Consider the following 49494-nt stretch of genomic DNA (forward strand, 5'->3'; position numbering starts at 1 on the left):
TCGGGCCCCTCGGCGATGATCTCGACGAAAGTGCTGTCAAAACCGCCGGAATGACAGCACCTCCGTCGAGATCATCAAGGCCAAGGGCCCGGCAGGCCCGACGGCCGCCACGAACGCGGACGACCACCCGGCCGAGGCCCGTAACCAGCCCAGCCGCCTGCCCTCCCGGACTGCGAGAGGCCTGCCGCCCGGCTGGTGGGGCCGGGGAACCGCCCGGCTTGCTCCATCGCTGCTCTTCACGGTGACCGCCCGCACGCGCTGCGGCCGACAGCGCTGCCGCAAGGGCCGCCAGCCTGCCCTCGTCGCCGCCCTCCCGCCTCACACCCCACCAGCCCGCCGCCCGGCTGGGGCCCTGAAGTGCGGGACCTGTTCAGCCGCCCGCCGACCCGGACAGCGAGAGACACCCCGCCCGGCAGGCAGGGCCCGGGAACCACCCGGCTGGCTCCGTCGCCGCCAACCACGGCGACCGCCCACACGCGCTGCAGCCGACAGCGCTGCGACGAGGACCGCTGACCTTTCCTCGTCGCTGCTCTCCTCGCCGCACTCTGTCGGCCCGCCGCCCGGCCGGGGCCCTGTAGCGGGGGACCTGCTGATCCGCCCGCCTCCGGTCGTATGGGGCCTGACGCCCGACAGACAAGGCCCGGGAACCGCCCGGCTTGCTCCGTCGCCGCCCGCTCCGGTGACCATGCACGCGCCGGATGGCCGACGACGCTGCGGCGAGGGCCGCTGACCTGTCCTCGTCGCCGCCCTCCCACCTCACCCCCCATCGGCCTGCCGCCCGGCCGGGGCCCTTGAGCGGGGTACCAGCCCAGCCGCCTGCCGCTCTGGACCGCGAGGAGCCCGCCGCCCGGCACCACCGCACGCGTTGGGGTGGGGTGGGCCCACAAAGCAGGAGCGACCGCCCACCTTCGGACGGTGGGGATAGAACCTGAACCACACTTCAAAAGCGAACCGAAGGCCGCCGAACGGCGGGCAAGACCGGCGGCCCGCCTCCCGGCCGGGAGCGGTGAGTGGGGGCCTGCCCAGCCGACCTCCTGTATGAACCGCCAGCGGCCCACCGGCCGGTGCCACCGCGCACTCTCGGGTGGGACGGGCCCACCACGTAGCAGTCCCCCAAGGGGGTCCCCACGATGGGCTCTCCACGAAGGGTGGCTCGCTTGCGTCGTCAAGGGGGAGGGGCGCCTCCGCTGCCTGGGGTGGGCTCTCCTGCTTCCCTCAGGGCTTGAGGAGCGGTCAAAGCCGCGCGGACCATCTCGGCGATCTGGTCGGGGTGGCGCAGGTCGCTCCAGGTGAAGCGGAGCAGCACCAGCCTCCCCGGGGCGGCGGCCATGCGGTTGTGCCGCTCGCGGTCGGCGAAGAGCGCCTCCGGAAGCGTGTGCGGCCCCGCTCCGTCGGCCTCGGCCACCACGCCGCGGTCCGGCCAGGCCAGGTCGGCGCGCCCGGCCAGCTCGCCGGCGGCCGTGAACACCGGGTACTGCAGCTCCTGCGGCGCCAGCCCGCGGTCGGTCAGCACCAGCCGCAGCCGGGTCTCGAACGTGCTCTCCGCCCGCCCGTCGGCCTCGGTCCACCAGGCGCGGCTGCGCGGGGCGCCGATCCGCCCGGCGTTGGCGGCGGCCAGCTCGGCCAGGTCGCCCCGGTCCACCAGGCCCAGGTTGAGCGCCGAGTCGACCACGCTGACCGCGCAATAGCGGTCGGTGAGCAGCACCGTGTCGCGCACGGTGCGCCCCGGGGTGGTCAGCCGCAGGCCGCCGCGGACCGTGGTCTCCCCCGCCGGGACGTCCCAGCCGTGCCGCCGCACCCCCGCCGAGGCGCCCGACCCCCGCCCCGGCGCGCTGACGTGGACGTGCTCGTACCCCGGGCCGGGCATGGGCCCCTGCATCCCCCACAGCCGGGCGGCCGTGGGCCCCACCGCCACCGCGCGGGGCCCCAGCACCAGCTGCACCGCCTTGACCCGGGCGGCCAGCGGCGGCGGCCCCGGTTCCACCCGGTAGACGTTGGGGCGGACCTTGGCCCACCGGCGGGACCGCACCAGGCGGTCGACCGCGCGGTCGGACAGCCCGCAGGAGCGGGCCTGGTCGCGGGAGACCACCCCGTGCTGGGAGGCGGCCAGGGAGGTGACAGCGCCGAACTCGTCCATGGGCCCCATCGGACACCCGCGCGCCCGGCGCCGCCATACGGTTCCGTCCGCCTGTGGACAACGGCCGGGGTCCGCGCCGGTCCCGGCGGTCGGTAGGCTCACCCACCATGATCACCGCCGTTCGCGACGTCTTCTCCGGGGCGGGGCTGCTGGTGCGCGGCGCCGGCATCGTGCTGAGCCGCCCCAAGCTGTTCTTCCTGGGGGCCATCCCCCCGCTGTTCACGTCGCTGCTCTTCCTGGGCGCGCTCGTGGCGCTGCTGTACAACATCTCCGACCTGGCCGCCTGGGCCACCCCCTTCGCCGACGCCTGGGCCGAGGGCTGGCGGAACACCGTGCGCATCACCGCGGGGGTGCTGATGGTGGGCGCGGCCGTGCTGGTGATGGTGGTCGGCTTCACCGGCCTGACGCTGGCGCTCGGGGCGCCGCTGTACGACCTGATCGCCGAGGACGTCGAGAACCGCCTGGGCGGCGCGCCCGAGGTGGACGAGTCGCTCGCCGGGTCCATCGCCCGGTCGGTGCGCCAGTCGCTGGTGCTGGTCCTGATCTCGGCGCTGGTCTCGCTGCCGCTGCTGATCGCCGGGTTCGTCCCGGTGGCCGGGCAGACGGTGGTGCCGGTGGTCTCGGCGCTGTTCGGCGGGTTCATGCTCGGCATGGAGCTGGTGGGCGCCGCCTTCGACCGGCGGGGGCTGCGGCGCCTGGGCGACCGGCGGCGCGCCCTGTGGTCCCGCAAGGCCCTGTCGCTGGGCTTCGCCGTGCCCGCCTACTTCCTGCTGGCGATCCCGTTCGTGGCGGTGGTGGTCTTCCCCGCCGCGACCGCCGGAGGCACCCTGTTGGCGCGGCGGATCCTGCCCGCCGCGCCCCCGGCCGCGCCGCCCGCCGCGCCGCCGCACGGGTACCCGCAGGGCGGGTACCCGCCGCACCCGCCCCACCCGCCGCAGCACTGGCAGCCGCCCCACGGGCCGGGGCAGGGACCGGGGCTGCCCCGCTAGCGCAGCCCGGCGGAGCGGTTCAGCGCCGACGTGATCAGGCGGTCCACCAGCTGCGCGTAGTCGACGCCGGTGGCCGCCCACATCTGCGGGAACGCCGAGCTGGGGGTGAACCCCGGCATCGTGTTCAGCTCGTTGACGTAGACCTCGCCGTCGTCGCCGTAGAAGAAGTCCACCCGGGCGAGCCCCTCGCAGCCCATGGCCTCGAAGGTGCGCACCGCCAGGGCCCGGATGCGCTCGATGACCTCATCGGGCAGGTCGGCCGGGATGGTCAGGCTGCTGCTCGACAGGTACTTGGCCTCGAAGTCGTAGAAGTCGAACCCCTCGGCCACGTGGATCTCGGCCGGCAGGGACGCCTCCGGGGCGGCCCCGTCCACACCCTCCAGGACGCCGCACTCCACCTCGCGCCCGGAGAGGGCCGCCTCCACGATGACCTTGGGGTCGTGCTCGCGCGCGGCCTCGATCGCGGACACCACCGCGTCGGTGTCCGAGCCGTCCTTCACCTTGGTGATGCCGACGCTGCTGCCCGCGCGCGCGGGCTTGACGAACAGCACCTCGCCCAGCTTGGCGATGTCGTCGAGCACCCGGCGGCGCTCGGTGCGCCACTCGCGGTCGGTCACCGGCACGTAGGGCCCCGTGGCGATCCCGTGCCCGGTGAGCATCGCCTTCATGAAGACCTTGTCCATGGAGGCGGCGCTGGCGAACACGCCCGCGCCCACGTAGCGCGCGCCCATCATCTCGAAGAGGCCCTGGATGGTGCCGTCCTCGCCGTAGGGACCGTGCAGCAGGGGCAGGACCACGTCCACCTCGGCCAGCCGCTCGGGGACCGCGCCGGGCTCCATCACCGCCAGGCCGGACCCGGCGTCGAACGGCAGCGCCAGCGCCCTGCCGCCGCCCGCGTCCTCCACGGTAGGCAGCTCGCCGCCCTCGATGGCCAGGCGGTCCGGGTCGCCGGAGGCCAGCACCCATTCGCCGGAGCGGGTGATGCCGACCGGCACCACCTCGTACCGGTCCTCGTCGATCACCGACAGGACGCTTCCCGCGGTGACGCAGCTGATCTCGTGCTCGGAACTGCGACCGCCGAAGACCACGGCGACGCGGACCCTGTCGTTCCCGCCCGTTCTGCGCTGCTCGGCCATGCTGACCTACCCGATCTCGCCTCGTTCCGACCCGGGCGCCGCGGCGGCGCTCCGGTGCTGTCCGATCGGCCCCGTCCCCGGTGACCGCATACCCGCCCCGGCCCGGCTGTCACGCACCGCCGCAGCGGTCGAGCGCCGCGAGGGCGTCGCGGACCAGGTCCCGCGGCTCCTCCAGGCCGATGGAGAAGCGTACCGCGCTCGCCGCGATGCCCGCCCCCTCCAGCTCGGCGTCGCTCATCTGGCGGTGCGAGGTGGAGGCGACGTGCCCGGCCAGGGTGTGCGTGCCGCCCAGCGACGCGGCCACGTCGGCCAGACCCAGCGCGTCGGCGAAGGCCATGCCCTCCTTGCGGCCGCCGTGCGGGGCGACGGTCACGACCGCGCCGTAGCGCCCCTCGTCGAACAGCGCGCGGGCGAGCCCGTGCCCGGGGTGGCCCGGCAGCGAGGGGTGGTCCACGCTCGCGACCGCCGGGTGGGCGGCCACGGCGGCGGCGAACTCGGCGGCGGTGGCGCACTGCCGGGCCACCCGCAGCGGCAGCGTCTCCAGCCCCCTGTGCAGCAGGTAGGCCTCGTCCGGCGCCAGGCAGGGCCCCAGGTCGACGCGTGCGGCGCGCACCCGGGCCATCGGCTCGCCGAACCCGGCGACGGCGCCGCCGGTGGCGTCGCTGTGCCCGCCGATGTACTTGGTGGCCGAGTGCAGAACGATGTCGGCGCCGTGCTCCAGGGGGCGGCACACCGCCGGGGAGGCGAACGTGGAGTCCACCACCAGCAGCGCCCCGGCGTCGTGGGCCGCGTCCGCCAGGGCGGGGATGTCGGAGACCAGCATGGCCGGGTTGGACAGCGTCTCGGTGAACACCAGCGCGGTCTCCGGGCGCATCGCCGCGCGCACCTGGTCGGTGTCGCCGATGTCGACGAAGTCGGTCTCCACGCCGAAGCGGCGCAGCATCCCGTCCAGGAGCGAGTAGGTGTTGCCGTACAGCGCGCGCGAGGCCACCACGTGCGACCCGGCCGAGGTCAGGGCCAGCAGCACCGTGCTGATGGCCGCCATGCCGGAGGCGAACGCCTGGCCGTGCACCTCCCGGCCGGTCCCGGCGCCCTCCATGGCCGCCAGGGCGGTGGCGAAGGCGTCGGTGGTCGGGTTGTCGATGCGCGCGTAGGAGTAGCCGCCCCGGACGCCGTCCAGCACGTCGGCGTAGTCCTGGGAGGCCTCGAAGGCGTAGGTGGTGCTGCGGTGCACCGGCGGGCGCATGGGGCGCTCGCCCCGGGGGCCGCCGCCGGTGGGCAGCCGGACCGCCCGTGTCGCCTCGCCGTACCCTCCGCCGTTCTCTCCGCCGTTCCCGGTCATGCCGCCCCTCCTCAGACTCCGTACCGCTCCGGCTTGGCGGTGCGGGCCATGAAGGCCTGCAGCGCCTCCGCCGGGGAGAGGTCGTGGTGGATCATCCCGACCACGGCCTCGGTGATGGGCATGTCGATCCCGTTGGCGCGGGCCAGCGCCAGGATGGACTCGGAGGACTTGACCCCCTCGGCGGTCTGCTTGGTGTTCTCGACGGCCTGCTCGACCGTGAACCCCTTGCCGAGCTGCTCGCCGAAGGTGCGGTTGCGCGACAGCGGCGAGGAGCACGTGGCGACCAGGTCGCCCATCCCGGCCAGCCCGGCCAGGGTGTGCTCGTCGGCGCCGAGCGCCACGGCCAGCCGCACCGTCTCGGCCAGGCCCCGGGTGATCAGCGCCGCCTTGGCGTTGTCGCCGAAGCCCATGCCCACGGCCACCCCCACCGCCAGGGCGATCACGTTCTTGACCGCGCCGCCCAGCTCCGCGCCGACCAGGTCGGTGCCGCTGTAGGGGCGGAAGTAGGAGGACTTGCACAGGTGCTGGAAGCGCACCGCGGTGGGCTCGTGCGGGCAGGCGACGACGGCGGTGGCCGGCTGCCGCTCGGCGATCTCCCGGGCCAGGTTGGGGCCGGTCACCGCGGCGACCCGCTCGGGCGGCAGGTCCAGCTCCTGGGCGATCACCTCGCTGGCGCGCAGCGAGGTGCCCAGCTCCACGCCCTTGATCAGGCTGACGACCACGGCGCCGGGCGCGATGTGCGGGGCCCAGGCGCGCAGGTTGGCGCGCAGGGACTGGGAGGGCACCGCCACGACGGCGAACTCGGCGCCCGCGAGCGCCTTGGCCGGGTCGGCGGTGGCCGCCAGGGCCGGGTTGAGCGCGATCCCCGGCAGGTAGTCGGGGTTCTCGTGGCGGGTGGAGATCGCCTCGGCCAGTTCGGCGCGGCGGCCGCAGACCTCGACGTCGGCGGCGCCGGCGTCGGCCACCACGTTGGCGAAGGCGGTCCCCCAGGAACCGCCGCCCATGACCGCGACCTTCGTCATGCGGCCCCTTTCCGGTCCTACTCGTGCTGTCGGTGCGCTCAGGAGCGCTCGGCCCCGTTCTCGGGCGCGCCGTCGTCGGCGGACCGCTCCTCCACGGCCTCGCGCCGCGCCTGCCTGGGGTCGAAGGGCACGGCGGGGGGCTCCTCGCCGCGGATGCCCGCCTGCAGGTCGGTGATGGCGCGCATGATGTCGGCGGTGGCCTCCTTCAGGAGGGTCGACGTCAGCGGCTTGCCGCGGTACTCCGACAGGTCCACCGGCGGCCCGGCCACCATCTCGACCTTCTTCGGCGGGAAGGGGCGCAGCTTGGAGGTGCCGTAGGGCAGCAGGTGCTGCTCGCCCCAGTGCGCCAGCGGCACCACCGGGACGCCGGTGGTCAGGGCCAGCCGCGCCACGCCGGTCTTGGCCGCCATGGGCCACAGCCCCGGGTCGCGGGTGCAGGTGCCCTCGGGGTAGAAGATCACCGAGCTGCCGTCGCGGACCAGGGCCTTCTCCGCCTCGTGCAGCGCCTTGACCGCGTCGGTGCTGCCCCGCTTGACGGGGATCTGCCCGGTGCTGCGCGCGACCGACCGCACCACGGGGATGCGCATGACGCCCTCCTTCATGGTGAAGGTGGGCCACCGGCGCGCCCCCACGTACAGGAAGTGCGCGATGGTGAGCGGATCGGTCATCGACAGGTGGTTGGCGGCGATGATCACACCGCCCTCGCGGGGGACGTTCTCCTGCCCGCTCCACCGGGGACGGGTCACCACCCGCAGGATCGGGCGCACGATGGAGGCCACCACGGCCTTCACCCACCGCGACTCGCGTTGCTGGGCCACTGCTTCCTCCGGATTCGCCCCTGGTCATCGGCGCACTCCGCGCGGCCCCAGGGGGTGGGACGGTCCGTGCGCGGTCGATCCAGTCTAGGAGCCCCGGCGATCGCCCCATGTCACGGGCGCGGTGTGCGCGCCCGCACCCCGTCCTGTTTACCCTTTTTCCGGGTCCGTTTCAGTGTCCGCCCGGGTTGCCCTGTTCCAGGGGCCCATCGAAGCGAGGGGGAAGTGCGCCGGTGACATGGTCGGTGCTGGTCCCGGTGAAGCCCCTGGAGGGCGCCAAGACGCGGCTCGTGGGCCCCGACGACGGCCCCGACGACGCCGCGCGCGCGGAACTGGCGCTGGCCTTCGCCTGCGACACGGTGATGGCGGCGGCCGCCTGCCCGCGCGTCGGACTGGTCTTCGCGGTGACCGACGACCGGCGCGCACACGAGGCCCTGGGAGCGCTGGGGGCGCGCATCATCGACGGAGAGCCGGGCGGCGGGCTGAACCCCGCACTGGCGCACGGCGCGGCCCGAGCGCGCGCCGTGCGGCCCGACGAGGGTGTGTGCGCGGTCTCGGCGGACCTGCCCGCCCTGCGCCCCGACGAGCTGGACCGGGTGCTCGCCGACGCCGGGCTGCACGCGCGCTCCTTCGCCGCGGACGCCCAGGGCGTGGGGACCACGCTGTACGCCGCCGCGCCGGGGGCGTCGTTCCTGCCCGCCTTCGAGGGGCGGTCCCGCATGCGGCACCGCTCGCTGGGCACGGTCGAGATCCTCCGCACGGACGTGCCGGGGCTGCGCCGGGACGTCGACACGCGCACGGACCTGGCGCTGGCGCGCGCTCTAGGGGTCGGGCCGCACACCGCCAAGGCGCTGGGGCGCCTGGGCCTCTAGTGGGCCCCGGGCGCACACGACGGCGCCGCCCGGCCCGAGTGGGCCGAGCGGCGCCGCCACCGCCCCGGGGGGCTACTTCTTCTTGCCGTTGACCAGGTCCTTGAAGTCGGCCCCGGCCCGGAACTTCGGGACGAAGCTGGCGGGGACGTTGATGGTCTCCCCGGTGGCGGGGTTGCGGGCGGTCCGGGCGGCACGCTCGGCCTTCTCGAACACGCCGAACCCGGTGATGGCCACCTTGTCGCCCTCGGCGACGGTCTTCTGGATGGTCTCCAACACGGCGTTCACGGCCTCGGTTGCGGTTTTCTTGTCTCCCAACCGGTCGGAGATCGCGTCGATCAGGTCACGCTTGTTCATTAGATCCTCCGGTTCCCCCTTGCTCGCACGAAATTAGGGGACCGGAGGGCCCTGGCACAAACACAAACACCGAAAGTTCTCAGCGTGTCGGGGGCTCGTCCACCTGCGCAGAGATCTCCTCCAGCATGCGGTCCAGCCGCTCGGAACCACGCACGGGATCCCTTTTGACCGCTTCTGTGACCGTCAAAAGCCTACGAATAACCGGAATCCGGACACCCTCGGGGAGCGCCTCGGCCCTCCGGTGGGCCTCCCGCAGGCGCCGCGCCAAGTCCAGGTAAAATTCCGCGCCGGGCGGCACGTCCGACCCGTCCGGGCCGCCCGGGGCACCCCCGTCGGGGCCTACTGTGTCACCGGCAGCCACGGCGCCCGCCGCTCCTCGAAGGCGGAGATGTCGTCGGTCTCGCGCAGCGTCAGGGCGATGTCGTCGAGGCCCTCCATCAGCCGCCAGCGGGTGTAGTCGTCCAGCTCGAAGGGGTGCGCCAGACCGGGCGCGCGCACCTCGCGCTCCACCAGGTCCACGGTGACCTCCGTGGCGGGGTCGGCCTCGACCATCTCCCACAGCCGCTCGATCACCTCCTGCGGCAGCACCACCGTCAGCAGCCCGCCCTTGAGCGAGTTGCCGCGGAAGATGTCGGCGAAGCGGGGCGAGAGCACCGCCTTGAAGCCGTAGTCCTGCAGCGCCCACACCGCGTGCTCGCGGGAGGAGCCGGTGCCGAAGTCGGGCCCGGCGATGAGCACGTCGGCGCCCGCGTACTCCTCCTTGTTCAGCACGAAGTCCGGGTCGCTCGCGCGCCACGCCGAGAACAGGCCGTCCTCGAAGCCGGTGCGGGAGACCCGCTTGAGGTACACGGCCGGGATGATCTGGTCGGTGTCCACGTTGCTCGCGCGCAGGGGGGCGCCCCTGCCGGTGTGGACGGTGAACTTCTCCATGCTCTGAGCCTTTCGGTTCCGTCGTCGCCGTCGTCGGTGGGGCCCGGCCTACAGGTCCGCGGGCGAGGACAGGGTGCCGCGCACCGCGGTGGCGGCGGCCACCAGCGGCGAGACCAGGTGGGTGCGGCCGCCCTTGCCCTGGCGGCCCTCGAAGTTGCGGTTGGAGGTGGAGGCGCTGCGCTCGCCCGGCTTGAGCTGGTCGGGGTTCATGCCCAGGCACATGGAGCACCCGGCCTCGCGCCACTCGGCCCCGGCGGCGGTGAACACCTCGCCCAGCCCCTCGGCGTTGGCCTGCTCCTTGACCCGCATGGAGCCGGGGACCACCATCATCCGCACCCCGTCGGCGACCTTGCGGCCCCGGATGATCTCGGCGGCGGCGCGCAGGTCCTCGATCCGGCCGTTGGTGCACGAGCCCAGGAACACGGTGTCCACCGCGATGTCGCGCATCGGGGTGCCCGGCTCCAGGTCCATGTAGGCCAGGGCCTTCTCGGCGGAGGCGCGCGCGCTCGGGTCGTCGAAGTCCGACGGCGAGGGCACGGCCGCGTCCAGCGGCACGCCCTGCCCGGGGTTGGTGCCCCAGGTGACGAACGGCGAGATGTCCTCGGCGCGCAGCACCACCTCGTGGTCGAACTCGGCGTCCTCGTCGCTGCGCAGGCCCTCCCAGTGCGCGACGGCGGCGTCCCAGTCCGCGCCCTGCGGGGCGTGCGGGCGGCCCTTGATGTAGTCGAAGGTGGTCTCGTCGGGGGCGATCATGCCCGCGCGCGCTCCGGCCTCGATGGACATGTTGCACACGGTCATCCGGGCCTCCATCGACAGCGACCGGATGGCCTCGCCCCGGTACTCGATGACGTAGCCCTGCCCGCCGCCGGTGCCGATCTCGGCGATGACCGCGAGGATGATGTCCTTGGCGGTCACCCCCGGCCGCAGCCGCCCCTCCACCGTGACCGCCATGGTCTTGAAGGGCGCCATCGGCAGCGTCTGGGTGGCCAGCACGTGCTCGACCTGGCTGGTGCCGATGCCGAAGGCCAGCGCGCCGAAGGCACCGTGGGTGCTGGTGTGGCTGTCGCCGCAGACGATGGTCATGCCCGGCTGGGTCAGGCCCATCTGCGGACCCACCACGTGGACGATGCCCTGGTCGATGTCGCCCATGGGGAACAGCCGCACGCCGAACTCCGAGGCGTTCTTGCGCAGCGTCTCGATCTGGGTGCGCGAGACCTTGTCGGCGATGGGGCCGAACACGTTCTCGGTGGGGACGTTGTGGTCCTCGGTGGCGACAGTGAGGTCGGGGCGGCGCACGCTCCGGCCGGCCAGGCGCAGGCCCTCGAACGCCTGGGGGCTGGTGACCTCGTGGACCAGGTGCAGGTCGATGTAGAGCAGGTCGGGCTCGCCCTCGGCACGCCGGACGACGTGCTCCTCCCAGACCTTCTCGGCCATCGTGCGGGCCATGGCGACGCCTCCTCGCGTCTCGGCGGTGCGGGTCGGTGATCGGCGGCCGGACACCCGTCCCGCGCGGATTTGCATTCCACATATCGAGACGGCAATATCAAGCCATGGACAACTCTAGCCCATCGAGCGGCGTCGGCGTCCTGGACAAGACGATGTCCGTGCTCGACGCCCTGGAATCGGGGCCCGCGTCGCTGGCCCAGCTCGTCCGCATCACCGGCCTGGCCCGGCCCACCGCCCACCGGCTGGCGGTCGCGCTGGAGCGGCACCGCATGGTCTCCCGCGACAGCCAGGGGCGCTTCGTGCTGGGCCCGCGCCTGGGAGAGCTGTCCATCGCCACCGGAGAGGACCGGCTGCTCGCGGTCTCCACCCCGGTCCTGGCCCAGCTGCGCGACCTGACCGGGGAGAGCGCCCAGCTCTACCGCCGCCAGGGCGACGTGCGGGTGTGCGTGGCCGCCGCCGAGCGCACCAGCGGCCTGCGCGACACCGTGCCGGTCGGCAGCGAGCTGCCCATGAACGCCGGTTCGGCCGCCCAGATCCTGCTGGCCTGGGAGGACGCCGACCGCATCCGCCGCAGCCTGCGCGGGGCGCACTTCACCGCGCAGAGCCTGACCCAGGTGCGCCGCCGCCGCTGGGCCCAGAGCGTGGGCGAGCGCGAGCAGGGCGTGGCGTCGGTGTCGGCCCCCATCCACGGACCCGGTGGCCGCGTGATCGCCGCGGTGTCGGTGTCGGGCCCCATCGAGCGCCTGACCCGCTCCCCCGGCCGCCTGCACGCCCCGGCCGTGACCGCCGCGGCGGAGAAGATCACCGAGGCCCTGCACCACACCGAGGGGATGTAGGGGGCACCGCCCGGGGCCGGGCGCCTGGGATTCGGTGAAACGCCGGACTAACCTGGAGGCGGATCGCTAGACTCCCGGCCGACGGGTCGATATAGGAGGTCAGGCCGATGGCCGCACCACTCCCGGAGACGCCGTTCCCGGACATGCCCTTCCGGGAGGCTCCGCGCGACCTGAACGAGGTCGCCGATCACCTGGAGCCGCCCGAGGGTTACCGGGTCGAGATCATCGACGGGAGCCTGATCTTGTCCCCCACCCCGGTCTCCGCACACGCGGCCGTCGCGACGGACCTGACCCTCGCCATGGCGCCCGTGCTTCCAAGCGACAGCAAGCTGCTGCAGAACGTGACGCTGATGATCATGCCCAGCGGTGAGCGGTACGTCCCGGACCTGGTGCTTCTCCCCAAGCCCCTCGTCAAGAAGGACCAGTGGAGGTTCCCCTCTTATGAGGCCCTCCTGAGCGTCGAGATCACCTCGCCCGGAAACGCCGAGACCGACCGGGTCAAGAAGACCCGCGGCTACGCACGGGGCGAGGTCCCCGCCTACCTCCTGGTCGACATGGAAGCCGAGAGGCTGACGCTCTTCCTGGAGCCCGAAGGCGGCGTCTACCGCAAGCAGGTCTCCGACTCCGAGGGCCTGCTCCGCCTCCCCGAGCCGTTCACCGGACCGATCGGCACTTCCGACCTCTTCGCCTTCGGGGAGTGATGGGCCGCCTCACTCCCCCAGCGGGATCCTGATGATCCGGTCGTCGTCGGCGGCCGGGTCGCCCCGGCCGTCGCGGTTGCTGGTGGCGATCCACACCGCCTTGCCGCCCGGTTCGGCCGCCACGTCGCGGATGCGGCCGAACTCCCCGGTGAACAGCGCCTCCGGCTCCTCCACCGGGTCCTCCGGGTCGCCGGTCAGGGGGAGGCGCCACAGGCGCTCGCCGCGCAGGGCCGCCACCCACAGCGAGCCCGCGGCCACCGCCGCCCCGCTCGGGGAGGCCTCCGGGGGCCGCCACACCACCAGCGGGTCCACGCGGCCCTCGCCGCCGCCCTCGCCCTCCGCCTCAGGCCAGCCGTGGTCGCCGCCGGGCCGCACCGCGTTCACCTCGTCCCAGGTGTCCTGGCCGAACTCGGTGGCCAGCAGCACGTTGCCGTGCCAGGCCAGCCCCTGCACGTTGCGGTGGCCGTAGCTGTAGACGAGGTTGTCGAACGGGTTGTCCGGCGCCGGTTCGCCGTCGGTGGTCATCCGCAGGATCTTCCCCGCGAGCGAGTCGGTGTCCTGGGCCGCGTCCCCCTGCCCGGCGTCGCCCGTGCCCGCGTACAGCAGGCCGTCCGGCCCGAACTCGATCCGGCCCCCGTTGTGGAAGCGCGCCTTGGGGATGCCGTCGGCGACCACCTCCTGCTCGCCCAGCCCGTCCTCGGGGGTGTAGGGCATGCGCACGATCCGGTTCTCGGTGTCGGCCGTGTAGTAGGCGTACACGTCCCCGCCCCCGTCGCCGGACCCGGGCTCCACCGCCAGGCCCAGCAGCCCGCCCTCGCCGCCGGCACTGACCCCCTCGACGGTGCCGACCTCCTCGGGCGCGGTGCCGGCGTCCGCATCGACGCGCAGCACCCGGCCCGACTCGCGCTCGCCGACCAGGGCCGACCCGTCCGGCAGGAACTCCATCTCCCAGGGAACGTCCAGCCCGGTGGCCACGGTCTCCGGCTCGCCGGGCGGCAGCAGGCGCTCCTGCTCCCCGGCGGCGTCCTCGCCGGAGCCCGACGCCTCGCCGGGGCCGTCCGCCTCCTGGGGGTCACCGCCCCCGCCCGCGCAGGCCGGGGCCGAGAGGAGGAGGACGGCGAGGGCCGCAGCGGCCCGCGGCGCCCGCGGTCGCGTTCGCATGTCCCCATTCCTGCCCAAGGCGCGCGGAACGGAATCGCCCCCGCCCCTCGCCGCTTATCGACACCTTGTCTAACATGACGCCATGTCTCGCACCGATGTGACCGGCACCACTTCCGTGCGCTTCTCCGTCACCACCGGGGACGGGCTCGTGCTCGCGGCGCGCTCCTACGGCGACCCCGGCGCGCCCACCGTGCTGTGCGTCCACGGCTACCCCGACGACTCCTTGGTCTGGGAGGGCGTCGTCACCGACCTCGCGGCCGACCACCGCGTCGTCGTCTACGACGTCCGCGGCGCCGGCGCCTCTCCCGCGCCGCGTGAGCGGTCCGGGTACGCCCTGGACCGCCTCGCCGACGACATGGCCCGCGTCGCCGCCGCCGCGAGCCCCGACCGCCCCGTGCACCTGCTCGCCCACGACTGGGGCTCCCTCGCCGCCTGGCACACCGTCACCGAGGAGCGCCACGCGCGCCTGTTCGCGTCCTACACCTCCGTCTCGGGGCCCTGCCTGGACCATGCGGCGCACTGGCTGCGCTCCCGACTGCGCCCGAGCCCGCGCGCGCTGGCGGAGGTGGCCGACGAGGCGCTGCGCTCGGCCTACATCGGCTTCTTCCACCTTCCCTGGGTGCCCGAGTTCGCCTGGCTCACCGGGATCGGCGGCGCCGCCGTGCGCGCGCTGGAGCGCGTCGGCCCGCCGAAGGGCCGCCCGCCCCGGGACAAGCGCTCCCTGCGCAACCACCTGAACGGGCTGGAGCTGTACCGGGTGAACATGCGCGACCGGCTGCTGCGCCCGCAGCCGCGGCGCACCGCCGTGCCCGTCCAGGTGCTCGCCCCCACGCACGAGCTGTTCATGGTCGAGAGCCTCCAGGCCTCCGCCGCCCAGTGGTGCGAGGACTTCCGGCTCCGCCGCGTCGCGGGAGGGCACTGGGTCCCGCGCACCCGGCCCGGGGCCGTCGCCGGGCGGGTGCGCGAGATGGTCGCCGATGTCGAGAAGGGACGGCCTAGGAGCGCCGCCGCGGCGGGTGCAGGTGCGTGGTGATGGCGACCCGGTTGAGCAGGTTCATGTGCGCGGCGGCCAGGATCAGCGCCGCGGTCTCCCGCTCGTCGAAGTGCTCGGCGGCACCGGCGTAGGCCTCGTCGCTCACCCCGTGCTCACCCAGGCGGGTGACCTGGTCGACCAGCTCCAGCGCCGCCTGCTCGGCCTCGGTGAAGTGCGCGGGCGCCTCGCGCCAGGCGGCCAGCAGGAACAGCCGCTGCCGCGACTCGCCCAGGTCCAGGGCGTCGGTGGTGTGCTTGTCGATGCAGAACGCGCACCCGTTGATGTAGGACACGCGCAGCTTCACCAGCTCGGCCAGGGTGTCCCCGAGGATCTTCTGCAGCTCGGGGCCGGCCTCCAGGATCTTGCCGTAGATCTCGGGGATCTGGTCCCGGACGGTGACGCGCTTCATGGGTCGCCTGCCTTTCGTCGTCGATCGCGGACGCGGTTCGTCGACAGGGGGACACGGCGGCCCGCCGGGCCGTGACGGGCCGGCGGGGTGATCCACGGCACAGTCCGCCGTGCGGTGCCCGGCATACGAAAAAGCCCGGACTCGCGATGAGTCCGGGCTCCTCCTGGTACCCCCGAGCGGATTCGAACCGCCGTTACCGCCTTGAGAGGGCGGCGTCCTAGGCCACTAGACGACGGGGGCCTATTCGTGCCTCATCCTATCGGACCCCTGTGGGCCCGGCCGGATCCGGCCTGCTCCAGTAAAAAGGCTCCCATCGGGTGGGAGCCTCTCCCTGCTGCGTACCCCCGAGCGGATTCGAACCGCCGTTACCGCCTTGAGAGGGCGGCGTCCTAGGCCACTAGACGACGGGGGCCCAAGAGAACCGTTCTACCGGTCCCGCGACCTCCCTGCCGGGAGGCCGTTGGCTGGGGTACCAGGACTCGAACCTAGACTAACTGAACCAGAATCAGTCGTGCTGCCGATTACACCATACCCCAGTGCTTTTCCCCGGGGGCCTTCCCTTTCGGGCCTGTCCCCCGCGGCGACGTGCTCAACTTTAGCGGACTTCCGGAGTACTCGCGAACCGGATTCCGGGGGCGGCCGGTGTGCACCCGGCCACCCCGGTCCGGCGGTCCTACCCCGCCGACGCGTCGGCCTGCTCCCGCTCCTGCTCGGCGCGCACACGCTCCAGCGCGGCCTTGAGGCGCGCGCGCACGCGGTCGCGGCCGAGCAGCTCCAGGGACTCGAACAGCGGCAGCCCCACGGTCCTCCCGGTCACGGCCACGCGCACCGGCGCCTGCGCCTTGCCGAGCTTGAGGCCCTGGGCCTGGCCGACCTCCTCCAGGGCGGTCTTGAGGGCCTCGGCCTCCCAGACCTGCCCGGGGTCGCTGAAGCGCTCCAGGGCGGCCGACAGCATCTCCTCGCCCACGCCGGGCTTCATCGCCTTGTTCCAGGACTTCTCGTCGAAGACGGGCTCGTCCAGGAACAGGAAGTCGACGTTGGGAACGATCTCGCTGAGCACCGCGATGCGGCTCTGGGCCAGCGGCGCGACGGCGCGGAACGCCTTCTCGTCGAAGGCGTCCGCGGGCCAGGGGGTCCTGTCGGGGGCCAGGTAGGGGCGGCACCGCTCGACGAACTCGTCGGCGTCCAGGGCGCGGATGTACTCGCCGTTGAAGGCGCGCAGCTTCTTCTCGTCGAAGAAGGCGCTGGAGCTGTTCACGTCGGAGATGTCGAACAGCGGCTGCATCTGCTCCCAGGGCATGATCTCCCGGTCCTCGCCCGGGGCCCAGCCCAGCAGCATCAGGTAGTTGACCATCGCCTCGGGCAGGTAGCCCTCGTCCTGGTAGGACTCCAGGGCGACCTTGTCGCGGCGCTTGGACAGCTTCTGCCGCTTCTCGTTGACGATGACCGGCAGGTGCGCCCAGACCGGCGGGGTGTGGCCCAGCGCCTCCCAGAGCAGCTGCTGCTTGGGGGTGTTGGACAGGTGCTCCTCGCCGCGGATCACCTCGTTGACGCCCATCTCGACGTCGTCGACCACGTTGGCCAGCACGAACAGCGGGGAGCCGTCGGCGCGCGCGATGACGAAGTCCTCGATGTTGTCGTGGTCGAACTCCACGCGGCCGCGGATCTTGTCGTCGACCACGGTCGGCCCGCCGCCGGGGACGCGGAAGCGCAGGGCGCGCCCGGCGCCCGGCTCCAGGCCGCGGTCGCGGCAGAAGCCGTCGTAGCCCAGGTGGGGGTTGCCGCGGCGCTCCTGCACCTGCTCGCGGGTGCAGTCGCAGTAGTAGGCCTTGCCGCCGGAGTAGAGGCGCTCGGCGGTCTCCTTGTGCTTGTCGGCGTAGGCCGACTGGAAGTAGGGCCCCTCGAAGTGGGGGTCCGCCTCGGAGATGCCGAGCCAGGCCAGGGCGCTGATGATGCCCTCGGTCCACTCGGGCTTGTTGCGGGCGGCGTCGGTGTCCTCGATGCGGAGCACGAACCGGCCCTCGGGCGTCTGCTGGGCCAGCGCCCAGTTGAACAGTGCGGAACGGGCGCCGCCGACGTGGAACATGCCCGTCGGGGACGGCGCGAAGCGAACGCGAATCGAAGTCTCACTCACCCGCCCAAGCCTATCGGCGCAGGATGCGGCCCCAGGGCGGCGAAGCGGCACCGCCCCGGGGCCCACGGCTGCGCGCGGGCGCGCCTCACCCCTGCGCGAGAGGGCCGATGTCCTCGGGGAGCGGCCGGTCGACCTCGGCCGGTTCGATGTCGCCCTCGGCGTTGTCGGTCACCGCCGGATCGCGCACGATCTCCAGCCCGCCGTCCTCGTAGCGGGTGATGAAGCCCCCGGCGAACCCGCCGCGGTCCTCGGCGGTGGAGGAGAAGGGCACCAGGCCGGGCCCCGCCCCGTCCATCGACTCCAGGGCCTCGATGAGCGATGCGCGGGTGGGGTCCTCCCCCGCCGCCTCCAGCGCCTGCACGAACATGACCGCCTGCACCATGCCGTAGACGGTGGTGTTGCTGATCGGGGCGTCCCCGCCGTACTCGTCGTAGACCCCGCGGAGGAAGTCGACCCACGGGTCGTCACCGTCCAGTTCGACCGGAGGGAGGTAGCCCAGCGTCATCAGCCCGTCCAGGAAGTCGTCGGGTTCGCCGCCGGAGCCGGACTCCTCGGTGAAGGACGACAGCAGCCCGCGCAGGGTGACCGTGTCGCCGCCGATGCTGCTGGTGATGAACTGCGGGTCGTAGCCGGTGCGGGCCGACTCCAGAAGCGCCAGCGCCACGTAGTTGGGGATGCAGGCGCAGACCACCACCTCGGCCCCCTCCCGCTCCAGCCCGGCGATCTGGGCGGACAGGTCCTCGGCGCCGGACTCGTAGTGCTCCACGGCCACGGACTGGTCGGACAGGTACATGTCCAGGCCCCGCTGGGAGTCCACGCCCACGTCGTCGTTCTGCAGCAGGTAGCCGACCTCGGCGTCCCCGAACTCCTCGGAGACGTACTCGCCGAGGATCTTCGACTCCTTGGTGTAGTCGACCTGGTAGCCGTAGGTCAGCGGGTACTTCTCGGGGTCGTTCCACATCAGCGCCCCGGAGGAGGGGAACAGGTCGGGCACGCCCTCGGTGTTGAGGAAGTCGACGACCTTGGAGTGGGTGGGGGTGCCGAGCCCGCCCACCATGGCGAAGATCTCGTCGTCGTGCACCAGGCCCCGGGTGACCTCGACGGTGCGGGTCGGGTCGTAGGCGTCGTCCTCGGCGATGTACTCGATGGTGCGCCCGTGCACCCCGCCGTTGGCGTTGACGAAGTCGTACACCGCCTGGGCGCCGACGGAGATCTGGCTGTACCCCGGGGCGGCGGGCCCGGTCAGGGGCATGTGCGCGCCGATGGTGACGGTGTCGTCGGTCACCCCGGTGGAGACGTCGAGGTCGGCCGCCTCCTGGTCGCCGGTCTGCCCGGCGCCGGTGCACCCGGCCGCCAGCAGGGCCAGGGCCAGGGCGGCGGCCGCCAGGGGCCGTGCCGCGCGTGTCGGATCGGTTCTCATCGTGCTTCTCCCGTCTGAAGGGGGGTGCGGAAGCGGCGGCCGAGGGCGGCCAGGGCGCCGTGCACGCCGCGCGGCCAGGCCAGGACGACCGTGATCAGGACGGCGCCGAAGAACACCACGGGCAGGTTGTTGCGCACGTCGGTGTCCAGGTGCAGGGCGTGGGCGAGCTCGGTCCCGGCGACCTCCACGTAGACGATGGCCAGCGCCGCCCAGAAGGCGCCCCACAGGCTGCCCAGGCCGCCCAGGACGAGCGCGGCGAGCAGCACCAGGGACAGCGTCAGCGCGTAGGTGGACGGGGTGGCGGTGCCGAGCACGTAGGCCTGGCAGGCCCCGGCCAGGGAGCCCGCGCCGGCGCTGATCACGAACGCGGTGACCCGCGCGCGGCCGACGGGGATGCCCGACAGCGCCGCGGCGGTGGGGTCGTCGCGCAGCGCGCGCAGGTGGCGGCCGAGGCGCCCGCGGGTCGCCGTGGCCAGCACCACCAGCCCGAGGAGCGCGGCCGTCCAGACCACCAGCGCCCGCCACTGGGTGTCGTCGACCAGGCCGGACAGGGCCGGGGGCGCGCCGATGGCCGTGAACGCCAGGCCGTTGGCGCCGCCCAGCAGGTCCGGGAAGCGCAGGGCGACGGCGGGCAGGCCCACCGCCAGCATCAGCGTCGCGCCCGCCAGGTAGGGGCCGTGCAGGCGGGCGGTCGCCGCGCCGACGGCCAGGCCGGCCAGGCACCCGGCGGCGCAGGCGGCGGCCATGCCGGCCGCCAGGGGGACGGCGGGCAGGTTCACCACCAGCAGGGCCATGGTGTAGGCCCCGACGAACATGAAGGCGCCGTGGCCCAGCGACACCTGGCCGCTGGTGCCCACGAGGAGCTGCAGCCCGGCGACGGCGAGCAGGTGCAGTCCCACGTCGGCGACGCGCAGGTCGGTGACGGGGCCGGTGGCCGCGGTCAGGAGGGCCACGGCGGCCAGGGCCGCGAGCGCCCACAGGCCGTGGCGCAGGAGCGGGTGGGTGGACGGGGCCATGGTCAGACCTTTCGGGCGGCGGCCCGGGAGAACAGGCCGTCCGGTTTGAGGGCGAGCACGGTCAGCAGCACCACCAGGGCGGCGAGCGCGGTCAGTTCGGGGCCCACATAGCCGGTGACGTAGGACAGCAGCACGCCGACGGCCAGGCCCCCGGCCACGGCGCCGAAGGGGTTCTCCAGGCCGCCCGCGACGGCGGCGGCGATGGCGAACACGAAGACCGCGTCGAAGGCGTTGGGGGTGAGGAACGGCGGCGCGGCGAGCATCCCGGCCAGCGCGCCGATGGCCGAGGCCAGTGCCCAGGCGCCGGCCAGCACCGCGCCCACCCGCACCCCGGACAGGCGCGCGGCCTCGGGCCGGATGGCGGCGGCGCGCATGCGCAGCCCGGCGGGGGTGAAGCGGTACAGGGCGAACAGGGCGAGGGCCACGAGCAGGACCGAGGCCAGGGCGAAGGCGTCGGCCGGGGAGAAGCGGCCGCGGTAGTCCAGCGGGTAGGCGAAGGACAGCGGCTCGTTGCCCCACACCATGCCCACGGCGCCCTGCAGGACCATCAGCAGGCCGAGGGTGGCGATGATGGGGCTGAGCGGGGAGGCGTTGCGCAGCGGGCGGATGAGCAGCCGTTCGGTGCCCGCGCCCAGCAGGCCGCCGGCCGCGAGCGCCGCGGCGAAGCCCGCCCAGTAGGAGCCGGTGGCGGCGGTGACGGCGTAGGCCAGGTAGGCCGAGACCAGCGCGAAGGCGGGCTGGGCGAAGTTGAGCACCCGGGTGGCCTGGTAGATCAGCACCAGGGACAGGGCCAGGGCGGCGTAGACGGCGCCGGAGGCCAGCCCGTTCAGGGTGAGGTCGGCGAAGTGCTGCATGGTCGGCTCCCTCACAGACCGAGGTAGGCGGCGCGGACGCGGGGGTCGCCGAGCAGGTCGGCCGATGGGCCCTCGGCGGCGACGGCGCCCTGGTCCAGGACGTGGGCGCGGTCGGCGGCGCGCAGCGCGGTGCGGGCGTTCTGCTCGACGAGGACGACCGTCAGGCCGGTGCGGGACCGCAGGTCCTGGAGCAGGTGCATGATGCGGCGGGTGATCAGCGGCGCCAGGCCGAGCGAGGGCTCGTCCAGGAGGACGACGCGCGGCCCGGCCATCAGCGCCCTGCCGATGGCGAGCATCTGGCGCTCGCCCCCGGAGAGGGAGGAGGCCGAGCGGGTGCGGCGCTCGCGCAGGGGCGCGAAGAGGTCGTAGACCTCGCCGAGCGCGGCGGCACGGGCGGCCCGGCCCCGGCGGACCAGGCCGCCCAGGCGCAGGTTCTCCTCCACGGTGAGCTCGGTGAGCACGCCGCCGCCCTCGGGCACGTGCAGCAGGCCGCGGCGGACCAGCTCCTCGGCGGGGGCGCCGGTGACGTCCTCGCCGAAGAGCAGGACGCGGCCGGAGCGGGGCGGGTGGAGTCCGGAGGCGGCGCGCAGGAAGGTGGTCTTCCCGGCGCCGTTGGCGCCCAGGACGGCGTGCAGGGCGCCGGGGGCGACCTCCAGGTCGACGGCGTCGAGGGCGCGGACGGCGCCGTAGTGGACGGTGAGGCCCTCGGTGCGCAGGGCGGGGTCAGCGGCCATCGTGGGCCTCCCCGGGGCCGCCGGGGGCGAGCAGGTCGCCGTCGTCCTCGGGCGGCCCCAGGTAGGCGCGCTCGACGGCGGGGTCGGCGCGCACCTCGTCCGGTGTCCCGTCGGCGATCACCCGGCCGAAGTCGAGCACCACGACGCGGTCGCACACCCGCATGACCAGGTCCATGTGGTGCTCGACCAGGAGCACCGACCCGTGGGCGCGCATCATCCGCACCCGCTCGGCCAGCTCGGAGACCTCGTCGGCGGCCAGTCCGGAGGCGGGCTCGTCGAGCAGCAGCAGCTCCGGGAAGCAGACGCAGGCGCGGGCCAGGGCCACGCGCTTCTGCACGCCGTAGGGCAGGGTGCCGGGCAGGGCGTGGGCGGCGTCGGCGACGCCGAACTCGTGGAGGGCGGCCTCGGCCCGCCCGCGCACCCGGCGCTCGTCGCGCGGGGCGCGGCCCAGGCCGGTGAGCATGCCGGGCAGGCCGCCGGTGGCCAGCGGGTCGGCGCCCACCATCACGTTCTCCAGCACGGTCATCCCGGGGAACAGGCCCAGACCCTGCAGCATGCGGGAGATGCCCAGGCGCGGCAGGTGGTGGGGGCGGTGGCGGCGGAGCGGGCGGCCGTGCCGCCGCAGGGTGCCCTCGCGGGGGCGGACGACGCCGCTGACCGCGTTGAACACGGTGGTCTTGCCGGCGCCGTTGGGGCCGATCAGCCCGACGACGCTGCGGTGGGGCACGTCGAAGGTGACGCGGTCGAGTGCGGTGAGGCCGCCGAAGGCGACGGTGAGGTGCTCGACCGACAGGACTGGGCCGTCCATGGGCTCCTCTCGGGTCGCGGCGCGCGGCGCCGGGGGAGTCCGCGACACGACCGACCATCCGGTCGGTCGGGGATCCGCGAGACCCCCGCCCACCGGCGCCGACGCCGTCGCGGCTGCCTCGAACGCTAGTCGCGGCGGCGGTGGGCCCGGAAGGTCCGCGGGCGCAGACCGGTGGTTTCCCTGACCCCCGTCACGCGTGCGCGGAGACCACGACCCCGTCGGAGTAGTCGCCCTTGTGCCACCCCTTGTCGGCGCGGACCTGGAAGGTGTACTCGGAGCCGGGTTCGACGTCCTCCAGGGCCCAGGTGCGCACGTGGGCGGGGAGCGGCCGGGCGCGCGACCAGACCTGGTCCGCGCCTTCAGGTCCCCCTTCCCCGCGCTGCTTCCAGCGCACGCGGTAGGTGGTCGCTCCCGGGACGGGATCCCAGGTCACGACGGCGCCCTGGCCGGGGACGAGTTCGGCGGCCGGCTCGGGGGCCGCCTGCGGCCCGAACTCGGTCTCGGGGAGCGGGCGGGGGTAGGCCGCGCCGTAGCCGAACTCGGTGTGCAGGGCGTCGGCGAAGGCGGCCGCGATCTTGAGCTCGCCCCGGGCGTTGGGGTGGGTGCCGTCGTAGGTGTCGCGGTCGGGGACGTAGGACTCGGCGTCGGCGATGTCGAGGTGGACGACGCGGGCGCCGGCGCGGGACTCCTCTTCGGCGATGGCGTCCAGGCCGGAGTTGTAGGCGCCGGCCTTGGCGGAGAAGGAGGGGTCGTCCACTCCGCGCTGGGTGGGGAGGACGCCGGACAGGACCACCTGGGGCGGGTCGTCGCCCTTGCGCGCCTCGTCCAGGAGGCCCCGGACCCGCTCGTGCATGCGGTCGGGCCCAGCACCCAGCCAGCCGAGGTCGTTGATGCCGAGGAGGACGAGGAGGACGTCGGGGTCGTACTCGGCGACGGTGCCGCCGATCTCCCGGGAGGCGTCGTCGAGGGTGCGGCCCCACATGGCGTCGTGGGCGGTGTCGAAGCCGGGGTCGGCGTAGCCGTCGTGCTCGTCCTCGCCCTCGGTGGCGCGGTTCTCGACCCCGTCGCGCGGGCCGACGAACTCCAGGCCGGGGTCGGTGTCGGAGAGGTGGTTCCAGAGCCGGTAGCGCCAGGTGAGGTCGCCGGTCCCGCCATGGGTGAGGGAGTCCCCGACCGCCATGACCCGGACCCCGCGCCCGCCGTCCCCGAGCGGAGCGGCGCCCCCGGGGCCGGAGGCCCCGCCCCCGTCCTGCGCCCCGTCGCTCCCGCACCCGGCCACGAGGACGACGGCGAGCACGGCGGAGAGCACAGCGGCCGGGACGGCGGACACCCGGCCGCGGAGGCGGTTCGGAACCGGCATCGGGAGACCTCTCAACGCGGGACCAAGCGACTGACCTAGGCGAACACCGAGGAATGCCGCATACAGGACTACCCGCCAAAGATCACGCGCAGGCCACTGCCCGGACGCACGGCCAGGGCGATATGTGAGGCATGTCACTCGGGCTGTGCGTTTCCGGCGCACCAGTGGGAAAATTACCTTCTGAGGATTGAAGGGCGAGGAAGGAAACCTTCACCAGGAGGGGCGCACGCATGGCCAGTACCGGGACCGACCACCAAGGGCTCGACCATCGGGGACTGCGGGACGAGCTCGCCGGGTTGGCGACCGAGGCGCGCCGGGACGACCTCGCCGACATCGACCGGATGGCCACGGCGGACATCCTGCGCACCATGAACGCCGAGGACGCCAAGGTCCCCGCCGCCGTCGCCGACGCCGTGCCCGCGCTCGCCGCCGCGGTGGACGCCGCCGCCGAGCGCATGCGCCGCGGCGGGCGGCTCATCTACGCCGGCGCGGGCACCGCAGGGCGCCTCGGGGTGCTCGACGCCTCCGAGTGCCCTCCCACCTTCGGCACCGACCCCGCGCAGGTCGTCGGGCTCATCGCGGGCGGTCCGGGAGCCATCGGAACCGCCGTGGAGGGCGCCGAGGACGATACCGCCGCGGCCGCCGCCGACATCACCGGCCTGGGCGTTGGGCCCAACGACACCGTCGTGGGCGTCTCGGCCTCCGGGCGCACCCCCTACGCCGTGCAGGCCGTGCGCACCGCCCGCGCGGCCGGGGCGCTGACCGTCGGCGTCTCCTGCAACCCCGGCTCCCCGCTGGGCGCCGCCGCCGAGCACCCCGTGGAGGTCGTCGTCGGCCCCGAGCTGATCGCCGGGTCCACCCGGCTCAAGGCCGGGACGGCGCAGAAGCTCGTGCTCAACATGCTCTCCACCGTCGTCATGATCCGCCTCGGCAAGACCTACGGGAACCTCATGGTGGACCTGCGCGCCACCAACGAGAAGCTGCGCGCCCGCTCCCTGGGCATCGTCGAGGCCGCCACCGGCGCCTCCCCCGAGGACGCCGAGGCCGCCCTCACCTCCACCGGCGGCGCGGTCAAGGAGGCCATCCTCGTCCTCGCCGCCGACGTCGACGCCGCGACCGCCGTCCGCCTGCTGCGCGACAGCGACGGGCGCCTGCGCGAGGCCATCGCCGCCGCCCCCTGAGGCCACGGCGCCCCCCGGTTGAAAGGAGCCCCCCATGTCCGACCGGTCCGGCCCCGGCACCGCCCCGAGGCCCGAGGACACCGCCCGCGCGCTGCTCCCGCTCGTCGGCGGCGCCGCCAACGTCACCTCGGTGGCGAACTGCATCAGCCGCCTGCGGCTCGGCCTGGCCGACCGGTCGCGGGTCCGCGACGCCGACGTGCGCGCCCTGCCCGGCGTCCTCGGCGTCGTCGAGGACGACACCTACCAGGTGGTGGTCGGCCCCCAGGCGGTGAACGCCGTCGCCGCCGCCTTCGGGAGACTGGTGGAGGAGGAGAGAGCAGGCGACGGAGAGCAGGGCGGGACGGATACGGCCGAGGAGCTCGCGGAGCGGGGCGCGGCCATCCGGGCCGCCAACAAGCGCCGCAACGCCACCCCCTTCAAGCTCTTCCTGCGCCGCATCGCCAACATCTTCGTCCCACTCATCCCCGCCCTCATCGCCTGCGGCATCATCGCCGGGGTCACCGGCCTGCTGCGCAACCTCGGCTGGCTGGAGGGCGCCGTCCCCGCGCTCACCGCGATCAGCTCCGGCTTCATGTCGCTGATCACCGTGTTCGTCGGAATGAACGCCGCCAAGGAGTTCGGCGGCACCCCCGTGCTGGGCGGCGCCGTCGCCGCCATCATCCCCTTCGCCGGGGTCGCCGACGTGCAGGTCTTCGGCACCGCCCTCTCCCCCGGCCAGGGCGGCGTGCTGGGCGCCCTCGGCGCGGCGGTGCTGTGCGCCTATGTGGAGCGCCGGGTGCGCCGCCACATGCCCGGCACCCTGGACGTGCTGCTCACCCCCACCATCGCGGTGCTGGTGGCGGGCCTGGCCACGGTCTTCGGGCTGATGCTGGCCGCCGGTGCCCTGTCCGAGGCGATCGGGGCGGGGGCCGATTGGCTGCTGGGGACCGCGGGAGCCTTCGCCGGGCTGGTGCTGGGCGGGCTCTTCCTGCCGCTGGTGATGCTCGGCCTGCACCAGGCCCTCATCCCCATCCACACCACCCTCATCGACCTGGAGGGCTACACCACCCTGCTGCCGATCCTGTCCATGGCCGGTGCCGGGCAGGTGGGCGCGGCGCTGGCGGTCTACCGGCGCTTGAAGCACGACGCGGGCATCCGCGCCACCGTCCGCTCCGCCCTGCCCGCGGGCCTGCTGGGCGTGGGCGAGCCGCTCATCTACGGCGTGACGCTGCCGCTGGGCCGCCCGTTCATCACCGCCTGCGCGGGCGGCGCCGTCGGCGGCGCGTTCGTGGGGCTGATGGGCCAGCTGTGGGCGACCACCGGGTCGACCGCCATCGGCCCATCCGGGTGGGCGCTGTTCCCGCTGGTGCAGGGCAGCGCCGGGATCGGACCGGCCGTGGCGGTCTACGGCGGCGGGCTGCTGGTGGGCTACGTCGCCGGGTTCGTGCTCACCGCGCTCTTCGGATTCCCGAAGGGGGCGGCGCTCCCGGCGGAGGCGGTCGAGGAGGCGGTCGCCCCCGGGTCTACTCCCGGGTGACCACGGGGTTGGACAGCTCGCCGACCCCCTCCACCGCGACGCTGACGCGCTGCCCGGGCTCGACCGGCCCGACCCCGGCCGGGGTGCCGGTCAGGATGATGTCCCCGGGCAGCAGGGTCATGAAGGAGCTGACGTAGGAGATCAGCTCGGGGATGGGGTGCATCAGGGCCGAGGTGCGCGCGTCCTGGCGCACCTCGCCGTCCACGGTGGTGGTGATGCGCAGGTCGGAGGCCTCCTCCACGGTCAGGCCGGTCTCCACCCACGGCCCGACCGGGCAGAAGGAGTCGAACCCCTTGGCCCGCGTCCACTGCTTGTCGGTGCGCTGCAGGTCGCGGGCGGTCACGTCGTTGGCGACGGTGTAGCCGAACACCATCTCCTTGGCGCGCTCCACCGGCACCTCTCGGCCCATCCGCCCGATGACCACGGCCAGCTCGCCCTCGTACTCCACCTGCGAGGAGGCCGCCGGGTAGAACACCGGGTCGCCCGGCCCGGTCACCGCGGTGGAGGGCTTGAGGAAGACCACCGGCTCGGCCGTGGCCCCGCCGGTCACGTGCTTCATCTCCTCGACGTGGTCGGCGTAGTTCTTGCCGATGCACACCACCTTGCTGGGCAGCACCGGCGACAGCAGCCGCACGTCCTCCAGCTTGGCGCGCTCCCCGGTCAGCTGGATGTTGCCGAGCAGGGGGTGCCCGCTGATGCGGGACACGAACTCCTGCCCGCTCTCGGCGTCGGTGTCGACCAGGCCGAACCCGACGTCGTCCCCGGAAGAGAATCTCGCGATGCGCACGGCTGCCCTACCTAGCCTTCATTGGGGAGAACACGACCCGTCCGAGGGTACCGAGCCGCACGGCGCGGGCGCGCACGCCGTTCCCGGAACCGCTGAACGGTCGGTGCGCGACCGTTCAGGCGCACTTACCCTTTGCGGTATGACCGACTGGGATCTGCGCAAGCTGCGGGTGCTGCGCGCGCTCGGTGAGCACCGCACCGTCCGGGCCACCGCCGAGGCCTTGAACATGACCCCCTCCGCCGTGTCCCAGCAGCTCGCCGGGTTGTCCCGGGAGACGGGGGTGCAGCTGCTGGAGGCGCACGGGCGGCGGGTGCGCCTGACCGACGCCGCCCATGTGCTGCTGCGCCACGGCGACGCCGTCTTCGCCGAGCTGGAGCGGGCCGAGGCCGAGCTGGAGGCCTTCGCCCGCGGCGAGGCCGGGCGGGTGGCCGTGGGCGCGTTCGCCACCGCGATCCCGGCGCTGGTCGTCCCGGCCGCGGCCGACCTGCGGCGGCGCTGGCCCGACCTGGCGGTGCGGGTGCGCGAGGCCGAGGCCGCCGAGGCCTACGAGCTGCTGGCCGCCGGGGAGGTGGACCTGGCGCTGTCGCTGGCGGCCGACGCCCCCTCCCCGCGCGATGCCACCTTCGAGCGCACGGTGCTGCTGGCCGACCCGCTGCGGGCGGCGCTGCCCGCGCACCACCGGCTGGCCGCCGCGCCCGGGCTGCGCCTGGCCGACCTGGCCGAGGAGCCGTGGATCTTCGGCGACTCCGGGCCGTGGCGGCAGATCACCGAGCACGCCTGCGCGGCGGCCGGGTTCACCCCCGACCAGGCGCACTCGGCCGCCGACTGGTCGGCGGTGCTGTCCCTGGTGGAGGCCGGGATGGGGGTGGCGCTGGTGCCGCGGCTGGCGGCCCCGGCGGCCCGGCCCGGGGTGGCCGTGCGCGAGCTGCGCGCCGACCGCCCGCTGCGGCACGTGGTGGCGGCGGTGCGCGCGGGCGCGGGCGGGCGGCCGCGGCTGGCCCGGGTGCTGGGGGCGCTGCAGCGGGCGGCGGCCGAGCACGCCGAGGGCCCGGCGCAACCGTTCAGTGATCATGAACAGTCTGAACAGTAATCGTCGATGGACACGAAAGATCGTCCGGGAGCACACTGGGGGACGTACGCGTCTTGAACGGTACAAAATTCACATCCCCGACAGTGAGGAGCACCGTGGCCGAGGCCCCGACCGATCCGCACGCCCACGACGCCCGGCCCTACTCCGGCGGCGACCCCTGGGCCGACTACCGGAGTACCGAGCACGCCTTCACCGGCCTGGTCGACCTGGCCGACCGCCGCCTGGGCGGCTCCGTCGTGGCCGCCAACGACGAGTTCTTCGCCCACCGCGAGAACCTGCTCAAGCCCGGGCCGGCGGAGTTCGACCCCGAGGCCTTCGGGCACAAGGGCAAGGTCATGGACGGCTGGGAGACCCGGCGGCGGCGCAACACCGCCGAGGAGCCCTTCCCCGGCGACGGCGCCCACGACTGGGCGCTCATCCGTCTGGGCCTGCCCGGCGTGGTGCGCGGCGTGATGGTCGACACCGCCCACTTCCGCGGCAACTACCCCCAGCAGGCCTCGGTCGAGGCCGTCTGCCTGCCGGGCACCCCCTCCCCCGAGGAGCTGCTCGAGGCCGAGTGGACCGAGATCGTTCCCCGCTCCCAGCTGCGCGGGCACGCCGCCAACGGGTTCGCCGTGGACAGCGAGCGGCGCTGGACCCACCTGCGCCTCAAGCAGTACCCCGACGGCGGCATCGCCCGCCTCCGCGTGCACGGCGAGGTCGTCCCCGACCCCGAGTGGCTGTCCGCCCTGGGCACCTTCGACCTGGCCGCGCTGGAGAACGGCGGCGTCGTCGAGGACGCCTCCGACCGCTTCTACTCCCCGCCCGAGAACACCATCCTCCCCGGCCGCTCCCGCAAGATGGACGACGGCTGGGAGAACCGCCGCCGCCGCGTCCGGGAGAGCAACGACTGGGTGCTCTACCGCCTGGCCGCGCACGGCGAGGTACGGGCGATCGAGATCGACACCGCCTACCTCAAGGGCAACGCCGCCGGGTGGATCGAGGTGTCCTTCGCCGACGCCGCCAAGGGCGACCTGTCCGACCCGTCGGTGTGGACGACGGTGCTGCCGCGCACCCGCCTGCAGCCCGACTCCCCGCACCGGTTCCTGCTCGACGGGGCGCCCCAGGCCACCCACGCGCGCATCGACGTCTTCCCCGACGGCGGGTACTCGCGCGTGCGGTTCCACGGCAGCCTGACCCCCGCCGGCCTGGAGGCCCTGCGCGCCCGCCGCGCCAGGCACTAGGCCGCCCCTTCCGGCGCGGCCGCCGCCCTCCTTCGCCCGCCTCAGGCCAGGGCGGCGGCCGCGCCGACGAACACGCACACCAGCACGAACAGCAGGCCCAGCAGCGGCGCGACGAACCGCAGGTAGGCGCCGTAGCCCACCTTCGCCAGCGCCAGGCCGCCCATCACCACCGCGGTGGTGGGCACCCACAGGTTCATCCACCCCGAGGCGGCCTGCCAGGCGGTGACCACGATGTCGGCCGGGACCCCGGCGAAGTGCGCCAGCGGGGCCAGGACCGGCATCGCCAGCGTGGAGTGGCCCGAGGTGGAGGGGATCAGGAACGCCAGCGGCAGGTTCACCGCGAACACCAGCACCGCGAACACCGCCGAGGAGGTCCCCGACACCGCCGCCTCCATGGAGTGCAGCACGGTGTCGGTGATCCGCGCGTTGTTCATGATCACCGTGACGCCGCGCGCGGCCACGATCACCAGCGCCGGGCCGATGAAGTCGGCGGCGCCGCGCACCAGCGTGTCGGTGAGGCGCGCCTCCCCCATCCGGCCGACCAGGCCGACCACGATCGCCGCGACGATGAACAGCGCCGAGAGCTGCCCGAAGGACCAGTCGAGCTGCCAGGGGTAGGGCGCGGCGGCCGCGTCGCCGGTGACCACGCTCGCCCACGGGACGACCGCGAACACCATGAAGGCGAACACCAGCCCCATGAAGGACACGACGACGCGGTGGGTCGGGGTCAGCGGCTCGGGTTCGGCGCCCCGGGCGGCGTTTTCGGCCGCCCCGGCGTCCCCGGGCAGGAACCCGGTGAGCGAGCGTTCGGGGCGCGCCCGCACGCGCGCGGCGTAGCGCAGGACGTAGCCGATGGTGACGGCGGTGAGCACGGCCCACATCAGCAGGCGCAGCGGAAGCCCGTCGCCGAGGGACACCCCGGCGGCCGAGGAGGCGACCCCGGTGGCGAAGGGGTTGACGGTCGAGCCGAGCACGCCCACCCCGGCGCCCAGGATGATCGCGCCGGCCGCCGTCATCCGGTCGTAGCCCAGGGCCAGCACCATCGGGACGATCAGGCCGTAGAAGCCCAGGGTCTCCTCGGCGAAGCCCTCGATGGAGCCGAGCACCGCGAAGACCCCCATCACCGCCCCGACGAGCAGGCCGCCGCGCCGCCGCAGGCGGTGGGCCAGCCGGGCGATGGCCCGCTCCAGGGCGCCGGTCGCGAAGACCATGGTGACGAAGGCGCCGATGGCCAGGACGAACAGGAAGACGCCCGCGCTGCCGAACAGCTCGCCGGTGTTGTCCGGGCCGACCGTGCCGGTGCCGGGGTCGAGGATGCCGTACAGGCCGTTGACCGGGGACAGGAACAGGTCCATGAGCCGGTCGGTGAAGGTGCGGTCGGCGTCGATGCGCGCGTAGGTGCCCGCGATCGGCGCGCCGTCGGCGTCGCGCTCGTAGGCGCCGGGCGGGATGAGGAACGCGGCGAGCCAGACGCCGATGGTGACGACGGCCAGGACGGTGAGGGCGCTGGGGAAGCGCCACTCCCTGCTCACGCCTCCCCCCTCTCCCGGTACCGGCGCGCGTACTCGCGGAAGAAGACCGCCTCGGCCACCACCGCGCGCTTGAGCTCGTCCACCAGGACGCGTTCGTTGGGGGCGTGCAGGTGGGACTCGGAGTCCTGGGCGCCGAAGAGGAGGATCTCCGCGCCGGGGACGGCCTTGGCCAGCCCGGCCACGAGGGGGATGGCCCCGCCGCTGGCCATGTGCACCGGTTCGGCGCCCCAGGCCTCGCGCATCGCGTCGGCGGCGGCGCGGTAGGCGGGGCCGCCCGTCTGCGCGGCGAACCCGGACCCGGAGTCCCCGGCGTGCACGCTCAGCGGGACGCCGAACGGGCGCAGGCCCTCCAGGTGGCGGACGAGCGCGCGCTGGGCCTCGGCGGCGTCCTGCCTCGGGTGGACGCGGAGGTTGATCTTGGCGCGCGCGTAGGGGACGACGGCCGCGGCCGCGGTGTCGACGGCGGGTGCGTCCAACCCCATGACGGTGATGGCGGGGCCGGTCCACAGGCGGCGCCCCAGGCTCCCGGTGCCGATCAGCGGCGCGTCCGGCCGTACTCCGGCCATGCGGCGGAACTCGGCCTCGTCCAGGGTGGTGCCGTCCCACTCCTCGCTGAGCAGCCCCGGCACGGCCACGTTGCCGTCCGCGTCGTGCAGGGTCGACAGTGCGTGCAGGAGCGCGATGAGCGCGTCGGGCGCCGCTCCCCCGAACTCGCCGCTGTGGCGCGGACCGTCCAGGGTGCGGACCTCGACCACGACCTCGGCGTCGCCGCGCAGCGCGACCGTGAAGGTGGGCACGCCGGGGCGGACGTTGCCCATGTCGGCGATGACCATGGCGTCGGAGCCGAACAGCTCCGGATCGCTGGGCGGGTAGGTGTCGAACGGCCCGCCGTACTCCTCCTGGCCCTCGATGACCACCTTGACCCCCACGGGCGGGCGGCCGCCGAAGACGCGGAGCGCTCCGATGTGGACGAGGATGTTGGCCTTGTCGTCGGCGATCCCGCGCGCGCGGATGGCCGGTCCCAGCGGTCCGGCGTCGTACTCGGTGGGCTCGAAGGGCGGGCTGTCCCAGTGGGACTCGTCGCCGGGCGGCTGGACGTCGTAGTGGGCGTAGAGCAGTACCGTCGGGGCCCCTTCGGGGGCGGGCAGGGAACCGGTCACGACCGGATAGGAGCCGGGCAGCTCCAGGGCGCCGACGGACTCCATGCCCGCGGCGCGGAGCAGTTCGGCCACCTGGTCGCGGGCGCGCAGCACCGGCGCCTCCGGGTGGCCCGGGAAGGCGATGGAGGGGATGCGCGCCAGCTCCACCAGGTCCGAGCGCAGCCCGTCGGCCAGGCCTTCGACGGTCCGGGCGATGTCCCGCATACGGCTCCTCCAGGTCGGCGATGCCCGCATCCTGCCTGGCCACAGGCGGGGCGGGCCGCCCGCCGCGCCCTGGGCGCGGTACGCGGTCGGCAAAGAGTGGGTGTTGCCGCGGTCATGCGCCGGGAGTGGTGGAGACTGATCGCGGATCCATTCCGAACGTGTCGCGATCGAGAAGGGACACCGCCATGAGCGTGGTCAAGTTCAACGTGCTCACCGTGCCCGAGGGCGAGGGCCGGACGCTGGAGGAGCGCTTCGCCAAGCGGGCCGGGCTGGTGGAGGGGCAGCCGGGCTTCGAGGAGTTCATGCTGCTGCGGCCGGTGGAGGGCACCGACCGGTACCTGGTGTACACGCGGTGGAGGGACGAGGAGTCGTTCCGGTCGTGGCTGGAGAGCAGCGCCTTCAAATCGGGTCACGCGCAGGCGGCGGCGGAGGCGGCGAAGGAGGCCGGTTCCGCCGGGCACGGCCACGGGCACGGCCATGGGCACGGGCACGGCGGCCCCGCCGCGACGGGGAGCGAGCTGTGGGGCTTCGAGGTCGTGCAGCGGGTGAGCGCGGAGGACGGCGGGAGCGGGGGCGCGTAATGTCCTGACATCTCCCGCCCTGGGGATGACCAGGGCCGTGGTGTCCGGATTCGAGCCGTGGCGGATTTCTGGGATGCTGGGGAGCCCGCTCCCGCCCCGATTCCAGGAAGGTCCGCGCGTGCCCGAGCGTGCTCCGCAGTCCGGCGGTCGCCGCTACCGGCCGGAGGTGCTGGTCGGTCTGGCCGTGGTCGCCCTCGGCTGCGCCCTGCTGGTGGCCGACAACCTGCCGTGGATGCCCGGCCCGGGGGCGGGCCGGGGGGCCGCCGTCTCGCCGACGCCCTCCCCGAGCAGCGGGGGCGACGCCCAGGGCGGGCCGTCCGCCTCGCCCTCCCCGTCGTCGTCCCCCTCCCCGTCCTCCTCGCCGTCGCCCATCATGCGCTCGGTGGTCGAGGAGGTGACGAGCGCCGATGGTGAGCTGGAGGCCGTCGGGGGCGGCGCGGGACCCGTGGGCGACGGCCCGGTGGTCCGCTACACGGTCGAGGTGGAGAAGGGGCTGCCCGGCAAGGCGGAGGACTTCGCGGACGCCGTGCACGCCATCCTCGGCGACGAGCGCGGGTGGACCTCCAAGGGGCACTCCTTCGAGCGGGTGGAGGAGGGGCCGGTCGACTTCCGGGTGGCGCTGGCCTCGCCGGACACGGTCGACGCGATGTGCGCGCCGCTGCGGACCAACGGCTACACCTCGTGCAAGGCGAACGGGCGGGCGATCATCAACCAGAACCGGTGGGTGTCGGGGGTCGAGCACTTCGACGGGGACCTGGAGACGTACCGGATCTATGTGATCAACCACGAGGTGGGCCACGCGCTGGGCCACGGCCACGTCGGCTGCCCCGGCCAGGGGAAGCGGGCCCCGGTGATGATGCAGCAGACCTTGCGCCTCGACGGCTGCGAGCCCAACGGGTGGCTGGAGCCGTAGCCGCCGTCAGCCGGCTCCCCCGGTGGACTCCACCTCGCCTCCGACGGAGCGGATGAGGACCCCGTCCGGAGATTCGAGGGCCCAGTCGGCCGGTCCGCCGTCGGGGTCGTATCGCCCCGGGGCGGTGATGTGCCGCCCGTCGCCGAAGACCAGGCGCAGGTGCCCGGACGGGAAGGCCACGGACACCAGCACCTTGGTGCCGACGAGCGTCCGAAGGACGTCGGCGGCGTCACGCAATGCGAGCGGCGCGGCCCCGGGGGCGCGCGGCGTCCCCTTGGAGAGCAGGCAGTCCTTCGACAGCTCCAGCACGAAGGGCGGCGCGGCGACAGCGACACGGACCTCGCCGCCCCGCTCCTCGACACTCCCGACCCGAAGCCCCCGGAGCCCGAGGTCCCACCGGTCCTCCCTGAAGCGAACCATGGAGCTCAATTCTGCGGCAGGGTCAGCGTTCCTGCATCGCTCGGCCCAGGTCGGCGAAGGCCTGCCATGCGTCGCCTTGCGCGGTGATCGCCTCGACCTCGAACACCGACTCCGACGTCGGCGGGTAGCCGATCAGCTCGATCGACTTGCTCGGTGCGGGCGGGCGGTTGCGCGCGATCGCCTCGGCGGAGTCCCACAGGTAGACGGCGCCCCAGATCTGCTGCGCGGGATGGGAGAACCACACCTTCAGGTGCATCCCGTCGACCTCGGAGAACGCCTCCACGGCGTAGTCGCGGAGGTACTCCCGCAGCCCTTCCACGGTCCGCTCCGAGTCCCGCAGGTCCCAGGCGAGGATCATCACGTACACGGCGCACTCCGGAATCGGTGGCGGTCGGGGGTCAGGGGAACGGATGCGGGAACGGGTTGATGTCCGCATCGTCCAGGGGGCGGGGTGCATACCCCAACCGGTAGGGCACCTCGCGCAGGCGGGGCAGCCCGTGGATCCGGCGGTAGGCGTGACCGAACGTCATCGGCAGCATCCCGGGCACGAGCACCTTCACGCAGCTCAGCCCGGCGCGGCGGTGCTCCGACGTGGTCTGGTCCACGGCGACCACGTCCAGCCCGTCGGCCAGCAGCCGCCCGGCCAGCGCGAGCAGGTCCCCGGTCAGGTCGGCGCCGGCGATCGGCGGCCACTCCGGCGTACCGAACGACGCGCCGATCGGCACGCCGGGACGCGGTTCGGTCCCGGTGAGGAACCGCAGCCGGTCGAACACCCGGGAGTCGGCGTACAGCAGACCGTGGTCGGCCATCCGCTGCACCTGCTCCGGATCCGCCACCATCTCCCCGACCCGCTCGGCCTCCCCGGGGTAGGTGCCGATCAGCCCGTCCAGGATCGGGCCGAGCTCGGCGAGCGCGCCCAGCACGGCCCGCTCCGGCTGCAGGTGCGCGCCGGCCGCGCAGGACAGCCGCGGCCGGCTCTCGTCGCCGTCCAAACGGACCGCCATCGCCCACACGCTGGGGACGCCGTGGTCGAGCGTGGTGTCGTACAGCGACACCGCGTAGCCCTGCTCGTGCCGGATCTGCTCGACCAGCATGGGGATCGTGCGGTCGGCCGCCGAGTAGGGGTCGACCCTCGGGACCGGCAGTCGTGCGTACCACGTCATCAGGAACGCGTCCCGCTCCACCACTTCGAGCAGGCCATGCAGGACCGCCTCCTCCAGGCAGCTCCCGGTGGCGCCGCCGTTGGAGGACTCGAGCACGAACATCGGGTCGCGCCCGGGCTCCCCGCCGGTGCCGTAGTAGGCGAGCCGTTCGGGGACCAGGACCGGTCCGCGCCGGGCGAACGAGTACCCCTGCACCCAGCCGTACTCCCGGCCGGGGTCGAACGGCGTGCAGCCGAAGCCCTCCTGTGCGTACGACTCCGGCGGGTGGAGGCCGATCGCCGAGACGTCGACCGCCCGCTCGGCGACCTCGTGGTAGGTCGCGCGCACCACCTCGGGCCGGTCGCCCTGCCGCAGCCCGCCGTACCGTTCCAGCGCCTCGCAGATCGCGACCGTCTCACTGGTCCGGAAGTCGCGGGTCCGCCCGTAGCCGGACTCGGTGCTCTTGGACCGGTGCCGGTCGCGCAGCCGCATCGGCGCCCGTACCAGCGCCATCCCGGCCGTCGTCCCGTACTGCAGCTCGCGGATCAGTCCGGCCTCGGGCTCCACGAAGCGGGCGCGCAGGTCGGCGGGGTCGAGGTCGGGCCGCAGCCGGTAGGTGTGCGGGTCCGGCTTCGGCCGCGGACGCGACGCGACCGGCTCGCCGGGGCCGCCCGGAGGGGCGGCGGAGTGCTCAGCGCAGTCCGGGCAGCGCGGGTCGGGCAGGAACGGATGCCGGGACACTTCGAGCGTGCGCAGGTCGACGCGCAGGAACGCCTCCGCTGTGCGCAGGAGCCCGCCGTCGGCCGCCCGCGCGGCTTCGGCGGCGACCAGTGCGGCCACGGTGTCGGCGGCGAGCGGGGTCAGCAGCGTCGACGGGGTGGCGGCCAGCGTGTCGCGGTGCGCGGTGAACGCGGCGAGCGTGCCTTCCGGATCGGGGCTCGCCCGGTGCCGCCGCTCCTGCGCGCACCGCAGGCAGCCGCCTGCGCCGGGCCGTTCGAGCGGGCCGACGACCACGGTGCCGAGCTCGGTGCGCACCGGAAGCCACGGCACTGCGTGGTCGCGGGCCCACCGCCGCAGCTCCTCGTCGTCGCGCCAGCAGTCGCTGACCGAGACGGCGAGCTCCGGGGGCTCGGCGGCGACCGGCTCGCGGACCGCGCCGGTCACGGCCGCGGCCAGCAGGCCGGTGCCCTCGACGCGCACCCCTGGGGAGTCAGCCATCCGCCAGCACCACCTGCAGCAGGTTCGGCATACGCCGGGTCACCTCGGGATCGTGGTCGAGCGGGACGACGACCGGGTCGTGCCCGGTGGCCGCCACCGCGGCGGCGAGCCGGTCGAGCGTCAGCGGGGCTTCGTCCGGCCTGCGGCGGATCGGGCCGCTCAGGTGCGGCGGCAGCGGGTCCAGGGCGGGCGGCGCGTACGCCGGTTCGGCGTGCCGCCTGGACTGGTAGCCGAGCAGCGACTGTTCGAGCGCGTCCCGGAGCGCCGCTCCGATCGACGTGCCGAAGGCGCAGACCCTGACGGTGCCGTGTGGGCCCGAGCGGACCAGCACGCCCGGTACGCCGAGCAGCCCGCCGAGGTCGAGCACGGTGACAGGGTCTCCGGTGGCGTGCAGCAGCGCGCGGTAGCGGCCTCCGATCGGGTCCAGCTCCATGTCGTCCAGTGCGAGCGACGGCAGCGGCTCGCTCACGGAGCGGAGGGCGGCGACGGCCAGCGCGCGGCAGTGGTCCAGTAGCGCCTTCTCGACCGCCTGCTCCCAGCTGTACCCGGCGGCGGCGCCGGGCACCGGCCAGGTCCGGACCGCGCCGTCCAGCACGGGGAACGCCTGCCGCGCGGGCACGTCCCGCGGCGTACCGTCGAGGAGCCGGAGGCCGCGCACCGTCCCGCCCGACAGCCGGCGCGGGTCCACCGCGAGCGAGCCGTAGACCGCGTATCCGCGCAGCGCGGCGTCGTAGCGGGCCGCCGCGAAGTCCGGCCCCGCGCCGACCACGCGCACCGGGCCGCCGGCGAGCGCCATCGGGTCGGCGACCACGGCCTCACTGACGTGCACGGGGAACTGCGCGTAGCCGCGCTGGGCGATCTCGGCGAACACGCCGGCGTGGTCGTCGACCAGGGGCGCGGTACGGCGGGACAGCTCCTCCTCGGTCAGCCGTTCCCCGGGGGTCGGGTCTGCGGGCGGCGGGAACTCCATCGGGTGCGGCAGGAAGGCGTGGTGGGCGGTCTCCAGGTCGGCGTACCGGATGCTCGTCAGCCGGTCGCGCTCGGCATCGTCGGCGACGCCGGTGGCGACCCGGAACACCCGCTGTACCAGCTGGTTCGCGACCACCGTGAGGTGCTCGGCGGGCGGCGCAGGGGCGTCTGTGGGCCCAGGCCGCAGCGCCGCCAGCCGCCGCCGACCGCTCGCCCCGTCCGCGGCCGTGCTCGCGACCGGGCCGAGGACGGCGCGGTCGCCCAGGTGTGCGGCGTATCCGATCAGCGAACCGGCGCAGCGTTCGCGCACCCGGCGCACCAGCGGGAGGTCCGGCCCGTCGGAGACCAGCAGCACGATGCCGCCCGCGTCCCCGTCGGGCGGCTCGGCGTCGGACGAGACGACGCTCGCGGCTCCGGACCGCTCGCAGGCCAGGGCGACCGCGTCCGCCAACGGGCCCTCACCGACCACGAGGACCGTGCTCCCCCGGTAGTCGCGGAGCGCGGCGTCCGGTGACTCCCGGAAGTATCCGAGGTAGCGCTCCTCCGGGGTGCCGCCGCCGGGGGGCTCGTCCTCCAGCTCGCGCAGCACCCCCGCCTCGACCAGCGCTCCCACGACCCGCTCCAGCATCGGCCGGTGCCGGTCGTCCAGCCGGGAGGCCAGGTCCTCGAGGCCGAACCGCCCGTCCAGGAAGGGCTCCAGCCGGTCCAGCCACGCCGCGATCGAGGTGCCCTCGAACGACACCGGCCCGTGGTGGGTCAGGAAGGCCAGCCCGGTCGGCGTGGTCGCGCGGTAGACGTCGCGGCGCAGCACCAGCCTCATGCGCGGCTCCCATCCGTACCGGGCCGGGTGCCGAGCATGAACTCCCCGACCGTGCCCTCGGCCAGCGGGTCGATGCCGGTGGCGGCGGCGAACTCCTCGGAGTCGCCGGTGCCGACCGCGCACGCCGCCAGCCCCATCGCGGTGGCCACCATGTACATCACCTGGAACAGGACGCCGACGTGCTTGAGGATCAGCGCGTAGCCGAAGGCCTCGTACTTCCACATCACCCGCCCGAACCGCGCGGTGACCAGCACCAGCACGTGCGGCGGCGCGGGGATGCCCTGGAGCGCCTGGTTGACCCCGGTGATCCGGCGCAGCGCGGCCGGGTCGGCGGCGACGCGCTCCAACCGGTGGCCGTCCTGGTCGTACCGGTACAGGCCCGGTTCGAGCCCGTCCACCCGGCGGACGAGGGGGTACAGCTCCAGTTCGTAGGCCGCTCCGCCGGACGGGTACGGGCGGCCCAGGAACTCCGTGCCGTCCTGCTTGGCCTTCGCCCGGGTGCTCGCGCACCGGTACAGGAACTCGGCCAGCTGCCGCTCGGAGAGGGGGTGCTCGTCGTCGTACGCGCGCTCGGAGGTCCGGTCCTCCAGCACCGCGGTCAGCGGCGGGTCGGTCGCGCGCAGGGCGGCGAGGTCGGGGCGGTGCAGGTCGATGCCCGGCCCGGCCGGCGCCCGCAGCGGGGGGAGCGGGGCGGCGACGCCCTCGAACCGCGCCGTCCTGCCGATGTCCTCGCCGAGCGTCCGCCGCCCGCCCAGCCTGCTGTGCGTGTGGAACCACAACTCGTGCGGGCTCCACTGCCGCATCCGCAGGTCGTCGGGGGCGTGGTCGGCCTCCGCATCGAGGACGCCGGCGTGCGCGAGGTCCTCGAGGAACCGGTGCACGACGGCGGTGTCGAGGTCCTCGGCCAGCTCGACCGCGTCGGCGCCCCCTGCCAGACGGCTCACGGCCGCGACCGCGCGCGGGTCGTGCAGGCGTACGTCGTGGGCCGCGCCGGGCACCGCGAGCACCAGCTCACCGGCGTCCGGCGCCAGCACGGCATGGCGGGACAGGCGCGCGGGCGACGGCGGGGCCGGGCGCTCCCGCCCGGGCGCGCGCAGCGGCTCCAACGTGTAGAGCGGGGTGCCGGAGGCGGGGGCGGCGACGGTGACGCGCAGCCAGCCGGCGGGCCGCAGCCGGTCCACCAGCCCGGTGCCGTCGAGCTCCTCGGGGCCGCACCGCCCACCGGACAGGCGGTCCAGTGCGCTCCGCTGCTCGGGGGACAGGGCGCCGAGCGGCTCGACGTGCGGCCAGCGGATCAGGTGCACCCCGCCGGACTCCGAGGTCGCCGCGTGCACGCCGGTGCGCAGGCTGAACAGCTCGGTGACGGCGCCGCTCATCCGGCCGCCCCGGAGATCACCTCGACGGACGTCCTGCCGTAGTGGCGCTCGGCGGTGTTCGCCGCGAAATGGCAGAGGGCGTGGCGCTCGATGGGGCTGATCCCGAGCCGGGTCAGTTGGAGGTAGGCGTAGTTGATCAGCTGCCGGAAGACCGAGAAGTCGTCGCCGCGCATCCGCTCCAGCGCCGCGGGGTTGGCGACCAGCGCGCGGTGGAACTCGCTGGACAGGTCCTCGAATCTGCGGGGCTCCACCGGCGGCAGGTAGAGGCGGCCGTCCTCGACCAGGGCGCGCACCGCCGCCTCGATCGGGCGCAGCGTGTCCACCCAGCGGCGGACGAACGGCACCGCCGTGCGGGTGCCGTCGAGGGTGGCCAGCACCCCGGTGAGCTCGGCGGCGAAGTGGTCGGCGTTGCGGGCGTACTGCGCGTCCCACTCGCGACGGCTCTCGGCGCCGCCGGCCGCCGCGTGCAGGAACGCCTCCGTGTGCGAGCGGAACGTCACGAAGTCCCGCTCCAGCCCGTCGGCGGAGAACGCCTCCACCGTCGCGAGCAGCAGGGCGAACGCGAGCCGCCGCCGCTGCGCAGGGTTCGGGGTGGCGGCGATCGCGTCGAAGGTCAGCGGCGTGGTGGCGACGTGGAAGCGGGCCAGCATCTCGGCGGTGTCGGCATTGCCGTGCACGTGAAGGCGCTCGTCGTAGGCCGCGGGGACGATCGTGTTGTTCGGCGGCCACGGGCCCAGGGGGCCGCGCTCGCCTTCGAGGGCCGCCAACCGCTCGTGCAGCGGGAGGATCGCGGCCGGATCCAGCTCGGTCGTGGACGGGTGCGCGCGCAGGAACCCGCCCACGATCTCGTCGGTGGCGGGCAGCACCAGCCGGTCGTACACCGCGTCGTCGGCGCGCACGTGGAGTCGCAGGTGCGGACCGAGCCGCCAGTGCGGGACGAAGTAGGCCTCGGGCACGTCCTCGGCGAGCCGCTCGAACAGCGGACGGACGCCCTCCAGGATCAGCCGGTCCCGGTCGTCGTCATGGTAGTGGACGTGGATCGCCCGCCACGGCATGCCTCTCCCCCTCTTCCCCCTCTGTGTCGCGCACCGCGCGCATCGCGAGCACGCGGACATAGCTCTCGTCGGCCAACGACAGCCCGATCCGGTTGCAGAACAGGTGCGCGCAGATGTCGATGACGGGCAGCACGCTGGCCGGTGTACCGGGCGGCAGCGGACCGGCGCCCTCCCACGCCCGGGCCGGGGGCGTGAACCGGCCGGCCGCGGCCTCGGCGGTCAGCACCCGCTTCAGCCGGTCGACCGACCCCGTCCATTCGGCGAGGTCGCCGCGCCCCTGCCGCCCGGCCACCGCACGCAGCCGCCCGGTCAGCGCGGTCAGCGTGGACCGCTGCCGCTGCCATCGCCGTTCCAGCTCCGCCTGGTCCAGCTCGCCGCCGATCGGGATGCGGGTGTCCATCTCCGCCCACGCGGACCGCCACGCCGGGTCGTCGCGGAAGCCCAACCAGGCGAGCACCAGCAGCGAGTAGGCCGCGGTGAACCGCTGATCGTCGTCCAGACCCCCCGCGAGCAGGCGCAGCGCCAACCGGCTGGACTCGGCGAAGTGCCGCTCGACCGCCGCCATCGCCGCCCCGGTGCCGAACCGGTGCCGCTCGCGCACGTAGGGCCGGAACTCGACGGAGTTGTTCGGGCGCAGTTCGGCGTAGGCCTCAAGCCCTTCCCATCCGGCGATCCGGGCCGCCGAGCGCTGGTATTCCGTCGGCTCCACCCGGTCGGCGGCCGGACGCTCGGCGAGGTACCGCTCGAACCGGCCGCGCACCAGTTCCCCGACCTCGGCTCGCGCGGAGGCGTCCCGGGGAAGGACACGGAACCGCAGGTGCGGCCCGCCGTCCCAGTAGCGCAGGAAGAACCACTCGGAGGCGAGATCGCGCTCCCGCAGCTCGGCGACCAGCGGCGCGACCGCCTCGACCAGCAGGGGGTCGAGCCGGTCGTGGTAGAAGACGTGCGCGGCGAGCCAGTCGGCCTCGGTGTGCTCAGCCATCGGCGCCCCGTTCGGGGTCGCGTTCGGGGATCTCCACGACGAACTCGGCGACCCGCTGCTCCCCGTCGTGCGCGGTCGGCGCGTCGCCCGGCTCCGGCAGCGCCTCCTCGATCAGGAGTACGGCGGTGTCCGGGTCGGCCGCCAACTGGTCGAACAGCTCGACCAGGAAGGGGTTTCCGGCATCGACGTACAGCGGCTTGCGGGACTTGCGGAACGCCCAGTAGGGCAGCGATTCCGCGGCCAGCTCCTGGTCGAACAGCGCGGCGCCGAGCGCGCGGACGAAGCAGGTGCGCGGCATGCCGTGCTCGTGGAGCCAGTCGAGCAGCCGGTAGAGGTGGTCGGCCGGGCGCTCCCCCGGGCCGCGGACCGGGGCGAGGCCGGCGGGCACCAGCCAACTCGCGCGGCGGAGTACGACGTGGCCCATGCGCAGCCTCGGCTGGTGGACGAGCCGGTCGGGGACCCCGGTCTCGGCCAGGTCGCTCAACAGCGTGACCGCGGGGTGCTTGAGGTAGCTGCCGCCGAACACGTGCGTGAGCAGACGGGCGGCCGGGGGCAGCAGCGAGTCGGCCATCGTGCCCAGGTGCAGCGGCGTCACCGGGCGGCCGAGCGACTCCGACTCCAGCCGGGGCAGCTCCCGCTCTGCGTCGAGGGTGACGACCAGATCGTGCAGGGCGATCCGCGCGTGTTCCGGGGCGGCGGTCACCACGCCGGGGTAGTCGAGTTCCCGGTCGGCGGTCGGCCGCTTACGGTTCAGTCCCGATCCGAACGCTCCGGCGAGCTCGGCGGTCAGGGCGCCGTCTCCGGCGGTGGTGACGCCGAGCGGTTCCGGTCGGGCACCGGCCGTCTCCAGCTGGCGGTGCAGCCGGTTGCGGCCGCGGCCGAAGCCGGTGGCGGCGGCGTTCAGCACCAGGTGGGCGGAGGGGTGGGCCGAGGCGTCGGCGGGACGGCCGGGCACTTGCTGGACGAAGCACACGAGCGAGCGCGGCGGCCGGATCCACGCGGGCCAGCCGTCGGTCATCGCGGCGATCCGCGCGGGGTCGGTGTACAACTCGCCGTCCATCTCGCCGTCGCTCCCGCCCTCGGTGAGCAGGGCGCGCGCGGCCTCGTCCTGCAGCCGGTAGAGCTCGCGCACTCGGTCCAGCCCGCTGGACCGTCGCAGCAGGGGGTTCGTGGTGAACGCGAGCTCCATCGCGGACCGCAGCTCGTCGGCGTACGGCCCTCCTCCGTCGATCTCCTCGTGGATCGCACGCTGCAGGTCGACCACCGGCAGGCGGCAGCCGGGCCCGAACCGGGCGGCCAGGAAGGAGCCGAGCACCAGCCGCAGCGGCGCGACCGGGTCGTGGACGGCCAACCAGCGGCGCACGACGTCGAGGTCGTCCAGCGCCGACCGCCACTCCGGCAGCGCGCACTCCGCGGGTACGCCGGTGTGGACGGCGTTCTCGTGCAGGGTGATCCGGTCCGGCTCGGCGTCGGTGAGCGCGGCGGCCGTCTCGCGGACCGCGCGCGCCCGGGCCGTACCGGCGTCGAGGTCGGCGGGCGGGACGGTCCGGCTCAGTTCAAGGTCGAGCGTGCTCGCCGACTTCCGGCACGCCTCGAAGCCGTCCGGCGCGGCGCGCTCGAGCCAGTCGGCCAGCTCCGCGAACGGCCGTTCGGCCTGGTCGGCGACGGGCAGCTGCGCCTCCAACAGCCCGCCGGCGAGGAGCTTGTCGACGTACCGGCGGACCGCGTCGGGGTTCCCGCCCGAGCGGCCGAGGTGCGCGCACAGCTCCGAGACCGTGAGCGGCCCGTGCTCGCCGACGGCCCGCAGGACCGCGGCCACCGTCGCCGAAGCGGGCAGCGACACGATCGGCTCGTCCCGGCTCGGCGCGAGGAACCGCACCGTGCCGTCGCGTTCGGTCGCGCTCGGGTTCACCCGTACGACGAGCTCACCGGCCAACCGCGGGTCGTGCGCGAGCGCGTCGCGGACCCGCTCGAAGACGAGCCGGTCGGTTTCGAGCAGCACCCGCGCCTCGCCGGGATCGGGGAGGCGCGTCGCCGGCCGGTCGGTCCACCGGCCGAGGCCGCTGATCGTGAACGTGCTGTTGGGGCTGGTCTTCGCGGCCGCGCGCGCGACGTACTTGACCAGCCGGTCGATGCTCTTCCGGCGCGGCCGGCGCCCGGGGTCGGCCTGCCATTTCCGCAGCACCGCGTACAGCGGCGGGCTGGACAGGGAGAGCGCGTGCAGGAACAGCGGGTCCGCGGTGACCTCCCGCAGCCGGTTCCGGGCCGCGCGGGTCTCCGCCTCGAACACGCCGCGGGCGTCGGCGAGGCGCGTGTGGTGGGCGCGCAGGCGGGTCACCCAGTCCGCGACCCGGTCGCGCAGCCCGTCCGGCAGCAGCGCCGCGATGCCGTCGTTCCACTCGCGTGCGCCGGGCACCCGGGTCTGGAACACGGCCCGGCGCAGGCCCACGAGCCCGGGCCTGGCGGCCGGATCGGCCAGGCCGCCGATCACCGGGTACAGCTCGTCCGACAGCAGTGCGCCCCGCTCGGTGAGCCGCTCGCGGTCGGCGCGGCACGCGTCGAGCAGGGCGATCGACTCGGGGCACCTCAGGTCGGAGAGCGCGGACAGCGGGAGGCCGGCGATGCGCACGGCGGGCGGGTCGGTTGCTGGCAATACGGCTCTCGTCCCTCTCCTGCTGGGAGCCTGGGGGCGCCCGCGCCGGCGGGGCCGTTTCCGGCACCCACCGGCGCGGGCGGATCACGCAGGGGTCGTCGTCAGGAACACGAGCAGCAGGAACCCTGGTCCAGGCTGCAGCACGACGCGCCGTTCTCCGGAAGACCGTGTCCGGCGGTCAGCGATTCGACGGTGAGGCCCTTCGACGTCAGCGAGAACACGTCCATGGGCAGGTCGTCGACCTCGAAGTCCACTTGGTCCGGGCTGTCAGGGGATTGCATTGACCACTCCTTTTGCCGGCACTCTCCAGCTACCGCGGGCCGCGGTCGAAAAGAAAGGACGGGATACCGGTCGGCTGTGAAGGGCGCGGCATTCACCGGCACGGGAACACAATGCACCAAGGAAAGCGCGGATCGCCTTTCTCAGCCCCCCTCCGCCCCTCGAACCGCCGCCTGCGGGCCGCCGGACCCGCATGCCGCAGGATCCGGCGTTGGCCGGGAGCGTAAGCGAGATACGGACGAGTCGTCAATACCGGAAATTTCCCCCGCTGGTCAGGCGCTACCAGGCCACCGGAAGCCCGGTCGAGCCCACCGCGAGCCGGGGATCGCGGGGCCGGATCTCCTCCGGCGGAACGGCGGGGCGCATGGCCGGAAAACGCCCGACCAGGGTGTGGAAAAGAATGCTCAGCTGCATGCGGGCCAGCGGCGCGCCCAGACAATAATGCGCACCGGCACCGAAGATCAGCGTGGACTTTCCGGACCGGCGCACGTCGAGCCGGTCCGGCTCGGCGATGTGCCGCTCATCATGGCTCGCCGCGTGGATGTCGAGCAGCACCAGCTCGCCCTTCCGGATCGTGGTCCCGTCGACGGTGACGTCGGTGGCGGCCCAGCGGGGAATCCCGAACGGCGTCCGTGTCCCGGCGGCCGTGATCGCCGAGAGGCGGAGCAGCTCCTCCACGGCGTTCTCGACCAGCTCGGGGTCCTCGCGCACCGCGGCCCACTGGTCGGCGTCGGCCGACAGCCTCACCAGCGAGTCGTCGATCGCGTCCATCGTCGGGCCGACGCCCGCGAGCAGGACCAGGCAGGCCACCCGGGTCAGCCGCTCCATCGTCCAGCTCTCGGGGTCCTCGGCGTGCGCGGCCGCGAGATCGGTGGGCACATCACCGCGCGGCTCGGCGGCCCGCCGCTGAAGGAGCGTCCCGACGTACGCCGAAAGGCCGGTGATGCCGCGCACCATCCGGCCGGGATCGTGGTCGCTGATCGCGTCGTGCAGCCATCCGTCGAAATCCGCGCCCTCGTCGTCGGGGACGCCGAACAGCTCGCGCAGCACCAGCGGCGGCAGCGGAGCCGACACCAGGCGGTGGAAGTCGGCGGGTCGCGGGGCCTCGGCGAGGTCGTCGAGCAGGCCGTCCACGATCGCCTGGATCCGCGGCCGCAGTCCCGCGAGCCGGCGCGCGGACATCGAGCGGCCGACCAGCCTCCGCATCCGCAGGTGCTCGTCCGCGGCGTCGGGCGTCCACTGCTGCGGCGGACCGAAGGGGCCGGAGTCGAAGCAGCGCGGGGCGCCCGCCGGATCCTCGTGGTAGACGTCCAGGCGCGGATCGGTGAGCAGCCGCCGCACCGTGCCGTGGCCGCCGACCAGCCAGGCCGGGTGGCCGCTCGCGGTGGTGGTGCGTCGGACCTCGCCGTCTTCCATCACGCCGCCCCCGGAGCCGAAGAGAACTCAAAACAGGACCGCCACCCAACCAGGCGGGCCGAGGACCCGCAAGCGGTCGGCGCCGCCCGCATTGAAGGCTTCGGCCCGTCTCGGGCTAACGCTCGAACGCCTGGGCGACGGCGAGGCTGTCCTCGTAGATGTGGAACCGGGTGACGCGGCCGTCCTCAACGGTGAGGTGCAGGGCGAACCGCGCGCGGTAGGCGCGTCCGGTGGGTCGGGCGGTCCGGCGGATCTCGCCGAGCACGACCGCGTCGCCGCCGTCGATGAGGATGCGCTCGACCTCGGTCGCCGCGCCCTCGGCGACGTGGTGCTCGGCGAGCTCACGGAAGTTGGCGGCGGCGTCGGCCGGGGTGGACCGGTGGCGGATCCACGGAGTGGCCGGGCGCCCGTGCTCGGCCTCGGGCCAGTCCAGTTTCCAGTCGACGTCGTCGGCGAACAGTTCGGCGATGCGTTCGGTGTCGCCCTCGCCGATCCTGTACAGCAGCTCCTCGGCCACGGTGCGCGTGCTGGTGGGCATCGCATCTCCTTCTGTTCCGGCCCGCGTCGTGTCGTCGCCGATCTTGGCAGCGCGCGTGGAACACGGCGATTACCTCTGAGGTAAGGCGGGAGCGGAGCACTGCCGTCGGCGGAACCGTGTCGTAGGGGTGAACTAGTGTTCGACGCATGTCCGACTCCTTCTCCGCGGTTCCGGGACTGAAGTACATCGCCGACTGGCTGGCCGCCGACGCCTGCCGGGACCTGCTCTCGGAAATCGACGCGGCGGAGTGGTCGGCGCAGTTGAAACGGCGGGTGCAGCACTACGGCCGCCGTTATGACTACGGTCGCCGCAGCGTGGCGGGCGATGGGCGGGACGACGCCCCGCCGCTGCCGCCATGGGCCCACGCAATGGCCGCCCGCCTCGCGGACGAGGGGCTGATGGACCGGGAGGCCGAGCAGGTGATCGTCAACGAGTACCTGCCGGGGCAGGGGATCAGCGCCCATGTGGACTGCGTGCCCGCTTCGGCCCGGTCGTCGCCGCGGTGTCGCTGGGGTCGGGGTGCCTCATGGACTTCACCGATCCCGAGGACGGAGCGAAGGCGGCGGTACCGCTCGCGCCGGGCGGCCTGCTGGTCATGACCGGCCCGGCACGCTACACCTGGCGCCACGCCATCGCCGCCCGCAAGAGCGACCCCGGCCCCGCCGGCCGCGTCCCCCGCGGCCGACGCGTGTCGGTGACCTTCCGGACCCTTCTGGAGTCCGACCGGTAGCCCTCACTGAGCCGGGTGGTCAGGCCGTATCCGTGCGTGCCTCATCGAGCAGGCGCAGCAGCCAGCGGTCCACACCGCCATCGCTGCGGTCGAAGTCGAAGTGGCGCAGCCAGCGCGCGCCCAGCAGAACCGAAGCCGTCCCGCGCGACACCTCGTCGGTGACCAGCTCGGACAGCTGTTCCGGCGGCGGCACGTCGGTCAGGCACAGCCACCCGACCGCCGCCGCCAGACGTGTCCCGGGCGGCTCGCCGGCGTCTTCCCACACGCTCTGTGCCCAGCGCATGCCCTCGGCACGGCTGCCGTAGGTGCTCATCCGTTCGGCGATGGCGAGAACGAGGCCGGCGCATACGGCGGCTTGGGCCTCCCGGCTCAACTGCCGGCGCAGCAGCGCCGTCGGCGTCTCCCCCGCAGCCGCGGACGCGGTGGCCAACGCGAAGGCCGCACACGCACGCGTTCCGGCGTCGGCATCGGCGAGGAGCCGCGCCAGCAGCGGGGTGTCGGCGGCCAGCGCATCCCGCGCCGCCTGCTGCGTCCAGTTCATCGGGTACCCGCAGTTGTCCACCATCAACGCGGTCTCCCCGGCGACGGCGTTGAGCACGTCGGTGCGCAAGGTGCCGAACGGGTTATCGCGCCCGGCCGCCACCGCCACGGAGACGAGGCCGACGCGGCGCGGGGCCGGTGCGTCGACCGCCGAGCGCAGCAGGAACGGGATGCAGAACGGCGCCGCGACGCTACTACCGCCCTGATGACAGATCTTGTTGTCCAGGTGAATGAGGGCCTGCTTCGCGGCCGCGTCGTCACCACCGCGGACCTGAGCAAGCAATTCCGGAACATCCGTGGCCCACCCGTAGGCATGGCAGAGCCGATCCCACGGCACGTCGCCCATCACCGGACCGCCGGGGCTCGCGTACAGCCGGGCCACCTCCACCCGAACGTCCCAGATGGGCCGCGCCGTGCCGTGGTCGTCCTCGTACCACAACGAAGTGAGGTCCAGGGCGGCGGCATCGTCGTCGCCGAGAGGTACGCCCCAGACCGGCCCCGGGCCTGGAGTACCGGCATCTTCAGTGACGTCGGGGGTGCCCGCCATGGACTCTCCTTTTGTCGGCATCGTCGCCTATGGGCCAAAGATTATGGCGAAGGCCGACGACACCGAGGCACGCGATGAACCCGCCCGGCGAGGGGCCCCGCGATCCCTCGCCGGGCGGGGCGGCCGCCCTCCCCCTCCGTGCAGGGGCGGCCTGGGAGGCCGCCGGTCCGGGGGCGTGGACCGGCGGCGGGCCATAGGAGAGCGGTGGCCCGCCCACCGCGCCGCCCGGCATCGGGGCAGGGCATCGGGCGCGGCGGGTGCACTTCCGCCCGCGGTGATCAGGTGTTCGGGGCCCTCTGCACGATGGCGTTCGCGGCCTGACGCCTGAGGGACGGCTCCAGCAGCGCGGCGAGGTCGATGCGCTCCTGTGCGGCCGCCTCGGCTTCGCGCGCGTCGCCGTCCTTCACCTTGGTCGGCGCAAGGCCCAGGTACCGATCGGCGGTCCCCAGGAGAAGGGCGAAGACCTCCAGGTCGTGACAGGCGAGCCCGAAGCCGTGGACCGCGTGTTCGGCGGTCGACCGGCCACCTGAAGCGTCTGCTCGCTGATCATCCAGAGGAACACCATTGATTAAGCAACTCCACGACCTGGATTTCCGCAAGTCGAGCTACAGCGTCGGCAAGGGCCAGGACTGTGTAGAGGTCGCCGACCTTCTCAAGGGGGCGGCCGTTCGGGACAGCAAGAACCCCGAACGCGGGCATCTCGCCTTCAGCGCTGACGAGTGGAGCGCCTTCTTCCAAGAGATCAAGACCGACAGACTCTAGGCGCAGTACGAAGGCCCCGGCGTACGCCGGGGCCTTCCTGCTGTACCTGAACAGCATTCCCAAGGAGAGGCTGCCCCGCCCCCAGGTGGATGGCCACCACGCCGACCACTAGGGATGGGGTGGCCAAGGGGACGGGCGGAACAGCAGGTACCCCGCTCACGCTCCTTGGCCGGGTGGCGGCCGACCGGAGTGTGAGGTGGAGGGCAGCGACGACGAAGGTCAGTGGCCCGCACCGCAGCGCTGTCGGGTGCCCGGCGTGTGCGTGGTCGCCGTTGTCGGCGGCGACGGCGACAGCAGGGTGGTTCTCGGCCCTGCCTGCCGGGCGCCGGGCCCCTCCGCGATGATCTCGGG

Annotated in this window: 48 protein-coding genes and 3 tRNA genes; 14 read left to right on the forward strand and 37 right to left on the reverse strand. The window is 74.0% G+C overall.

Annotation, left to right across the window (positions count from 1 at the left end; genetic code table 11):
• Positions 1-1165 precede the first annotated feature (1165 nt).
• Positions 1166-2137 carry a type IV toxin-antitoxin system AbiEi family antitoxin domain-containing protein gene (locus O4J56_RS16605; RefSeq protein WP_270686778.1) on the reverse strand — a complete coding sequence of 324 codons (972 nt, stop codon included), beginning with the start codon at positions 2135-2137 and terminating at the stop codon, positions 1166-1168.
• Positions 2138-2244: 107 nt separating this feature from the next.
• Between O4J56_RS16605 and O4J56_RS16610 the strand changes: the two genes are divergently transcribed.
• Entirely contained in the window at positions 2245-3126 is an 882-nt protein-coding gene (locus O4J56_RS16610) for an EI24 domain-containing protein (protein ID WP_270686780.1), read from the forward strand.
• Here the strand turns inward: O4J56_RS16610 and O4J56_RS16615 are convergent.
• From O4J56_RS16615 to O4J56_RS16630, 4 genes are all read right to left on the reverse strand, one after another.
• Complete coding sequence (locus O4J56_RS16615; protein ID WP_270686781.1) at positions 3123-4262, reverse strand: D-alanine--D-alanine ligase family protein; 1140 nt, start codon at positions 4260-4262, stop codon at positions 3123-3125. The genes O4J56_RS16610 and O4J56_RS16615 overlap by 4 nt on opposite strands.
• A 109-nt stretch (positions 4263-4371) precedes the next feature.
• Positions 4372-5604 carry a trans-sulfuration enzyme family protein gene (locus O4J56_RS16620; RefSeq protein WP_270686782.1) on the reverse strand — a complete coding sequence of 411 codons (1233 nt, stop codon included), beginning with the start codon at positions 5602-5604 and terminating at the stop codon, positions 4372-4374.
• Positions 5605-5615: 11 nt separating this feature from the next.
• A complete protein-coding gene (locus O4J56_RS16625; RefSeq protein WP_270686783.1) occupies positions 5616-6626 on the reverse strand; it encodes an NAD(P)H-dependent glycerol-3-phosphate dehydrogenase in 1011 nt (336 codons plus the stop codon).
• 38 nt (positions 6627-6664) lie between these two features.
• Positions 6665-7444, reverse strand: a complete 780-nt coding sequence (locus O4J56_RS16630) for a lysophospholipid acyltransferase family protein (RefSeq protein ID WP_270686784.1) — start codon at positions 7442-7444, stop codon at positions 6665-6667.
• 230 nt (positions 7445-7674) lie between these two features.
• Here O4J56_RS16630 and cofC point away from each other — a divergent pair, with 230 nt between their 5' ends.
• Positions 7675-8313, forward strand: coding sequence for a 2-phospho-L-lactate guanylyltransferase (gene cofC, locus O4J56_RS16635; protein WP_270686785.1), 639 nt, complete (start codon positions 7675-7677; stop codon positions 8311-8313).
• A 72-nt stretch (positions 8314-8385) separates the two neighbouring features.
• On the opposite strand, the gene O4J56_RS16640 is transcribed toward cofC, so the two are convergent.
• From O4J56_RS16640 to leuC, 4 genes are all read right to left on the reverse strand, one after another.
• Positions 8386-8667 carry an HU family DNA-binding protein gene (locus O4J56_RS16640; RefSeq protein WP_017537129.1) on the reverse strand — a complete coding sequence of 94 codons (282 nt, stop codon included), beginning with the start codon at positions 8665-8667 and terminating at the stop codon, positions 8386-8388.
• 79 nt (positions 8668-8746) lie between these two features.
• Positions 8747-9028, reverse strand: coding sequence for an SCO5555 family protein (locus O4J56_RS32205; RefSeq protein ID WP_456299796.1), 282 nt, complete (start codon positions 9026-9028; stop codon positions 8747-8749).
• On the reverse strand, positions 9007-9597 hold the full coding sequence (leuD, locus tag O4J56_RS16645) for a 3-isopropylmalate dehydratase small subunit (protein ID WP_270686786.1): 591 nt from the start codon (positions 9595-9597) through the stop codon (positions 9007-9009). Before leuD ends, O4J56_RS32205 begins: the two co-directional genes overlap by 22 nt.
• A gap of 48 nt (positions 9598-9645) precedes the next feature.
• On the reverse strand, positions 9646-11043 hold the full coding sequence (leuC, locus tag O4J56_RS16650) for a 3-isopropylmalate dehydratase large subunit (RefSeq protein ID WP_270686787.1): 1398 nt from the start codon (positions 11041-11043) through the stop codon (positions 9646-9648).
• Positions 11044-11195: 152 nt separating this feature from the next.
• Here leuC and O4J56_RS16655 point away from each other — a divergent pair, with 152 nt between their 5' ends.
• Both O4J56_RS16655 and O4J56_RS16660 read left to right on the forward strand, forming a co-directional pair.
• On the forward strand, positions 11196-11879 hold the full coding sequence (locus tag O4J56_RS16655; protein WP_270686832.1) for an IclR family transcriptional regulator: 684 nt from the start codon (positions 11196-11198) through the stop codon (positions 11877-11879).
• A gap of 107 nt (positions 11880-11986) precedes the next feature.
• Complete coding sequence (locus O4J56_RS16660; protein WP_270686789.1) at positions 11987-12580, forward strand: Uma2 family endonuclease; 594 nt, start codon at positions 11987-11989, stop codon at positions 12578-12580.
• A gap of 9 nt (positions 12581-12589) precedes the next feature.
• On the opposite strand, the gene O4J56_RS16665 is transcribed toward O4J56_RS16660, so the two are convergent.
• A complete protein-coding gene (locus O4J56_RS16665) occupies positions 12590-13741 on the reverse strand; it encodes a PQQ-dependent sugar dehydrogenase (RefSeq protein WP_270686790.1) in 1152 nt (383 codons plus the stop codon).
• Positions 13742-13823: 82 nt separating this feature from the next.
• On the opposite strand from O4J56_RS16665, the gene O4J56_RS16670 reads away from it, so the two are divergent.
• Positions 13824-14774: an alpha/beta fold hydrolase gene (locus O4J56_RS16670; RefSeq protein WP_270686791.1), complete on the forward strand. Its 951-nt coding sequence runs from the start codon at positions 13824-13826 to the stop codon at positions 14772-14774.
• Here the strand turns inward: O4J56_RS16670 and O4J56_RS16675 are convergent.
• The 11 genes from O4J56_RS16675 to O4J56_RS16725 form a co-directional block, all read right to left on the reverse strand.
• The gene (locus O4J56_RS16675; RefSeq protein ID WP_270686792.1) at positions 14737-15183 is read right to left on the reverse strand and encodes a carboxymuconolactone decarboxylase family protein; all 447 of its coding nucleotides are present in this window, start codon (positions 15181-15183) and stop codon (positions 14737-14739) included. The two genes, O4J56_RS16670 and O4J56_RS16675, sit on opposite strands and share 38 nt — an antisense overlap.
• A gap of 164 nt (positions 15184-15347) precedes the next feature.
• A tRNA-Glu gene (locus O4J56_RS16680) sits at positions 15348-15423 on the reverse strand.
• A 99-nt stretch (positions 15424-15522) separates the two neighbouring features.
• A tRNA-Glu gene (locus O4J56_RS16685) sits at positions 15523-15595 on the reverse strand.
• Positions 15596-15644: 49 nt separating this feature from the next.
• A tRNA-Gln gene (locus tag O4J56_RS16690) sits at positions 15645-15719 on the reverse strand.
• A gap of 137 nt (positions 15720-15856) precedes the next feature.
• Entirely contained in the window at positions 15857-17317 is a 1461-nt protein-coding gene (gltX, locus tag O4J56_RS16695; protein ID WP_270686793.1) for a glutamate--tRNA ligase, read from the reverse strand.
• An 85-nt stretch (positions 17318-17402) separates the two neighbouring features.
• Positions 17403-18737: an ABC transporter substrate-binding protein gene (locus tag O4J56_RS16700; protein ID WP_270686794.1), complete on the reverse strand. Its 1335-nt coding sequence runs from the start codon at positions 18735-18737 to the stop codon at positions 17403-17405.
• Positions 18734-19753 carry a branched-chain amino acid ABC transporter permease gene (locus O4J56_RS16705; RefSeq protein WP_270686795.1) on the reverse strand — a complete coding sequence of 340 codons (1020 nt, stop codon included), beginning with the start codon at positions 19751-19753 and terminating at the stop codon, positions 18734-18736. The genes O4J56_RS16700 and O4J56_RS16705 overlap by 4 nt, the downstream gene beginning before the upstream one ends.
• A gap of 2 nt (positions 19754-19755) precedes the next feature.
• Positions 19756-20607 (reverse strand): branched-chain amino acid ABC transporter permease, encoded by an 852-nt coding sequence (locus O4J56_RS16710; RefSeq protein WP_270686796.1) that lies wholly within the window; start codon positions 20605-20607, stop codon positions 19756-19758.
• Positions 20608-20618: 11 nt separating this feature from the next.
• Positions 20619-21341: an ABC transporter ATP-binding protein gene (locus O4J56_RS16715; RefSeq protein ID WP_270686797.1), complete on the reverse strand. Its 723-nt coding sequence runs from the start codon at positions 21339-21341 to the stop codon at positions 20619-20621.
• On the reverse strand, positions 21331-22149 hold the full coding sequence (locus O4J56_RS16720; protein ID WP_270686799.1) for an ABC transporter ATP-binding protein: 819 nt from the start codon (positions 22147-22149) through the stop codon (positions 21331-21333). The genes O4J56_RS16715 and O4J56_RS16720 overlap by 11 nt, the downstream gene beginning before the upstream one ends.
• Positions 22150-22339: 190 nt before the next feature.
• Entirely contained in the window at positions 22340-23509 is a 1170-nt protein-coding gene (locus O4J56_RS16725; protein ID WP_270686801.1) for a GDSL-type esterase/lipase family protein, read from the reverse strand.
• 230 nt (positions 23510-23739) lie between these two features.
• Here O4J56_RS16725 and murQ point away from each other — a divergent pair, with 230 nt between their 5' ends.
• Entirely contained in the window at positions 23740-24690 is a 951-nt protein-coding gene (gene murQ / locus O4J56_RS16730; protein ID WP_270686803.1) for an N-acetylmuramic acid 6-phosphate etherase, read from the forward strand.
• A gap of 34 nt (positions 24691-24724) precedes the next feature.
• A complete protein-coding gene (locus O4J56_RS16735) occupies positions 24725-26206 on the forward strand; it encodes a PTS transporter subunit EIIC (RefSeq protein WP_270686804.1) in 1482 nt (493 codons plus the stop codon).
• Here O4J56_RS16735 and O4J56_RS16740 read toward each other — a convergent pair.
• Positions 26193-26993: a fumarylacetoacetate hydrolase family protein gene (locus O4J56_RS16740; protein WP_270686806.1), complete on the reverse strand. Its 801-nt coding sequence runs from the start codon at positions 26991-26993 to the stop codon at positions 26193-26195. The two genes, O4J56_RS16735 and O4J56_RS16740, sit on opposite strands and share 14 nt — an antisense overlap.
• A gap of 139 nt (positions 26994-27132) precedes the next feature.
• On the opposite strand from O4J56_RS16740, the gene O4J56_RS16745 reads away from it, so the two are divergent.
• Both O4J56_RS16745 and alc read left to right on the forward strand, forming a co-directional pair.
• Positions 27133-28083 (forward strand): LysR family transcriptional regulator, encoded by a 951-nt coding sequence (locus O4J56_RS16745; RefSeq protein ID WP_270686807.1) that lies wholly within the window; start codon positions 27133-27135, stop codon positions 28081-28083.
• Positions 28084-28178: 95 nt separating this feature from the next.
• Entirely contained in the window at positions 28179-29306 is a 1128-nt protein-coding gene (gene alc, locus O4J56_RS16750) for an allantoicase (protein WP_270686808.1), read from the forward strand.
• A 41-nt stretch (positions 29307-29347) separates the two neighbouring features.
• Here alc and O4J56_RS16755 read toward each other — a convergent pair whose 3' ends face one another.
• Together O4J56_RS16755 and O4J56_RS16760 are read right to left on the reverse strand one after the other, a co-directional pair.
• Positions 29348-30838: a YfcC family protein gene (locus O4J56_RS16755; RefSeq protein ID WP_270686810.1), complete on the reverse strand. Its 1491-nt coding sequence runs from the start codon at positions 30836-30838 to the stop codon at positions 29348-29350.
• Entirely contained in the window at positions 30835-32202 is a 1368-nt protein-coding gene (locus O4J56_RS16760; RefSeq protein WP_270686812.1) for a M20/M25/M40 family metallo-hydrolase, read from the reverse strand. The genes O4J56_RS16755 and O4J56_RS16760 overlap by 4 nt, the downstream gene beginning before the upstream one ends.
• Before the next feature lie 185 nt (positions 32203-32387).
• On the opposite strand from O4J56_RS16760, the gene O4J56_RS16765 reads away from it, so the two are divergent.
• Together O4J56_RS16765 and O4J56_RS16770 are read left to right on the forward strand one after the other, a co-directional pair.
• Positions 32388-32783, forward strand: coding sequence for an antibiotic biosynthesis monooxygenase family protein (locus O4J56_RS16765; RefSeq protein ID WP_270686813.1), 396 nt, complete (start codon positions 32388-32390; stop codon positions 32781-32783).
• Between the two features lie 118 nt (positions 32784-32901).
• Positions 32902-33696 carry a DUF3152 domain-containing protein gene (locus tag O4J56_RS16770; protein WP_270686815.1) on the forward strand — a complete coding sequence of 265 codons (795 nt, stop codon included), beginning with the start codon at positions 32902-32904 and terminating at the stop codon, positions 33694-33696.
• Positions 33697-33702: 6 nt separating this feature from the next.
• Here the strand turns inward: O4J56_RS16770 and O4J56_RS16775 are convergent, their stop codons facing one another.
• From O4J56_RS16775 to O4J56_RS16825, 11 genes are all read right to left on the reverse strand, one after another.
• A complete protein-coding gene (locus O4J56_RS16775; protein ID WP_270686816.1) occupies positions 33703-34116 on the reverse strand; it encodes a hypothetical protein in 414 nt (137 codons plus the stop codon).
• A 22-nt stretch (positions 34117-34138) separates the two neighbouring features.
• Positions 34139-34474 carry a hypothetical protein gene (locus tag O4J56_RS16780; protein ID WP_040726693.1) on the reverse strand — a complete coding sequence of 112 codons (336 nt, stop codon included), beginning with the start codon at positions 34472-34474 and terminating at the stop codon, positions 34139-34141.
• Between the two features lie 40 nt (positions 34475-34514).
• Positions 34515-36476: a TOMM precursor leader peptide-binding protein gene (locus tag O4J56_RS16785; protein ID WP_270686817.1), complete on the reverse strand. Its 1962-nt coding sequence runs from the start codon at positions 36474-36476 to the stop codon at positions 34515-34517.
• On the reverse strand, positions 36469-38265 hold the full coding sequence (locus O4J56_RS16790) for a hypothetical protein (protein WP_270686818.1): 1797 nt from the start codon (positions 38263-38265) through the stop codon (positions 36469-36471). The genes O4J56_RS16785 and O4J56_RS16790 overlap by 8 nt, the downstream gene beginning before the upstream one ends.
• The gene (locus O4J56_RS16795; RefSeq protein ID WP_270686819.1) at positions 38262-39641 is read right to left on the reverse strand and encodes a SagB/ThcOx family dehydrogenase; all 1380 of its coding nucleotides are present in this window, start codon (positions 39639-39641) and stop codon (positions 38262-38264) included. The genes O4J56_RS16790 and O4J56_RS16795 overlap by 4 nt, the downstream gene beginning before the upstream one ends.
• A complete protein-coding gene (locus tag O4J56_RS16800) occupies positions 39638-40696 on the reverse strand; it encodes a thiopeptide maturation pyridine synthase (protein WP_270686821.1) in 1059 nt (352 codons plus the stop codon). Before O4J56_RS16800 ends, O4J56_RS16795 begins: the two co-directional genes overlap by 4 nt.
• Positions 40662-41678 (reverse strand): thiopeptide-type bacteriocin biosynthesis protein, encoded by a 1017-nt coding sequence (locus O4J56_RS16805; protein WP_270686822.1) that lies wholly within the window; start codon positions 41676-41678, stop codon positions 40662-40664. Before O4J56_RS16805 ends, O4J56_RS16800 begins: the two co-directional genes overlap by 35 nt.
• Positions 41671-44331 (reverse strand): lantibiotic dehydratase, encoded by a 2661-nt coding sequence (locus O4J56_RS16810; RefSeq protein ID WP_270686823.1) that lies wholly within the window; start codon positions 44329-44331, stop codon positions 41671-41673. Before O4J56_RS16810 ends, O4J56_RS16805 begins: the two co-directional genes overlap by 8 nt.
• Positions 44332-44432: 101 nt before the next feature.
• On the reverse strand, positions 44433-44612 hold the full coding sequence (locus O4J56_RS16815) for a thiomuracin/GE37468 family thiazolyl RiPP peptide (protein WP_017625652.1): 180 nt from the start codon (positions 44610-44612) through the stop codon (positions 44433-44435).
• Between the two features lie 277 nt (positions 44613-44889).
• Entirely contained in the window at positions 44890-46026 is a 1137-nt protein-coding gene (locus O4J56_RS16820; RefSeq protein ID WP_270686824.1) for a cytochrome P450, read from the reverse strand.
• A 115-nt stretch (positions 46027-46141) separates the two neighbouring features.
• Positions 46142-46564, reverse strand: coding sequence for a nuclear transport factor 2 family protein (locus O4J56_RS16825; RefSeq protein ID WP_270686825.1), 423 nt, complete (start codon positions 46562-46564; stop codon positions 46142-46144).
• A gap of 146 nt (positions 46565-46710) precedes the next feature.
• Here O4J56_RS16825 and O4J56_RS16830 point away from each other — a divergent pair, with 146 nt between their 5' ends.
• A complete protein-coding gene (locus tag O4J56_RS16830; protein WP_270686834.1) occupies positions 46711-47163 on the forward strand; it encodes a 2OG-Fe(II) oxygenase family protein in 453 nt (150 codons plus the stop codon).
• A complete protein-coding gene (locus O4J56_RS16835) occupies positions 47091-47294 on the forward strand; it encodes an alpha-ketoglutarate-dependent dioxygenase AlkB (protein WP_270686827.1) in 204 nt (67 codons plus the stop codon). The genes O4J56_RS16830 and O4J56_RS16835 overlap by 73 nt, the downstream gene beginning before the upstream one ends.
• A 19-nt stretch (positions 47295-47313) precedes the next feature.
• On the opposite strand, the gene O4J56_RS16840 is transcribed toward O4J56_RS16835, so the two are convergent.
• The gene (locus O4J56_RS16840; protein ID WP_270686828.1) at positions 47314-48381 is read right to left on the reverse strand and encodes a hypothetical protein; all 1068 of its coding nucleotides are present in this window, start codon (positions 48379-48381) and stop codon (positions 47314-47316) included.
• A gap of 278 nt (positions 48382-48659) precedes the next feature.
• A complete protein-coding gene (locus O4J56_RS16845) occupies positions 48660-48788 on the reverse strand; it encodes a hypothetical protein (RefSeq protein ID WP_270686830.1) in 129 nt (42 codons plus the stop codon).
• Positions 48789-48945: 157 nt separating this feature from the next.
• Here O4J56_RS16845 and O4J56_RS16850 point away from each other — a divergent pair, with 157 nt between their 5' ends.
• Positions 48946-49143 carry a DUF397 domain-containing protein gene (locus tag O4J56_RS16850; protein WP_270686831.1) on the forward strand — a complete coding sequence of 66 codons (198 nt, stop codon included), beginning with the start codon at positions 48946-48948 and terminating at the stop codon, positions 49141-49143.
• The last annotated feature ends 351 nt before the right edge of the window (positions 49144-49494 follow it).

The organism is Nocardiopsis endophytica (genome assembly GCF_027706725.1).
GTDB classification, from domain to species: Bacteria; Actinomycetota; Actinomycetes; order Streptosporangiales; family Streptosporangiaceae; genus Nocardiopsis_A; species Nocardiopsis_A endophytica.

What these genes read in the sequence shown, in the direction of transcription:
- O4J56_RS16605 (WP_270686778.1), bottom strand. Translation starts at nt 2,137, where the DNA reads ATGGACGAGTTCGGCGCTGTCACCTCCCTGGCCGCCTCCCAGCACGGG.
- O4J56_RS16610 (WP_270686780.1), top strand. Translation starts at nt 2,245, where the DNA reads ATGATCACCGCCGTTCGCGACGTCTTCTCCGGGGCGGGGCTGCTGGTG.
- O4J56_RS16615 (WP_270686781.1), bottom strand. Translation starts at nt 4,262, where the DNA reads ATGGCCGAGCAGCGCAGAACGGGCGGGAACGACAGGGTCCGCGTCGCC.
- O4J56_RS16620 (WP_270686782.1), bottom strand. Translation starts at nt 5,604, where the DNA reads ATGACCGGGAACGGCGGAGAGAACGGCGGAGGGTACGGCGAGGCGACA.
- O4J56_RS16625 (WP_270686783.1), bottom strand. Translation starts at nt 6,626, where the DNA reads ATGACGAAGGTCGCGGTCATGGGCGGCGGTTCCTGGGGGACCGCCTTC.
- O4J56_RS16640 (WP_017537129.1), bottom strand. Translation starts at nt 8,667, where the DNA reads ATGAACAAGCGTGACCTGATCGACGCGATCTCCGACCGGTTGGGAGAC.
- leuD (WP_270686786.1), bottom strand. Translation starts at nt 9,597, where the DNA reads ATGGAGAAGTTCACCGTCCACACCGGCAGGGGCGCCCCCCTGCGCGCG.
- leuC (WP_270686787.1), bottom strand. Translation starts at nt 11,043, where the DNA reads ATGGCCCGCACGATGGCCGAGAAGGTCTGGGAGGAGCACGTCGTCCGG.
- O4J56_RS16655 (WP_270686832.1), top strand. Translation starts at nt 11,196, where the DNA reads ATGTCCGTGCTCGACGCCCTGGAATCGGGGCCCGCGTCGCTGGCCCAG.
- O4J56_RS16660 (WP_270686789.1), top strand. Translation starts at nt 11,987, where the DNA reads ATGGCCGCACCACTCCCGGAGACGCCGTTCCCGGACATGCCCTTCCGG.
- O4J56_RS16665 (WP_270686790.1), bottom strand. Translation starts at nt 13,741, where the DNA reads ATGCGAACGCGACCGCGGGCGCCGCGGGCCGCTGCGGCCCTCGCCGTC.
- O4J56_RS16670 (WP_270686791.1), top strand. Translation starts at nt 13,824, where the DNA reads ATGTCTCGCACCGATGTGACCGGCACCACTTCCGTGCGCTTCTCCGTC.
- O4J56_RS16675 (WP_270686792.1), bottom strand. Translation starts at nt 15,183, where the DNA reads ATGAAGCGCGTCACCGTCCGGGACCAGATCCCCGAGATCTACGGCAAG.
- O4J56_RS16700 (WP_270686794.1), bottom strand. Translation starts at nt 18,737, where the DNA reads ATGAGAACCGATCCGACACGCGCGGCACGGCCCCTGGCGGCCGCCGCC.
- O4J56_RS16705 (WP_270686795.1), bottom strand. Translation starts at nt 19,753, where the DNA reads ATGGCCCCGTCCACCCACCCGCTCCTGCGCCACGGCCTGTGGGCGCTC.
- O4J56_RS16710 (WP_270686796.1), bottom strand. Translation starts at nt 20,607, where the DNA reads ATGCAGCACTTCGCCGACCTCACCCTGAACGGGCTGGCCTCCGGCGCC.
- O4J56_RS16715 (WP_270686797.1), bottom strand. Translation starts at nt 21,341, where the DNA reads ATGGCCGCTGACCCCGCCCTGCGCACCGAGGGCCTCACCGTCCACTAC.
- O4J56_RS16720 (WP_270686799.1), bottom strand. Translation starts at nt 22,149, where the DNA reads ATGGACGGCCCAGTCCTGTCGGTCGAGCACCTCACCGTCGCCTTCGGC.
- O4J56_RS16725 (WP_270686801.1), bottom strand. Translation starts at nt 23,509, where the DNA reads ATGCCGGTTCCGAACCGCCTCCGCGGCCGGGTGTCCGCCGTCCCGGCC.
- murQ (WP_270686803.1), top strand. Translation starts at nt 23,740, where the DNA reads ATGGCCAGTACCGGGACCGACCACCAAGGGCTCGACCATCGGGGACTG.
- O4J56_RS16735 (WP_270686804.1), top strand. Translation starts at nt 24,725, where the DNA reads ATGTCCGACCGGTCCGGCCCCGGCACCGCCCCGAGGCCCGAGGACACC.
- O4J56_RS16745 (WP_270686807.1), top strand. Translation starts at nt 27,133, where the DNA reads ATGACCGACTGGGATCTGCGCAAGCTGCGGGTGCTGCGCGCGCTCGGT.
- O4J56_RS16760 (WP_270686812.1), bottom strand. Translation starts at nt 32,202, where the DNA reads ATGCGGGACATCGCCCGGACCGTCGAAGGCCTGGCCGACGGGCTGCGC.
- O4J56_RS16765 (WP_270686813.1), top strand. Translation starts at nt 32,388, where the DNA reads ATGAGCGTGGTCAAGTTCAACGTGCTCACCGTGCCCGAGGGCGAGGGC.
- O4J56_RS16775 (WP_270686816.1), bottom strand. Translation starts at nt 34,116, where the DNA reads ATGGTTCGCTTCAGGGAGGACCGGTGGGACCTCGGGCTCCGGGGGCTT.
- O4J56_RS16780 (WP_040726693.1), bottom strand. Translation starts at nt 34,474, where the DNA reads ATGATCCTCGCCTGGGACCTGCGGGACTCGGAGCGGACCGTGGAAGGG.
- O4J56_RS16785 (WP_270686817.1), bottom strand. Translation starts at nt 36,476, where the DNA reads ATGGCTGACTCCCCAGGGGTGCGCGTCGAGGGCACCGGCCTGCTGGCC.
- O4J56_RS16790 (WP_270686818.1), bottom strand. Translation starts at nt 38,265, where the DNA reads ATGAGGCTGGTGCTGCGCCGCGACGTCTACCGCGCGACCACGCCGACC.
- O4J56_RS16795 (WP_270686819.1), bottom strand. Translation starts at nt 39,641, where the DNA reads ATGAGCGGCGCCGTCACCGAGCTGTTCAGCCTGCGCACCGGCGTGCAC.
- O4J56_RS16800 (WP_270686821.1), bottom strand. Translation starts at nt 40,696, where the DNA reads ATGCCGTGGCGGGCGATCCACGTCCACTACCATGACGACGACCGGGAC.
- O4J56_RS16805 (WP_270686822.1), bottom strand. Translation starts at nt 41,678, where the DNA reads ATGGCTGAGCACACCGAGGCCGACTGGCTCGCCGCGCACGTCTTCTAC.
- O4J56_RS16815 (WP_017625652.1), bottom strand. Translation starts at nt 44,612, where the DNA reads ATGCAATCCCCTGACAGCCCGGACCAAGTGGACTTCGAGGTCGACGAC.
- O4J56_RS16820 (WP_270686824.1), bottom strand. Translation starts at nt 46,026, where the DNA reads ATGGAAGACGGCGAGGTCCGACGCACCACCACCGCGAGCGGCCACCCG.
- O4J56_RS16825 (WP_270686825.1), bottom strand. Translation starts at nt 46,564, where the DNA reads ATGCCCACCAGCACGCGCACCGTGGCCGAGGAGCTGCTGTACAGGATC.
- O4J56_RS16830 (WP_270686834.1), top strand. Translation starts at nt 46,711, where the DNA reads ATGTCCGACTCCTTCTCCGCGGTTCCGGGACTGAAGTACATCGCCGAC.
- O4J56_RS16835 (WP_270686827.1), top strand. Translation starts at nt 47,091, where the DNA reads ATGGACTTCACCGATCCCGAGGACGGAGCGAAGGCGGCGGTACCGCTC.
- O4J56_RS16840 (WP_270686828.1), bottom strand. Translation starts at nt 48,381, where the DNA reads ATGGCGGGCACCCCCGACGTCACTGAAGATGCCGGTACTCCAGGCCCG.